The 57,671-nt window shown below is 38.4% G+C and carries 56 protein-coding genes and 3 pseudogenes (2 of these 59 running past the window's edge); 26 read left to right on the forward strand and 33 right to left on the reverse strand.

Annotated features, from left to right (window positions below):
- Together htpG and hofA are read right to left on the reverse strand one after the other, a co-directional pair.
- Positions 1-663, reverse strand: the 5' end (the start) of a protein-coding gene (gene htpG / locus EXS92_RS01375; protein WP_165515313.1) for a molecular chaperone HtpG. 1,203 nt of this gene lie to the left of the window's left edge; the window shows 663 of its 1,866 coding nt (coding positions 1-663); its start codon is at positions 661-663; its stop codon lies beyond the left edge, outside the window.
- A 103-nt stretch (positions 664-766) separates the two neighbouring features.
- Complete coding sequence (gene hofA / locus EXS92_RS01380; protein ID WP_165515314.1) at positions 767-2,119, reverse strand: outer membrane beta-barrel protein HofA; 1,353 nt, start codon at positions 2,117-2,119, stop codon at positions 767-769.
- 147 nt (positions 2,120-2,266) lie between these two features.
- Between hofA and EXS92_RS08110 the strand changes: the two are divergent.
- Together EXS92_RS08110 and EXS92_RS01385 are read left to right on the forward strand one after the other, a co-directional pair.
- Positions 2,267-2,422, forward strand: a pseudogene (locus EXS92_RS08110) (glycosyltransferase family 8 protein); the annotation flags it as partial.
- A complete protein-coding gene (locus tag EXS92_RS01385) occupies positions 2,409-3,485 on the forward strand; it encodes a glycosyltransferase family 8 protein (protein WP_341848040.1) in 1,077 nt (358 codons plus the stop codon). The pseudogene EXS92_RS08110 and the gene EXS92_RS01385, both read left to right, overlap by 14 nt.
- A gap of 43 nt (positions 3,486-3,528) precedes the next feature.
- Here the strand turns inward: EXS92_RS01385 and EXS92_RS01390 are convergent, their stop codons facing one another.
- A complete protein-coding gene (locus tag EXS92_RS01390) occupies positions 3,529-4,767 on the reverse strand; it encodes an Mrp/NBP35 family ATP-binding protein (RefSeq protein ID WP_165515315.1) in 1,239 nt (412 codons plus the stop codon).
- On the opposite strand from EXS92_RS01390, the pseudogene EXS92_RS01395 reads away from it, so the two are divergent.
- Positions 4,732-7,875: pseudogene (locus tag EXS92_RS01395) on the forward strand (AAA family ATPase). The gene EXS92_RS01390 and the pseudogene EXS92_RS01395 overlap by 36 nt on opposite strands.
- Positions 7,876-7,890: 15 nt before the next feature.
- Positions 7,891-8,274, forward strand: coding sequence for a hypothetical protein (locus tag EXS92_RS07945; RefSeq protein ID WP_097689683.1), 384 nt, complete (start codon positions 7,891-7,893; stop codon positions 8,272-8,274).
- A gap of 632 nt (positions 8,275-8,906) precedes the next feature.
- On the opposite strand, the gene EXS92_RS01400 is transcribed toward EXS92_RS07945, so the two are convergent.
- The 10 genes from EXS92_RS01400 to EXS92_RS01445 form a co-directional block, all read right to left on the reverse strand.
- Entirely contained in the window at positions 8,907-9,209 is a 303-nt protein-coding gene (locus EXS92_RS01400; RefSeq protein ID WP_001911928.1) for a hypothetical protein, read from the reverse strand.
- Positions 9,210-9,232: 23 nt separating this feature from the next.
- Entirely contained in the window at positions 9,233-10,228 is a 996-nt protein-coding gene (fabH, locus tag EXS92_RS01405) for a ketoacyl-ACP synthase III (RefSeq protein ID WP_165515316.1), read from the reverse strand.
- Between the two features lie 24 nt (positions 10,229-10,252).
- Positions 10,253-11,272 carry a phosphate acyltransferase PlsX gene (plsX, locus tag EXS92_RS01410; protein WP_165515317.1) on the reverse strand — a complete coding sequence of 340 codons (1,020 nt, stop codon included), beginning with the start codon at positions 11,270-11,272 and terminating at the stop codon, positions 10,253-10,255.
- 77 nt (positions 11,273-11,349) lie between these two features.
- Positions 11,350-11,496 carry a 50S ribosomal protein L32 gene (gene rpmF, locus EXS92_RS01415; protein ID WP_000290431.1) on the reverse strand — a complete coding sequence of 49 codons (147 nt, stop codon included), beginning with the start codon at positions 11,494-11,496 and terminating at the stop codon, positions 11,350-11,352.
- A 15-nt stretch (positions 11,497-11,511) separates the two neighbouring features.
- On the reverse strand, positions 11,512-11,868 hold the full coding sequence (locus EXS92_RS01420; protein WP_001945880.1) for a hypothetical protein: 357 nt from the start codon (positions 11,866-11,868) through the stop codon (positions 11,512-11,514).
- A 24-nt stretch (positions 11,869-11,892) separates the two neighbouring features.
- Positions 11,893-12,306 carry a nucleoside-diphosphate kinase gene (gene ndk, locus EXS92_RS01425; RefSeq protein WP_165515318.1) on the reverse strand — a complete coding sequence of 138 codons (414 nt, stop codon included), beginning with the start codon at positions 12,304-12,306 and terminating at the stop codon, positions 11,893-11,895.
- A 66-nt stretch (positions 12,307-12,372) separates the two neighbouring features.
- Entirely contained in the window at positions 12,373-13,530 is a 1,158-nt protein-coding gene (gene metK / locus EXS92_RS01430; RefSeq protein WP_165515319.1) for a methionine adenosyltransferase, read from the reverse strand.
- A gap of 64 nt (positions 13,531-13,594) precedes the next feature.
- Positions 13,595-14,605, reverse strand: a complete 1,011-nt coding sequence (gene lpxD, locus EXS92_RS01435; RefSeq protein WP_165515320.1) for a UDP-3-O-(3-hydroxymyristoyl)glucosamine N-acyltransferase — start codon at positions 14,603-14,605, stop codon at positions 13,595-13,597.
- A gap of 9 nt (positions 14,606-14,614) precedes the next feature.
- Complete coding sequence (gene fabI, locus EXS92_RS01440; protein ID WP_077655386.1) at positions 14,615-15,442, reverse strand: enoyl-ACP reductase FabI; 828 nt, start codon at positions 15,440-15,442, stop codon at positions 14,615-14,617.
- Between the two features lie 9 nt (positions 15,443-15,451).
- Positions 15,452-16,156, reverse strand: a complete 705-nt coding sequence (locus EXS92_RS01445) for a triose-phosphate isomerase (protein WP_165515321.1) — start codon at positions 16,154-16,156, stop codon at positions 15,452-15,454.
- Positions 16,157-16,373: 217 nt separating this feature from the next.
- Between EXS92_RS01445 and EXS92_RS01450 the strand changes: the two genes are divergently transcribed.
- The 4 genes from EXS92_RS01450 to clsC are packed head-to-tail and all read left to right on the forward strand — an operon-like array spanning position 16,374 to position 21,555.
- On the forward strand, positions 16,374-17,141 hold the full coding sequence (locus tag EXS92_RS01450) for a fumarate reductase cytochrome b subunit (protein ID WP_001183642.1): 768 nt from the start codon (positions 16,374-16,376) through the stop codon (positions 17,139-17,141).
- 9 nt (positions 17,142-17,150) lie between these two features.
- The gene (locus tag EXS92_RS01455; RefSeq protein ID WP_165515322.1) at positions 17,151-19,295 is read left to right on the forward strand and encodes a fumarate reductase flavoprotein subunit; all 2,145 of its coding nucleotides are present in this window, start codon (positions 17,151-17,153) and stop codon (positions 19,293-19,295) included.
- Entirely contained in the window at positions 19,288-20,025 is a 738-nt protein-coding gene (locus EXS92_RS01460; RefSeq protein WP_165515323.1) for a fumarate reductase iron-sulfur subunit, read from the forward strand. The genes EXS92_RS01455 and EXS92_RS01460 overlap by 8 nt, the downstream gene beginning before the upstream one ends.
- A 21-nt stretch (positions 20,026-20,046) precedes the next feature.
- Complete coding sequence (gene clsC / locus EXS92_RS01465) at positions 20,047-21,555, forward strand: cardiolipin synthase ClsC (RefSeq protein ID WP_165515324.1); 1,509 nt, start codon at positions 20,047-20,049, stop codon at positions 21,553-21,555.
- A 5-nt stretch (positions 21,556-21,560) separates the two neighbouring features.
- Here clsC and EXS92_RS01470 read toward each other — a convergent pair whose 3' ends face one another.
- Positions 21,561-22,094: a TIGR00645 family protein gene (locus tag EXS92_RS01470; protein WP_000890445.1), complete on the reverse strand. Its 534-nt coding sequence runs from the start codon at positions 22,092-22,094 to the stop codon at positions 21,561-21,563.
- Positions 22,095-22,372: 278 nt separating this feature from the next.
- On the opposite strand from EXS92_RS01470, the gene EXS92_RS01475 reads away from it, so the two are divergent.
- Positions 22,373-23,965 carry a DUF262 domain-containing protein gene (locus EXS92_RS01475; protein ID WP_341848044.1) on the forward strand — a complete coding sequence of 531 codons (1,593 nt, stop codon included), beginning with the start codon at positions 22,373-22,375 and terminating at the stop codon, positions 23,963-23,965.
- 683 nt (positions 23,966-24,648) lie between these two features.
- Here the strand turns inward: EXS92_RS01475 and EXS92_RS01480 are convergent.
- From EXS92_RS01480 to EXS92_RS01500, 5 genes are read right to left on the reverse strand one after another with little or no spacing between them, the layout of a single operon-like run.
- The gene (locus EXS92_RS01480; protein ID WP_165515325.1) at positions 24,649-25,452 is read right to left on the reverse strand and encodes an SPOR domain-containing protein; all 804 of its coding nucleotides are present in this window, start codon (positions 25,450-25,452) and stop codon (positions 24,649-24,651) included.
- 21 nt (positions 25,453-25,473) lie between these two features.
- Positions 25,474-26,016 carry a DUF1882 domain-containing protein gene (locus EXS92_RS01485; protein ID WP_156557230.1) on the reverse strand — a complete coding sequence of 181 codons (543 nt, stop codon included), beginning with the start codon at positions 26,014-26,016 and terminating at the stop codon, positions 25,474-25,476.
- A gap of 10 nt (positions 26,017-26,026) precedes the next feature.
- On the reverse strand, positions 26,027-27,277 hold the full coding sequence (locus EXS92_RS01490; protein ID WP_165515326.1) for a serine hydroxymethyltransferase: 1,251 nt from the start codon (positions 27,275-27,277) through the stop codon (positions 26,027-26,029).
- On the reverse strand, positions 27,277-28,782 hold the full coding sequence (gene lysS / locus EXS92_RS01495) for a lysine--tRNA ligase (protein ID WP_165515327.1): 1,506 nt from the start codon (positions 28,780-28,782) through the stop codon (positions 27,277-27,279). The genes EXS92_RS01490 and lysS overlap by 1 nt, the downstream gene beginning before the upstream one ends.
- Positions 28,783-28,791: 9 nt before the next feature.
- Positions 28,792-29,502 (reverse strand): CvpA family protein, encoded by a 711-nt coding sequence (locus EXS92_RS01500; RefSeq protein WP_165515328.1) that lies wholly within the window; start codon positions 29,500-29,502, stop codon positions 28,792-28,794.
- A gap of 235 nt (positions 29,503-29,737) precedes the next feature.
- Here EXS92_RS01500 and EXS92_RS01505 point away from each other — a divergent pair, with 235 nt between their 5' ends.
- From EXS92_RS01505 to pseI, 3 genes are read left to right on the forward strand one after another with little or no spacing between them, the layout of a single operon-like run.
- On the forward strand, positions 29,738-31,015 hold the full coding sequence (locus tag EXS92_RS01505; protein ID WP_165515329.1) for an apolipoprotein N-acyltransferase: 1,278 nt from the start codon (positions 29,738-29,740) through the stop codon (positions 31,013-31,015).
- Positions 31,012-31,653: an ABC transporter ATP-binding protein gene (locus tag EXS92_RS01510; protein WP_097568562.1), complete on the forward strand. Its 642-nt coding sequence runs from the start codon at positions 31,012-31,014 to the stop codon at positions 31,651-31,653. Before EXS92_RS01505 ends, EXS92_RS01510 begins: the two co-directional genes overlap by 4 nt.
- Before the next feature lie 3 nt (positions 31,654-31,656).
- Positions 31,657-32,679, forward strand: coding sequence for a pseudaminic acid synthase (gene pseI / locus EXS92_RS01515; protein WP_165515330.1), 1,023 nt, complete (start codon positions 31,657-31,659; stop codon positions 32,677-32,679).
- An 80-nt stretch (positions 32,680-32,759) separates the two neighbouring features.
- Here the strand turns inward: pseI and EXS92_RS01520 are convergent, their stop codons facing one another.
- The 7 genes and pseudogenes from EXS92_RS01520 to cbf2 all read right to left on the reverse strand — a co-directional run bounded on the left by EXS92_RS01520 (position 32,760) and on the right by cbf2 (position 40,026).
- Positions 32,760-33,974 (reverse strand): LlaJI family restriction endonuclease, encoded by a 1,215-nt coding sequence (locus tag EXS92_RS01520; protein WP_165515331.1) that lies wholly within the window; start codon positions 33,972-33,974, stop codon positions 32,760-32,762.
- Positions 33,967-35,139 carry an AAA family ATPase gene (locus tag EXS92_RS01525; protein WP_165515332.1) on the reverse strand — a complete coding sequence of 391 codons (1,173 nt, stop codon included), beginning with the start codon at positions 35,137-35,139 and terminating at the stop codon, positions 33,967-33,969. Before EXS92_RS01525 ends, EXS92_RS01520 begins: the two co-directional genes overlap by 8 nt.
- Positions 35,114-35,884, reverse strand: a pseudogene (locus EXS92_RS08115) (hypothetical protein). The gene EXS92_RS01525 and the pseudogene EXS92_RS08115 overlap by 26 nt, the downstream one beginning before the upstream one ends.
- Positions 35,871-37,115, reverse strand: a complete 1,245-nt coding sequence (locus EXS92_RS01535) for a DNA cytosine methyltransferase (protein WP_000049816.1) — start codon at positions 37,113-37,115, stop codon at positions 35,871-35,873. Before EXS92_RS01535 ends, EXS92_RS08115 begins: the two are co-directional and overlap by 14 nt.
- Positions 37,116-37,601: 486 nt before the next feature.
- Complete coding sequence (gene efp / locus EXS92_RS01540) at positions 37,602-38,165, reverse strand: elongation factor P (RefSeq protein WP_127975363.1); 564 nt, start codon at positions 38,163-38,165, stop codon at positions 37,602-37,604.
- Between the two features lie 21 nt (positions 38,166-38,186).
- Positions 38,187-39,110, reverse strand: a complete 924-nt coding sequence (locus tag EXS92_RS01545; RefSeq protein ID WP_050830693.1) for a class II fructose-bisphosphate aldolase — start codon at positions 39,108-39,110, stop codon at positions 38,187-38,189.
- Positions 39,111-39,126: 16 nt separating this feature from the next.
- On the reverse strand, positions 39,127-40,026 hold the full coding sequence (gene cbf2, locus EXS92_RS01550) for a peptidylprolyl isomerase CBF2 (RefSeq protein WP_165515333.1): 900 nt from the start codon (positions 40,024-40,026) through the stop codon (positions 39,127-39,129).
- Between the two features lie 147 nt (positions 40,027-40,173).
- Here cbf2 and EXS92_RS07965 point away from each other — a divergent pair, with 147 nt between their 5' ends.
- The 13 genes from EXS92_RS07965 (at position 40,174) to EXS92_RS01610 (ending at position 51,135) form a co-directional block, all read left to right on the forward strand.
- Positions 40,174-40,392, forward strand: coding sequence for a hypothetical protein (locus EXS92_RS07965; protein ID WP_242673973.1), 219 nt, complete (start codon positions 40,174-40,176; stop codon positions 40,390-40,392).
- Positions 40,393-40,497: 105 nt separating this feature from the next.
- The gene (locus tag EXS92_RS01555) at positions 40,498-41,226 is read left to right on the forward strand and encodes an EI24 domain-containing protein (protein WP_165515334.1); all 729 of its coding nucleotides are present in this window, start codon (positions 40,498-40,500) and stop codon (positions 41,224-41,226) included.
- Positions 41,220-41,987 (forward strand): flagellar biosynthetic protein FliR, encoded by a 768-nt coding sequence (gene fliR / locus EXS92_RS01560; RefSeq protein WP_165515335.1) that lies wholly within the window; start codon positions 41,220-41,222, stop codon positions 41,985-41,987. The genes EXS92_RS01555 and fliR overlap by 7 nt, the downstream gene beginning before the upstream one ends.
- A 9-nt stretch (positions 41,988-41,996) precedes the next feature.
- A complete protein-coding gene (locus tag EXS92_RS01565; protein ID WP_078262505.1) occupies positions 41,997-43,172 on the forward strand; it encodes a molybdopterin molybdotransferase MoeA in 1,176 nt (391 codons plus the stop codon).
- Positions 43,173-43,232: 60 nt separating this feature from the next.
- Entirely contained in the window at positions 43,233-44,324 is a 1,092-nt protein-coding gene (gene prfB, locus EXS92_RS01570) for a peptide chain release factor 2 (protein WP_120808246.1), read from the forward strand.
- Positions 44,325-44,398: 74 nt separating this feature from the next.
- Positions 44,399-45,130 carry a protein phosphatase CheZ gene (gene cheZ / locus EXS92_RS01575; protein WP_165515336.1) on the forward strand — a complete coding sequence of 244 codons (732 nt, stop codon included), beginning with the start codon at positions 44,399-44,401 and terminating at the stop codon, positions 45,128-45,130.
- 2 nt (positions 45,131-45,132) lie between these two features.
- Positions 45,133-46,413: a peptidase U32 family protein gene (locus EXS92_RS01580; protein WP_165515337.1), complete on the forward strand. Its 1,281-nt coding sequence runs from the start codon at positions 45,133-45,135 to the stop codon at positions 46,411-46,413.
- Positions 46,414-46,446: 33 nt separating this feature from the next.
- A complete protein-coding gene (locus EXS92_RS01585; RefSeq protein WP_165515338.1) occupies positions 46,447-46,710 on the forward strand; it encodes a tetratricopeptide repeat protein in 264 nt (87 codons plus the stop codon).
- Complete coding sequence (locus EXS92_RS01590) at positions 46,701-47,156, forward strand: CiaD-like domain-containing protein (RefSeq protein WP_165515339.1); 456 nt, start codon at positions 46,701-46,703, stop codon at positions 47,154-47,156. The genes EXS92_RS01585 and EXS92_RS01590 overlap by 10 nt, the downstream gene beginning before the upstream one ends.
- Before the next feature lie 229 nt (positions 47,157-47,385).
- The gene (gene arsR, locus EXS92_RS01595; protein ID WP_000573732.1) at positions 47,386-48,063 is read left to right on the forward strand and encodes an acid response regulator transcription factor ArsR; all 678 of its coding nucleotides are present in this window, start codon (positions 47,386-47,388) and stop codon (positions 48,061-48,063) included.
- A gap of 25 nt (positions 48,064-48,088) precedes the next feature.
- Complete coding sequence (gene arsS / locus EXS92_RS01600; RefSeq protein WP_165515340.1) at positions 48,089-49,369, forward strand: acid-sensing histidine kinase ArsS; 1,281 nt, start codon at positions 48,089-48,091, stop codon at positions 49,367-49,369.
- Between the two features lie 71 nt (positions 49,370-49,440).
- Positions 49,441-50,412 (forward strand): porphobilinogen synthase, encoded by a 972-nt coding sequence (gene hemB, locus EXS92_RS01605; RefSeq protein WP_165515341.1) that lies wholly within the window; start codon positions 49,441-49,443, stop codon positions 50,410-50,412.
- Positions 50,413-51,135, forward strand: a complete 723-nt coding sequence (locus tag EXS92_RS01610; RefSeq protein ID WP_165515342.1) for a YebC/PmpR family DNA-binding transcriptional regulator — start codon at positions 50,413-50,415, stop codon at positions 51,133-51,135.
- A gap of 675 nt (positions 51,136-51,810) precedes the next feature.
- On the opposite strand, the gene EXS92_RS01615 is transcribed toward EXS92_RS01610, so the two are convergent.
- Positions 51,811-52,731 (reverse strand): tetratricopeptide repeat protein, encoded by a 921-nt coding sequence (locus tag EXS92_RS01615; RefSeq protein WP_165515343.1) that lies wholly within the window; start codon positions 52,729-52,731, stop codon positions 51,811-51,813.
- A 151-nt stretch (positions 52,732-52,882) separates the two neighbouring features.
- On the opposite strand from EXS92_RS01615, the gene rfaJ reads away from it, so the two are divergent.
- Entirely contained in the window at positions 52,883-53,989 is a 1,107-nt protein-coding gene (rfaJ, locus tag EXS92_RS01620) for an HP0159 family lipopolysaccharide 1,6-glucosyltransferase (protein ID WP_165515344.1), read from the forward strand.
- On the opposite strand, the gene EXS92_RS01625 is transcribed toward rfaJ, so the two are convergent.
- The 6 genes in view from EXS92_RS01625 to recA are tightly spaced (at most 21 nt apart) and all read right to left on the reverse strand, a layout consistent with a single transcriptional unit that may run on beyond the window.
- Positions 53,986-54,942, reverse strand: coding sequence for a PDC sensor domain-containing protein (locus tag EXS92_RS01625; protein ID WP_000952310.1), 957 nt, complete (start codon positions 54,940-54,942; stop codon positions 53,986-53,988). The genes rfaJ and EXS92_RS01625 overlap by 4 nt on opposite strands.
- Positions 54,943-54,963: 21 nt before the next feature.
- On the reverse strand, positions 54,964-55,452 hold the full coding sequence (locus tag EXS92_RS01630; protein ID WP_001164277.1) for a shikimate kinase: 489 nt from the start codon (positions 55,450-55,452) through the stop codon (positions 54,964-54,966).
- Positions 55,453-55,456: 4 nt separating this feature from the next.
- Positions 55,457-56,053: an AMIN domain-containing protein gene (locus EXS92_RS01635; RefSeq protein WP_341847347.1), complete on the reverse strand. Its 597-nt coding sequence runs from the start codon at positions 56,051-56,053 to the stop codon at positions 55,457-55,459.
- A 16-nt stretch (positions 56,054-56,069) separates the two neighbouring features.
- Positions 56,070-56,345 (reverse strand): hypothetical protein, encoded by a 276-nt coding sequence (locus EXS92_RS01640; RefSeq protein ID WP_000841057.1) that lies wholly within the window; start codon positions 56,343-56,345, stop codon positions 56,070-56,072.
- Positions 56,338-57,618, reverse strand: coding sequence for a phosphopyruvate hydratase (gene eno, locus EXS92_RS01645; RefSeq protein WP_165515345.1), 1,281 nt, complete (start codon positions 57,616-57,618; stop codon positions 56,338-56,340). The genes EXS92_RS01640 and eno overlap by 8 nt, the downstream gene beginning before the upstream one ends.
- Positions 57,619-57,629: 11 nt before the next feature.
- Positions 57,630-57,671: the 3' portion of a recombinase RecA gene (gene recA / locus EXS92_RS01650; protein ID WP_000963114.1), read on the reverse strand. It continues 1,002 nt past the right edge of the window; the window shows 42 of its 1,044 coding nt (coding positions 1,003-1,044); the start codon falls outside the window, past its right edge; its stop codon occupies positions 57,630-57,632.

A 57,671-nucleotide genomic window follows, 5' to 3' on the forward strand; every position in this document is an offset into this window, starting at 1 on the left:
TTTATTATCCCCTTCGCCCTCAAATTTCGTATCGGTGTAAGTTAAAAAAATAGGGAAAGGGATATGCTCAGAATACTTTTTAACAATGCTATCAATCTCCCAACGGCTCGCAAAATGAGAATCTTCTTCTTTTAAAAAGAGGGTGATTTCTGTGCCTTGCTCCTCTTTGACGCATTCGTTGATTTCAAACTTGCCCTTACCATCGCTCACCCATGCATAAGCTTGCTCGCTGGTAACTTTTTTGGTTTGAACGACAATCTTACTCGCTACCATGAACGCCGAATAAAAGCCCACGCCAAATTGGCCAATTAAGGCGCTATCCTTTTTCTTATCCCCACTCAAAGCGCTTAAAAAACTCTTCGTGCCTGATTTAGCGATCGTGCCTAAATGCTCGATGAGATCGCTTTTATCCATGCCTATACCATTATCTTTAATCGTTAAGGTCTTTTTCTGGGTATCAAAACTCAAATGAATGCTAGGCGTGGTATTGAGCCCTTTTAATTTCTCATCGGTTAGCATCAAATAATTCAGCTTGTCCAAAGCGTCGCTCGCGTTAGAAATCAACTCTCTTAAAAAAATCTCTTTATTAGAATACAAAGAGTGGATCATCAAATCCAAAAGCTGGTTGATTTCAGTTTGAAAGGTGTATTCTTGGTTAGACATTGAACTTTTTCCTTTAATAAAATTTTTAAGATTATACAATAAAAGCGCGCTTAAAAGGGGGATACTATGGCTTAAAAAAGAACATGAAAGAATGTTTAATTCCTTAAAAACGATAACTCATAGAACTCATCAAATAGCTTCTATTTTGAATGGTTTGAGCGAAATCAGGGTTGTAACCGCTTGTAAAAAACCCTACCTTATAACCCTTATGCATCGTGATTTGATAGCCATTAACCATTAGCATGAAATAGATATGTTTTTTAAGGTTATATTTAAAAGTAACCCCTAAGCTTTGCGCATCAGCCCTTGGGGAATAGGTCAATTTCCCATACAATTGCACCAAAAGATTTTTAATGCTCTTCCCTACAAAAGCGTTAATCGTTATGGAATTAGCGTTGTAAAAATTGGAATAAGCGTCTTCATAAGGGGTGTCATCTTTCGTATCATAAAAAGGATCAATGGGCGAGCCATTCCAACCTAATTGAACGCTCGCGTTCCCAAAATTCTTATACACGCTCCAGCCAAAACGATAAGAGCGGAAATTCACTCTTTGAAACACAAACAAAGCCGCGCTTTTTTTACCCACTAAAGCGGCTCTATAATAATCTTTAGACAAATAATCGCTATAGAGAGGAAACCACGCGTAAAAAGTCGTTTGGATGCGCCAAAGAGATTTCCAATAAGACTTTGTGTCATGGGTGATTTCAAATCCAGGAGCGTTAAAATTCTTAGGGTAAAACCAAATAAAAGGCGCGATCCTAATGTATTTATTTTCGTAAATGAGATTGAAATTGTGCATGCCGTAGTTGATTTTTTGCTTGTAATTGACAGGGGCGTAAAAATCCCTAATGTATTGCTCATTGGCTAAAGCCCTTCCAAAGGTGCTAAACCACACTATCTTAAACTTTTTCCACCGGTAAAAAAGCTCAAACCCTTGATTAAACCCACTCAAAAACAAAGCCTTAGAAGGGTAACGCCCTAATTTAATCCCAAAAATATCCTTATACTGATAATCTAAATACAAATTGTATAACACATAAGGCCTGGCGTTTTGAGCCTTTTGCTCTCTGGTCCAATTTTGGCTGTGTTGCATCAAATAGCCCTCCCATCGCCCCATATAATACCAGTTCGCCGGCTGAAACCCTGCCTTAGGGTTGGCTTCATCAATCAAAAACTTCGTGGAATCATAAGCTAACGCTCCTATTTCGCCCCCCACCCCAAAACCCAATTTGTGGTTTTCAATCCCTTTAGGGAGCAAACTAGAATCAACTTGTAAAGCCCCGGTAGTGGTTACATAACTCCCTGTAGGGTAAATCCCTTTTTTGGAATTGATGACTGATTGGTTGAAAGCGATGCGCGAAAACGATCCCACTCTCGCACTCACTTGATACTCAAAAGCACTGAGAAAAACCCCATGCAAAGCTAAAAACCCTAGCCAAACTTTTTGATTAAGCACCCTTTTATCAAACACCTTTTTTATTGAAGTCTAATATTATGCCATAAAACAAACTCACCATTTTGGTTTTGAAAAAAAAAAAAAAACGATAAGATTACAAATCACCCCCTTTTTAGCGGGTTCAATTTAAAGATTTAAGGACTGCGCATGCAAGAGATTATCCCTATTGTGGTGACTTTTGATAATAATTATTGTATCCCTGCTGGTGTGAGCTTGTATTCCATGCTAGCGCACGCCAAACGAGAGAGAGAGAGAGAGAGTAAAACTCTTTTATCAAATCCATTGTTTAGTGGAGGATTTAAGCCTAGAAAATATAGCCAAATTAGAAGAAACGATCGCTCCTTTTAGCGCTTTTTCCAGTATAGAGTTTTTGGATATTTCTAATGAAGGATTAGAACCACGCCATAATTACCGCAAACTTGATCTTTTAATAGCGAGTGAAATTAAAAAATTGTATTTAAAACTCAATGCTTTTTCGCAAAAACGCTTTTCTAAAATGATCATGTGCCGTTTCTTTTTCGCTTCCCTTTTCCCCCAATACGATAAGATGATCATGTTTGATGTGGACACTTTGTTTGTGAATGATATGAGCGAGAGCTTTTTTATCCCCCTTGAAACGCATTATTTTGGGGCTGTGAGGGAAAAAGATTTGATCGCTATAAACAGGAATTCGGCTAAGGATTTATACGAATTACGCCAAATGCACGCAAAAACTATCGGCGTTGCTGACGCTTTCCCTAACTTAGAAGAAGCGCAAATCCTTTTTGACAACTACTTTAACGCAGGGTTTTTAGCCTTAAATTTAAAATTGTGGCGTGAAGAAAATCTGGAAAACCAATTGATTGCCTTTTTCATTTTGAAAAACGAAAAACTTTTATTTACCGATCAAGATGCTTTGTGTTTTGTGTGCCGTGGTAGGATTTTGGAACTGCCTTATTCATACAACGCCCACCCCAGTTTCCTTGATACGCCATCATTCCCTAATTCATACAACGCCCACCCCAGTTTCCTTGATACGCCATCATTCCCTAGCATCAAAGAAGCGCGCATGCTGCATTTTTGGGGCGATAAACCTTGGAAACTCTTAAGCGTCATTGGCGCGAAAAAATGGCATGAAGTGTTGATTGAAACGCCTTTTAAAAACGCCTATTTTAACGCTCCCTTTTTAGATCACCTCTTTGAATCCCTTCAAAACAAAGACAAAGAAACCCAAGAAATCCACGCTCTTAAGAAAGCCTTATCTTTTTCAGACAAGCGGTATTCTTTTGAATTCCTTCTGCCCAGGCTTTCTTCTAAACTCCTTATAGAATTTTTGCTTTTTAAAGCCAAACAAAAAGTGAAACGATTGATTAAAAGGGTTTTTTAAACCCCCTTTCAAAATTAAGGGTTTTTTAAACCCCCTTTCAAAACTAATGCGAATAAGCATGCGTTTGCGTGGGCTGGATGTCCTTATTATCGGCTAATTTTTCCCTTTCTACTTTGTCTAAAAACGCGCTCAAATCCTTTGCCATTTTTTCAAAAATCTTAGCGCTCACGCTAGTGGGGTGAGAAATCACAATCGGTTCGCCCTTATCCCCCCCTAGACGCACTTTAGGCTCTAAAGGGAGCTTGGCTAAAATCTGCGTGCGATAAGCCTCTAATAATCCACTCATGGAATTTGAGCCAAAAATCTCACTCTCTTTCTTGCAATGCTCGCACACGAAACTCCCCATATTTTCTACAATGCCCGCAATAGGAATGTGTAGTTTCTTAAACATGTCCAAACTCCGTTTAGCGTCATCTAAACTCACGATTTGAGGCGTGGTAACGGTGATTCCTGCGCTCAAAGGCACGGCTTGGGCTAGCGTGAGCTGCGCATCGCCTGTTCCTGGGGGCATATCCACCACCAACACATCTAAATCCCCCCAAATAATATCGCTTAGCATCTGCTCAATCGCTCGCATGAGCATTGGCCCTCTCCAAATGAGACTCTGCCCCTCATCATACAAAAGCCCCATGCTCATCACAGAAACGCCAAAAGCTTTTAAAGGAATGAGTTTTTTACCGCTAGGATCCATGATTACATCAGCGTTTTGCAAGCCCATCATTCTAGGGATATTAGGGCCATACACATCAGCGTCCAATAACCCCACTTTTTGGTTTAAATTCGCTAAAGCGATGCTTAGATTCACGCTGGTGGTGCTTTTACCCACACCGCCCTTGCCTGAGCTTATCATGACCACATGCTTGATGTTTTTAGCCAGATTTTTAGTGGTGGGCTTTGGGGCTTGCGGTTTAGGTGGGGTTTTAATATCCAAATTTAAAGCTTTCACGCCTATTTCTTGCATCGCTTTGGAGATATTTTCCCTTAAAATCGCGCTCGTTTCTTCAGAGCTTGAGGGGATTTCTATTAAAAGCCCTAACTGGTTGTCATGCAAGGTGATGTTTTTAACAAAACCAAAGCTGACAATATCCTTTTCAAAATTAGGGTAGATGATCGTTTTTAACGCGTTTAAGACATCTTCTTGGGTGAGCATTTTAATCCTTAAAATGATAGTATTTAAATTTTCTTTATAGCATGTTTTGTTTAATTTTGCATTGTAAATTAAGTTTGCGTTTTTAAAGGATAGAGCATGGAATTTTATAAGCGTGTTTTGAAATTGCACCATTTTAGGAATTTGGGTAAAAACTTGCCTACAGAATTGCTTTTAAATTCAAGTTTTGATGAAAAACATGGGGGGTTGGTGGTTTTAGTGGGGGAAAATAATGTCGGTAAAAGCAATGTTTTAGAGGCTTTGAAAATCTTTAATGATGCGGATATTAAACTTTGTAGTGAGAACGATTGTTTCAAAGCCCATGAAAAAGATTCCCTTTTAAGTTTAGAAGAAGAAGCAATCCTTGATCACAAAATCACAGGTTTTTCTTGCGTGGATTTGAAGATTCAGACTGAAGAGATTGGCGAGGGATTAAAGGAATTATCAAAAATATTAATCAGTTATCCTTTTGAAAAACATGTAGAAGCTTTAGGGGAACAATGTAACAACAGCGTTTATATTCCCACTAACAATAACGACTATTCAAATATTTGAACTCTTGTGAGTAATTTTATAAATCTTATAACTTCTTACAATTCATTAGGATTATTTTTACATTTTTACAAAGAAAAATTAAAATTGAGCGAACTTGTAACTGAATATGCCAACGCAACCAACAATCTGTTTTTCAAAGAATTAATCAAACATGTAAGCGGTAATAGCGAAGGGATTAAAAATTTTTGTCAGTGCATCAAAGAAATTATAAAGCGCAATACGCCTGATAAAAAATACAACACAGATGAATTTTTTGTCATGGGGCAACACAAATAAAATCAATTAGCAAAAATTTATTCTTATTTCAAAAAACTTAGTGAAGGTGAAATCAAACCACAAAATGAAGACATCTTAAAAAAGCTAAAAAGTTTAGATGAAATTTTTAAGACTACCGACTTTACAAAATTCACACCAGAAACTGAAGTGAAAGACATTATTAAAGAAATAGATGAAAAATACCCTATCAATGAAAATTTTAAACAGCAATTTAGAACATTCCGGTTAAATATAGGCAACCTTAAAAAGAAAATTAAAAATTCTTTAAAATACCTTGAAAAAACAAGAGAGGATTTTGAGCGAAAAAAAGAGCGATTGATCCGAGAAATTGAAAATGACTGCAAAAATGAATGCAATAGCGAAGAAGAGCCGGAGTATAAGATTAATGATCTACTCAAAAATATCCAACAAATATGCAAAAATTATATAGAAAGTCATGCCGTTAATGATGTGTCTAAAGATATTAAATCCATGATGTGTCAGTTTTATTTGAAACAGATAGATTTATTAGTCAATTCAGAAATTGTGCGATACAGATACAGCAATCTTTTTGAACCAATACAAAGATCTTTATGGGAGAGTATAAAAATTTTAGATAATGAAAGTGGCATTTATTTGTTCCCTAAAAATATTGGTGAAATCAAGGATAAATTTGAAGCAAACAAGGAAAAATTCAAACAAAGCAAAAATGTTTCTGAGTTCGCAGAATATTGCCGAGAGTGTAACCCCTATACAGCGTTCAACTTTCATCTAAATATAAATAATGGTTTATCTCATCAATTTGAAAAATTCGTGCCAATCATGAAAGAATACAAAGAGCCAAAAATCACAGATAATGACCTTGAAGCCATATCAACCAAAGAGACTGGTCTTGCTAGCCAATTATCTGGGCACTGGTTTTTTCAGCTTTCGTTATTTAATAAAACAAACTTTAATCCTAATAAAATTTGGATTCCTTTAGAGTTCAATAAAAGATCAAAAATAAAGTTTGATAAAGATTTAGAAATCTATTTTGATAGTCATGGATCGTTCAATATCTCTAAAAAATACTTGCAAGAAATAGATCAAGAATCACTAAAAAAGATCAAACAATCAAAAGATTTTTTTCCAATTCAAAAAATAGAGAGTAAGCATGATAATAACGATATACTGCAACTTGAATTTTTTGAGAATGATACAAGTTTTCTTTTTGCTAAAGGAAGTTTTGCAGAAATTTTAGAATACAACATGCAATTAAAAATAGATTCTTTAATTACAAAAGAATTTAATGAGCTTTTAGCGATCGATCAAGATAGTCCTCAAGATAGCCCTCAAGATAGTTACCAATTAAAAATTCATGTCCGACACAATAATAAGCTTTCTGAAGAGAAGGAATACACGGCATATGAAATAAAACTTGAAGTTTATGATTGCAGAAAATCCCACGATCAAAATGAGCCAATCATCTTAAGCCAGCAAAGCACCGGCTTCCAATGGGCGTTTAATTTCATGTTTGGTTTTCTCTACAATGTGGGATCAGATTTTAGTTTTAACAAGAATATCATCTATGTCATGGACGAGCCAGCCACTCATTTGAGCGTGCCAGCCAGAAAGGAATTCAGGAGATTTTTAAAAGAATACGCTCATAAAAATCATGTCACTTTTGTTTTAGCCACCCATGACCCCTTTTTGGTGGATACGGATCATTTAGATGAAATAAGGATTGTAGAAAAAGAAACAGAAGACTCTGTAATTAAGAATCACTTTAACTATCCCCTAAATAATGCGAGCAAAGACTCCGATGCCTTGTATCAAATCAAGCGTTCTTTAGGGGTGGGTCAGCATGTTTTTCACAACCCCCAAAAACACCGAATCATCTTTGTAGAAGGCATCACCGATTATTGCTATTTGAGCGCTTTTAAATTGCATTTCAATGAGTGCTACAAAGAATACAAAGACAACCCCATTCCTTTCACTTTCTTACCCATTTCAGGGCTTAAAAACAATCCAAACGAGATGAAAGAAACCATTCAAAAACTCTGCGAGTTAGACAATCACCCCATTGTTTTGATAGACGATGACAGAAAATGCGATTCTGACCAAAACGCAACGAGCGAACGATTTAAAAGGGCTAATAAGTATTTGGGTAATCCCATCACCATCTTACAACTCTCAAAATGCGATGAGAATTTCAAACAAATTGAAAATTGTTTCAGCGTAAACGATAAAAAAGAATACGCCAAAAACAAGCGCATGGAATTGGCCATGGCGTTCAAAACAAGGCTCTTGTATAGCGGGAAAGACGATGTAGTGAGCGAAGAAACAAAAAAGAATTTTCTAAAATTGTTTGAGTGGATAAAAAAAGAGTGCAATAACCCAACGATTAAAAAAGAATATATCAAATTTGATTATAATACCCCACAAATATTATAAAGTGAAAGGATTTTGATGTTTAAAAAGATGTGTTTGAGCTTGCTAATGATAAGCGGTGTTTATGCGGGGGCAAAGGATTTGGATTTCAAGCTGGATTATCGCGCGACTGGGGGGAAACTCATGGGGAAAATGACGGATTCTAGTCTTTTAAGCATCACTTCCATGAACGATGAACCGGTGGTGATTAAAAACCTTATTGTCAATAGGGGAAATTCATGCGAAGCGACTAAAAAAGTAGAACCCAAATTGGGCGATAAGTTTAAAAAAGAAAAACTCTTTGATCATGAGTTAAAATACTCACAACAGATATTTTACCGCTTGGATTGCAAGCCTAACCAATTGTTAGAAGTTAAAATCATCACGGACAAGGGCGAGTATTACCACAAATTTTCCAAATAAAATTTGGTTTTTGTTCTAATGGGGTGTTGGTGATAAAATTTAAAAACGCTAAAAACTTTTTTAATATCAAAAAGTTTGTTTAGCAAGCGGTAATTTCTTGTAATGCGGTATTATGGGGTTAGGGGGGATTTAGTTGGGGGTTAAAGGGATATTAAAGTGCAAAATATCCCCCTATCCCTTTAAAAGTTTGCCATAAAATAAATCAACCAAAGCCCCCTTTTTTAAAAAAACAGACTAAAGAATATTAATTTCTATATTAGGTTCTCAATGGGTTGTTGGTTGAGTTTTTGGTTAAGGCGCTACTAGTCATTGGAAGAATTGGTTTCAAAAAAATATAAAAATTAAAGCGATAACTGGTCCAATTATATAAGGAAAAAACATTATTATAGCAACTAGAATAGAGCCGAGATATTCAACGAATTTATCCCATATTCTACTAAAAAACCCATCACTCTCAACTTCATCGTCAGTATCTCGCCCTTAAATGCCATTATGGTAGCTCTAATAGCTGTTAATACTAACCCAATAATAACAATAGGTATTAAAATAACTACTAGCCCCTAAACATTATTTGTCTTTTATTTTAAAAATAATTTCTGCTATAAGAAATAAAATCCCTAAAGAAACCCCTTTTATGGAGTCCCTTTTTGAGCTTGCTCTAAAGCCATTTGCGCATGCTTGCAATCCTTTTTAAAAGACTTCGTGATAAAATTAACCTTAAGCGTCGAATCAAAGGCTTCATGGCATTTTTTAAGCTTGTGATCGCGCTCTTGTGGGTCTTGCAAGTAATATTTCACTGAATGCACAAAACTGAAATGAAACCCCATAGGAGGGATACGGCTATCTGGCGTGCCTTCACAATGATCACTACAATAAGTACTTTGTGCTTCTAAACCCCCTAGCATGACTAACAATAAAAAAACAACCTTTTTCATCAAAATATTCCTTCAATCTTTTCTTAACTTCCTCCAAAATACACCAACGCTGAACCCCAAGTCAATCCCCCACCAAAAGCGTCTAAAAGCATTAAATCGCCCTTTTTCAAACGCCCCTCTTCATAAGCTTCACACATGGCCATAGGGATACTGGCTGCTGAAGTGTTGCCGTATTTATGCACGGTTAAAACCACTTGCTCATCTTTAAAATCCAAATGCTCTCGCACCGCTTGAATGATCCTAAAATTAGCTTGATGCGGGATGAACAAACGCACATCTTCAGGTTTGAGAGCGTTTTTTTCTAAGATCGTTTCCACATCTTTTAAAAGCGTTTTGACCGCTAGTTTGAACACTTCATTGCCTTTCATACATAAAAAAGGCTCTAAAGTTTCTTCTTTAGAGTTAAAGGGCGTGGGTTTTAGAGTCCTTGGCGTATAGAGATAATTAGAAAAATTCCCATTCGCTGAAATCTGCACATCTAAAACGCTTTCTTTTAAACGCTTGGTCCTGCCTATCACGCACGCCCCAGCCCCATCGCCAAATAAAATACAAGTCCCCCTATCTTTAAAATCTAACACGCTGCTCGTTTTTTCTGCCCCCACAATCAGCACATTTTCATACATCCCGCTCTCAACATAAGCCTTAGCCACCGATAATAAATAAATAAAACCCGTGCAAGCGGCTGAAATATCAAACGCCGGCTTGTTTTCAATGCCTAATTTCGCGCTCAACACGCAAGCGGTTGAAGGCATGGCTAAAAAATCAGGGCTTAAAGTCGCCACAACCACCAAATCAATGTCTTGTGGAGTTAAATGCGCTCTCTCTATGGCCTGTTTAGCCGCTATTACCCCTAAATCGCTGCTTTTTTCTTCATCGTTAGCGAAACGGCGCTCTTTGATACCAGTCCTTTTTTCTATCCATTCATCGCTGGTATCCAAAAATTGCTGAAACTCTGCATTTTTCACACACTCGCTTGGAACATGCATCGCAATGGATTTAAGAGAGGCGTAAAATTCCATTCAATCCCCTTAAAATAGTCATCTTTAAGCGTCTTGCTGATCACTTTGATGCGCAGAAACGCTAGGCTTTAAGCTCTCAAACGCTTGAGTAATCCTCAAACAAACCTGACTTTCAACAGCGCTAATAGCCTGATAAATCGCGCATTCAACCGCTCTAACGTTGCTCTTGCCATGGCTGATGATCACGCTTTTATTCACGCCTAAAAGCGGTGCTCCCCCATATTCAGCGTAATCGGTTTTTTGTTTTAAAATACCAAACGCATTCTTAAGCATCAAAGCCCCCATTTTAGATTTAAAAGAGCTTTTAATTTCATCTTTAAAAATAGAGCCTATCGCGCTAGCGACCCCTTCAGTTGTCTTTAAGACCACATTCCCCATAAAGCCATCGCAAACCACCACATCCACAACCCCTTTGAAAATATCGCTCCCCTCCACATTGCCATAAAAGAAGTCGTAAGCTTTGAGCATTTTATGCGTTTCTTTAACGAGCATGTTCCCTTTGATATCTTCTTCGCCATTACTCAAAAGACCCACCTTAGGGCTATCATAATGCAACACGCTTTTAGCGTATTCATACCCCATAAGAGCAAAATCAATCAAATATTCAGGCTTGCAATCCGTGTTCGCTCCTGCGTCTAATAGCACGCTAGGGCGTTTGCCAACGCTAGGCATTAAAGTGCAAATAGCAGGCCTTTCAACCCCCTTGATACGCCCTAAACGCAAGGTCGCTAAACCCATAGTCGCTCCGCTATGCCCCGCTGAAATCAAAGCGTCAGCCCCATTTTTTAAAATATCCATGCCCAAGTAAATGGAAGATTCCTTACGCTTAATCGCCTCCGTGGCGGCTTCTTCCATTTTAATGTAATCTTGCGTGTGGATCATTTCCACTTTGCTGGCTAACTCTTTAGAAATAAAAGGGGTCGCTTTGTCTTTATCCCCCACTAAAACCACGCTAAAACTCTTATTCTCTAAAGCCCTTGAGACTCCCTCAATAATGGGTAAAACCCCATGGTCAGCCCCCATTAAGTCTATTACAATTTTCATCATGCGTCCTTAAAAGGCTTGTTGCAATCCGTTGCAATCCTTTAAAATACTCCCTATCATTAAAGATAGCTTTTATCTTAGTATTCTTTAGTAAATTTGTTAATATGATGGGGGAGCTTCCAAGTGCCATCTTTGGCTTTCACAGGTTTAGCCAACTTAACGCTATAATGCGTGCGTCTTTTTGCCGCTCTTGTTTTACTCACTCTTCTATCAGGTACTGCCATAAATTCTCCTTCATTTCAATCTGCATAATGGTAGTCTAATTTAATAGACTCCACTTCAGAGCGTAAAATTTCGCTCAAATCAATAAAACCATTGAAAGATTCAATAACATCTAAATTATCAAAATCCAAACTTTGGCTTTGCGTATCCCACAACCCGTCTGAAATATGCAAAACCAACGACTCATCAAGGCTTTTTTTAAACTCTTTACCGCTTGTATCACAAACAAGCATCAATTCACCCTTAAGGCACGCTTTCAAGCGAAACAATTTCGCTCCCACCCGCACAACTTCGCCCTCTAAAACCACTCCCTCATGCTCTAAAGAAAACGCTTTAGGCGCATTAAAAGCGATTTTACGCATTTCAAATTGCATGCTTAATTAAAACGCCCTTAAATCTTAAAACTCTCTAGCGGCAAAAAAGAAAGCGATTTCATTGTGCGCGTTTTCCAAGCTATCGCTCCCATGCACCGCATTAGCGTCAATGCTTTCAGCAAAATCCGCTCTGATAGTGCCTTTTTGAGCGAGTTTGGGATCAGTCGCTCCCATAAGATCTCTGTTTTTAGCCACCGCATCTTGGCCCTCTAAAACCATAACCACCACCGGACCACTGACCATAAATTCTATTAAATCTTTAAAAAAAGGCCTCTCTCTATGGATCGCATAAAAGTTTTCAGCGTCTTTCACGCTCAAATGCAAGCGTTTCATCGCAATCACTTCCAAGCCGTTACTCTCAAAGCGATCAATGATTTTGCCTACCACTTTTTTCTTAAGTGCATCAGGCTTAATAATAGACAGCGTTCTTTGTTTCAATTTAAACTCCTTGTGAATTGTTGATTATACAAAAATTTTTTAAAATATTACCCTTAAAACATTTTTTTAACGCTTAAAGAACGCTTTAATCTCTTCGGCTTTGTTGGTTTTTTCCCAAGTAAATTCCTCTAATTCTCGCCCAAAATGCCCATAAGCTGAAGTGAGCGAATAAATGGGTCTTAATAAATCCAAGCTTTCAATAATGCCTTTTGGCGTGAGTTTGAAAACCGATTTCACGCATTTTTCTAGCTCCGTGCTTGAATACTTGCTCGTGTTATGCGTGTTCACATAAACAGACACCGGCTCTATCACCCCAATCGCATAAGCAAGCTGCACGGTCGCTTTATCGCAAACCCCACTCGCTACCAAATTCTTAGCCACATAGCGGGCCGCATAAGCCGCGCTCCTATCCACTTTACTAGGGTCTTTCCCGCTAAACGCTCCCCCGCCATGCGGGCAACTCCCCCCATAAGTGTCCACGATGATTTTTCTGCCTGTTAAACCCGCATCGCCTTGCGGCCCACCGATAACGAATTTTCCTGTAGGATTGACAAAAAACTTGATATTGTCATGCAAATATTCTTTGGGTAAAACCTTATACACGATCTCTTCAATCACCGCTTCTTTTAAATGTTTTTGCGAAACTTCTGGGGAATGTTGGGTGGAAATGACAATCGTATCAATGCTTACAGGCTTGTTGTTTTCATAACACACGCTCACTTGAGACTTGCCATCAGGCCTTAAAAAAGGCAAGGTGTTGTCTTTTCTTTTTTGAGCCAGAGCGAAAGTGAGCTGGTGCGCTAAATGAATGGGTAAGGGCATGAGCGTTTCAGTCTCCTTGCACGCATAACCAAACATAAGCCCTTGATCCCCTGCCCCAATCTCGCCATCTTCTCTATCCACGCCTTGATTAATATCAGGGCTTTGCTCGCCAATGCCATTTAAAACCGCCGCACTTCTGTAATCAAAGCCATAAAGAGCGTCTGTATAACCAATCTTTTTAACCACTTCTCTTGCAATCTCTTGCATAGGGGCATAAACAGAAGTTTTTAACTCGCCAGTGATCATGCAAAAACCATTAGAAACTAAAGTCTCGCATGCGACTTTGGCTTTTTGATCGCGCTCAATAATGTAATCTAAAACCGCATCGCTGATTTGATCAGCCATTTTATCAGGATGCCCCTCGGTTACTGATTCAGAAGTGAAAAGAAAACTATCTTTCATTGATTGTCCTTATTAAAATAATCATTCGTATTCAAAATGGGCTTATTATAGCTTATTTCATTCTTTAAGACTTAAAAAACCCTTTAGCTTTTTGCAACAAACTCGTTTTTTGCTGTTTTCTGAAATTCGTTCGTAAATGAGCCAGGAAATGGTGCCATTCATGGATTTCCATAGCAGGGATCGCTCCGGCAAAATTAGTGTTAGGGGGCAAGTCTTTACCCACCGCGCTTTTACCCCCAATTTGAGTGAATTCGCCCACATGCAAATGCCCCCCAATGCCCACTTGCCCGCCAAAAACCACATTACGGCCGGTGGTTGTAGAGCCGCTCAAACCCACTTGAGAAACAACGATGCTGTGCTCGCCTAAAACGCAATTATGCCCGATTTGAACCAGGTTATCAATCTTAACGCCCTCTTTAATCAAAGTCTCACCAAACACCGCCCTATCAATCGCCGTGTTAGCTCCAATTTCTACATTTTTTTGAATCCTAACAATCCCCACATGCTCAATTTTGACATGCTCTCCTAAAGCGGTGTGCGCATAACCAAAGCCATCGCCTCCAATCACACTGCCTGCATGGATAGTAACATTGTCTTCTAAAATCGTGTTTTGATACAAAATCACACGAGGATACAAAACACAATTTTTACCGATTTTGACTCCATCAGCGATCACCACGCCCGGATAAATCAAAGAGTTTTCGCCAATTTCTACGCCCTCTCCAATCATCACATTAGGCATGATCGTTACTTTTTCAAAATGTTTAGGCTCATTCACGCTTTGTGGGTTTTTAAAAAAAGGGATTTTAAAGGCATGCGAAGCTTTGGCAAAGGCTAAATGCGGGTTATCTACGATTAAAGCTTGCATGTGTTTTGGCACTTTAGAAGATTCTTTTTTACGGATAAACACCGCCCCGGCTTTTGAATCTTTTAAAAGTTTAAGGTAACGTGCTTGGTCAATATAGCTAATATCATTAGGCGTGGCCTTATCCAATTCCGCTAAAGCATGCACTTCAAAATCGTTTGAAAATTCCGTTTCAATAGAATAGGTGCTCAACAATTCGCTTAATTTCATCAATACCCCTTATGGTTCTTTATGCAAATCCCACAATAGCGTAGCTTTATTATCTTTTTCTTCCACAGCCCCCATGCCCATGACATGATAGCCAGCATCCACAAAATGCACTTCCCCACTCACCCCACTAGACAAGCTAGAGAGCAAATACATCCCAGCATTACCCACTTCTTCTAAACTCACATTTTTTCTTAAAGGGGCGTTGATTTCATTCCATTTTAAAATCATCCTAAAATCAGCGATCCCACTAGAAGCGAGCGTCCTAATAGGCCCGGCCGATAGGGCATTCACCCTTATGTTATGCTTGCCTAAATCCACCGCTAAATAACGCACCGCACTCTCTAGGGCCGCTTTAGCCAACCCCATCACATTGTAATGCGCCATGTATTTGGTGCTACCCAAATAGCTTAGAGTCAAAACAGACGCTCCGTTATTCAATAAAGGTTTTAGAGTGTTTGTCAGCTCTATTAAAGAATAAACAGAAATTTCCATAGCGGTATTAAACGCGCTTTTAGAAGTTTCTAATAAGCTCCCCTCTAAAGCCTCTTTAGGGGCAAAGGCCACGCTATGAACGATAAAATCCAATGAGCCTAAATCTTGCTTAATATTATTGTATAGCGACTTGAAATGCTCTTCTTTGCTCACATCCAATTCATACACATAGGGGCTATTCAATTCCTGCGCGATAGGCCTCACGCGCTTTTCTAAGCTCTCATTCAAATAAGTGAAAGCCAAAGTAGCCCCTTGATTGAAGCAAGATTGAGCGATCCCATAAGCGATGGATTTATTGTTTGCCACCCCTACAATAAGCCCTTTTTTACCTTTTAAAAATCCCATGATTTTCCTTTATAAAAATGAAATGATTGTTTTAAAATTTTCTAATTCCAAAGACGCACTCCCAATCAATAAGCCATCCACGCTATCAATCCCTAAAATTTCTTTAGCGTTTTGCGCATTCACGCTCCCCCCATACAATAAAGGCGTTTTTTGATTTAAGATTTGTTTTAAAAAACCATGCGTGAGGTAAATATCTTCTAAAGACGCGCTTTTTTTGGTGCCAATCGCCCAAATAGGCTCATACGCCACCACTAAATTAGGATAATTAAGATCAATATTTTCTAATTGCTCATTTAAAAATTCCTTTACAGCCTTAAAACCCTTTTCTCTGGTCGTTAATTCTTCGCCGATGCAATAGACAATTTTAAAATTTTTACTTTTAAAAAAATCAAACTTTTCTTTCAAAAAGCTAGGGCTTTCCTTTAAAAGCGCTCGCCTCTCGCTATGCCCTATTAAAAGCGTGTGGATTTTCAATTCTTCTAAATGCTTGGAAGTGATTTCACCGGTAAAAGCCCCACAATCCTTAGGGTAAGCGTTTTGCGCTCCTAAAGTGAAATGCAAAAACGAATTAGGCAATAACCCCAAAAAATCAGGGAACACAAACACCCTATCAAAATGCTGCGGCTTTAAAGTTTTTTCTAATTCTTTTAAATACGCATGGCTTTTAAAAATAGGCATAGCGGATTTAAAATTAGCCATGGCAATTTTTGTCATTGAATGATCCTTATTTTATTAGGTGGTAACTATCCCTTATTATACCTATATAGCGTTTAAAAAATGTAAATTTTAAACAATAGCCCCCTTGAATTGAATTTTTTTCCCAATTTAAGATCAGCTTATTAAGAAAAATTATTTCAAATGTAGTAAAATTAGGGCAGTGTTTTTGCGTCAAGCGATTCAGGTTAAATTTGAGTTTTTAGGAGCAGTTTTTATGCAACAAGAAGAGATTATAGAGGGTTATTATGGCGCTAGTAAAGGGCTTAAAAAGAGCGGTATTTACGCTAAGCTGGATTTTTTACAGAGTGCTACAGGCTTGATTTTAGCGCTCTTTATGATAGCGCACATGTTTTTGGTCTCTAGTATCTTGATTAGCGATGAAGCCATGTATAAAGTGGCGAAATTTTTTGAAGGGAGCCTGTTTTTGAAAGCGGGCGAGCCGGCTATTGTGAGCGTGGTTGCAGCAGGAGTTATTCTTATTTTAGTCGCGCATGCTTTTTTAGCCTTGAGAAAATTCCCTATCAATTATCGGCAATACAAGGTTTTTAAAACCCATAAGCATTTGATGAAGCATGGCGATACGAGTTTGTGGTTTATTCAAGCTTTAACTGGGTTTGCGATGTTTTTCTTAGCGAGTATCCACCTGTTTGTCATGCTCACAGAGCCTGAAAGCATTGGGCCTCATGGCTCAAGCTATCGTTTTGTAACGCAAAACTTTTGGCTTTTGTATATTTTCTTATTGTTTGCCGTAGAATTGCATGGCTCTATCGGGTTGTATCGCTTAGCGATTAAATGGGGGTGGTTTAAGAACGTGAGCATTCAAGGCTTGAGGAAAGTCAAATGGGCGATGAGCGTGTTTTTCATTGTTTTAGGGCTTTGCACCTATGGGGCTTACATTAAAAAAGGTTTAGAAAATAAGGACAATGGCATTAAAACCATGCAAGAAGCCATAGAAGCTGATGGGAAATTCCACAAAGAATAAGGGTAGAAAATGAAAATAACATATTGTGATGCGCTAATTATTGGAGGCGGATTGGCCGGGTTAAGGGCTAGTATCGCATGCAAACAAAAGGGTTTAAACACCATCGTTTTAAGCCTAGTGCCCGTCAGGCGTTCGCACTCGGCGGCCGCTCAAGGGGGCATGCAAGCGAGCCTTGCGAACGCTAAAAAAAGCGAGGGCGATAATGAAGATTTGCACTTTTTAGACACGGTTAAGGGGAGCGATTGGGGGTGTGATCAACAAGTGGCCAGAATGTTTGTAACCACTGCTCCTAAAGCCATTAGGGAATTGGCCAGTTGGGGGGTGCCTTGGACTAGGATTAAAAAGGGCGATAGGCCTGCGGTCGTCAATGGTGAGCATGTAACTATCACTGAAAGAGATGACAGGCATGGTTATATTCTAAGCCGTGATTTTGGCGGCACTAAAAAATGGCGCACATGTTTTACAGCTGATGCTACAGGGCATACCATGCTTTATGCGGTCGCTAATGAAGCCTTACACCACAAAGTGGATATTCAAGACAGAAAAGACATGCTCGCTTTCATCCATCATGATAATAAATGTTACGGGGCGGTGGTAAGGGATTTGATCACAGGCGAAATTTCAGCGTATGTTTCTAAAGGCACGCTTTTAGCTACCGGAGGTTATGGGCGCGTGTATAAACACACCACTAACGCCGTGATTTGCGATGGAGCCGGGGCGGCGAGCGCTTTAGAAACCGGCGTGGCTAAATTAGGGAATATGGAAGCGGTGCAATTCCACCCTACCGCTTTAGTGCCTAGCGGGATTTTAATGACTGAAGGTTGTAGGGGCGATGGAGGGGTTTTAAGAGACAAGTTTGGCAGACGCTTCATGCCCGCTTATGAGCCGGAGAAAAAAGAGCTTGCGAGTAGGGATGTGGTCTCAAGGCGGATTTTAGAGCATATCCAAAAAGGCTATGGAGCCAAATCGCCTTATGGGGATCATGTGTGGCTGGATATTGCTATTTTAGGGCGTAACCATGTGGAAAAAAACTTGAGAGATGTGCGCGATATTGCCATGACTTTTGCGGGCATTGATCCGGCGGATAGCGAGGAGCAAACCAAAGACAACATGCAAGGAGCGCCCGCTAATGAGCCTGAATACGGGCAAGCGATGGCTAAGCAAAAAGGCTGGATCCCCATAAAGCCCATGCAACACTATTCTATGGGTGGGGTTAGGACAAACCCTAAAGGCGAAACCCATTTAAAAGGCTTGTTTTGCGCCGGTGAAGCGGCATGCTGGGATTTGCATGGGTTTAACCGCTTAGGGGGTAATTCCGTGAGCGAAGCGGTTGTCGCTGGCATGATCATAGGGGATTATTTCGCCTCACATTGTTTGGAAGCGCAAATTGAAATCAACACGCAAAAAGTTGAAGCCTTCATTAAAGAAAGCCAGGATTATATGCATTTCTTGTTGCATAATGAAGGCAAGGAAGACGTGTATGAGATTAGAGAGCGCATGAAAGAAGTCATGGATGAAAAAGTGGGCGTTTTTAGGGAAGGCAAAAAATTAGAAGAAGCCCTTAAAGAATTGCAAGAACTTTATGCGCGCTCCAAAAACATTTGCGTGAAAAACAAGGTTTTACACAATAACCCCGAATTAGAAGACGCTTACCGCACCAAAAAAATGCTCAAACTCGCGCTTTGCATCACTCAAGGGGCGTTACTGCGCACTGAAAGCAGAGGGGCTCACACTAGGATTGACTACCCTAAAAGAGACGATGAAAAATGGCTTAATCGGACTTTAGCGAGCTGGCCTAGCGCTGAGCAAGACATGCCCACGATTGAATACGAAGAATTAGATGTGATGAAAATGGAAATCAGCCCTGATTTTAGGGGCTATGGCAAAAAGGGCAATTTCATTCCCCACCCCAAAAAAGAAGAGCGCGACGCTGAGATTTTGAAAACGATTTTAGAATTAGAAAAGCTCGGGAAAGATAGGGTAGAAGTCCAACACGCGCTCATGCCTTTTGAATTGCAAGAAAAATACAAGGCTAGGAACATGCGTTTAGAAGATGAAGAAGTGAGAGCTAGGGGGGAACATTTGTATTCTTTCAATGTCCATGATTTATTGGACAAACACAACGCTAACCTAAAAGGAGAACACCATGAGTGATAATGAACGAACGATTGTAATTAGAGTGCTAAAATTTGACCCTCAAAGCGCGGTGAGTAAGCCGCATTTTAGAGAGTATCAATTGAAAGAAACGCCATCCATGACGCTCTTTATCGCTTTAAACCTCATCAGAGAGCATCAAGATCCGGATTTGAGCTTTGATTTTGTGTGCCGCGCTGGGATTTGCGGCTCTTGCGCGATGATGGTTAATGGGAGACCGAGATTGGCTTGTAAAACCCTAACTTCTAGCTTTGAAAGCGGCGTGATCACGCTTATGCCCATGCCCAGTTTTACGCTCATTAAAGATTTGAGTGTGAATACGGGCGATTGGTTTGGCGATATGACTAAAAGGGTGGAAAGTTGGGCGCATTCTAAAGAAGAAGTGGATATTACTAAGCCGGAAAAAAGGATTGAGCCTGATGAAGCCCAGGAAGTCTTTGAGCTAGACAGGTGTATTGAATGCGGGTGCTGTATCGCTTCTTGCGGGACTAAACTCATGCGCCCTAATTTCATTGGAGCTGCTGGCATGAACAGAGCCATGCGTTTCATGATTGACAGCCACGATGAAAGAAGCGATGACGATTTTTATGAGTTAGTCGGCGATGATGATGGCGTTTTTGGGTGCATGAGCTTGATCGCTTGCCATGACACTTGCCCTAAAGAATTACCCTTGCAAAGCAGTATCGCCACTTTGCGTAACCGAATGTTGAAAGTGGGTAAAAGCCGCTAATTTCTTTTTAGTGGGTCGTTTTTGAAAATCTTTTTAGTTATTCTAAGCGTCTTTTTTTTTAATGGGTGTTTTGGGCTAGTCTATAAGACTCCCATTTCAAGCCCCCCTATCTCTTATGACCCCTACACTACCACCATTGGGAGCTTGTATGCTAAAAATTTGAAAGAAAACCCCAACCATAGTGTGGCCATTCTTTTAGAAGATGGCTTTGACGCCTTGTTGCACAGAGTGGGTCTTATTAGAATGAGCCAAAAAAGCATTGACATGCAAACTTATATCTATAAAAACGACCTTTCTTCTCAAGTGATCGCTAAAGAACTTTTAAACGCGGCCAATCGTGGGGTAAAAGTGCGCATCCTTTTAGATGACAACGGGTTAGATTCAGATTTTTCAGACATCATGCTTTTAAATTTCCATAAAAACATTGAAGTAAAAATTTTTAACCCCTACTATATCCGCAATAAAGGCTTGCGTTATTTTGAAATGCTTGCGGATTATGAACGCATTAAAAAACGCATGCACAACAAGCTTTTCATCGTGGATAATTTCGCTGTCATTATAGGGGGGCGCAACATTGGGGACAATTATTTTGATAACGATTTAGACACGAATTTTTTAGATTTAGACGCTTTGTTTTTTGGGGGGGTTGCTTCAAAGGCCAAAGAAAGCTTTGAACGCTATTGGAGGTTCCACCGCTCTATCCCTGTTTCATTACTAAGAACCCACAAAAGACTCAAAAACAACGCTAAAGAAATCGCCAAACTCCATGAAAAAATCCCTATCAGCGCTGAAGACAAAAACCAGTTTGAAAAAAAAGTCAATGATTTTATAGATCGTTTCCAAAAATACCAATACCCCATTTATTATGGGAATGCCATTTTTTTAGCCGATTCACCCAAAAAAATTGACACGCCCTTGTATTCGCCTATCAAAATCGCTTTTGAGAAAGCCCTTAAAAACGCTAAGGACTCCGTTTTTATCGCTTCATCGTATTTTATTCCAGGCAAAAAGATGATGAAAATCTTTAAAAATCAAATTTCTAAGGGGATTGAATTGAATATTCTTACCAATTCCCTTTCATCTACTGATGCGATAGTGGTCTATGGAGCGTGGGAAAGGTATCGCAACCAATTAGTGCGAATGGGCGCGAATGTCTATGAAATACGAAACGATTTTTTCAACCGCCAGATTAAAGGGCGCTTTAGCACCAAACATTCCTTACACGGCAAAACGATTGTTTTTGATGACAATTTAACGCTTCTAGGGAGCTTTAACATTGACCCACGCTCTGCCTACATCAACACTGAAAGCGCGGTCTTGTTTGACAACCCGTCTTTTGCCAAAAGGGTGCGTTTGTCGCTTAAAGATCATGCCCAGCAATCATGGCATTTAGTCTTGTATCGGCATAGAGTGATTTGGGAAGCTACAGAAGAAGGCATCTTAATCCATGAAAAAAACTCACCTGATACCTCTTTCTTTTTACGTTTGATTAAAGAATGGTCTAAAGTCCTTCCTGAAAGAGAACTTTAAAACTTTTAATGCCCTTTGTTTTGCGAAAAAGCGATGTTATTGGTAACAGCGGCTAACAGCGCTGAACACACAAACACCAAATGGATCACCACTTGCCAAAAAATGGGGTTATGCGATAGGGGCGTGTCTTTAGGAATACTGGATAGAACATCTTCTAAACTCATGTAGCGTTTGAGCAAAAAAATCGCCGAAATGGCTACAATGGAAAGGGAAACCTTTAACTTTAAGGCGTTAAAATCCGTGTGTTTTAGCCAAGTGATTTCGCTAGCATCCACCTTGTCTAATTTAGAAACAAAGCTTTCATAACTGGCGAGCAGCACCATTAAAACAAGTCCGGCCATGAACAACAAATCCACCAAGCCTAAGGCCGATAAGACTAAATCCGTTTCACTAATGGTGTCTAAATGGCTGAGCATGTGCCACAATTCTTTCATGAACACATAGCCTAAAACCACCAACACTAACGACATGGCAATACACAAAGGGGCTAGCAACCAACGAGTGGCAAACAACACTCTTTCAATCAACTTTTCTAGCATGTTCAAACTCTTTTAATTATGGCTTTTTGAAGCCTTGATTATAGCTAATAAAACGCCCCGAGTGGCTAACAGAACGCCTTGATGGAGTGAAACCTCAGATCGTTCTTATGGTATTTATGGTATAAATTTGACTGCTGCATGCAACAAAGGAGAAGTGAATGAAAACCACTATAAAAGAGATCTTTCAAGAGGAAGGATACAGCATCCCTAACTATCAGAGGGATTACGCCTGGAAGGACAAGAATTTTAGGGATCTGTAAGAAGATCTAGAAGAAGCGATAGGATACAACAAAAAGGGTTATGGGCATTTTATAGGCACCATGGTTGTCACTAAGAATGAAAACAACAAAAAATTGTATGACATCATTGACGGCCAGCAACGAACGACCACCATATTCATGCTCTTGCATGTCTTGGCAAGCAAACAAAACGAGAAAGACAAGCAAGAAACAAGAAAATATCTATACCAAAAGGGGGAATTAAAATTAAAAGTCGCCCCTCAAAACCAAAGCTTCTTCAAAACGCTCTTGGAAGCGACAGAAAAGGAGAATATCAGCCATTGCGAAAAAGATGCAGACACCGAGGGCAAGCAAAATCTTTTCGAAGTTTTGAAGGCCATCTTGGACAAAATCAGCAAATTGAGTAAAGAAGAAGTGAATGAGCGTTTGGAGGTGCTGTTGGAAATGGTTTTGATGCGGCTTGAAGAGCCCGATCCTGGAAGGGCCATCAGAACCTTTCAAAGCGTGAATGACAGAGGCGTGCCTCTCCTCTTGCTAGACAAACTAAAATCCCTTCTCATCTATTACTCCAACACTTTTTGCAATGGAAAAAACGGGCTAGACCAATTCATCAACGATCATTTTGGGGAGATCTTTAAGATCTTTGCCAAGATCAAAAAGAGCGACCATATCTCCAGCGTTGGAGGCTTTGATGAAGGCGACATCTTCCGCTACCACGCAGGGAGCCAAAGATTTGATGGAATCGAGTTTTTAGGGCACTACAAAGCAAGCACGGACAAAACCTACGAGAAACTCAAAGATGAACTAAAAAAAATCAAAAGCGCCAAAAGCACATTGGAAAGTTTCATCCGATCCTATGTCAGCGATTTGAAAAATTTCTATCAGGCTTTCCTTGATCTATTGAGCGAGATTGACACTAACCCAACCACCCTTAAGGTCATGCTCATCAACAAAATCAACCCGCGTTTTTTCAATTCGCTCATCCGCCTAAAAATCAATAACGAACTAGACGATGAAACGCTGAGACTCTTTGCCAAAACCGATATTGTGTTTTTCAAAGCTACTAGAAATTTAAACTCAAAGGCCTACAACCTGATTAATGCGTATCTTAAAAAGGGCAAAGAGGGATTGAAGAGCGAGATGATTGCTCAATGCAGAAATGATATAAAGGATATAGAGCTGGCTTCTTTGAAGCTTGTAAACAACGAGTCCAACTCATCATGCTTCCACTATGTCTTCTTTGAAAAAAACTGCCAGGAGATGGGTCTTGCCGATCTCAAAAAATTGATCCCTGGGAAGCAATTCTCCCAAGAAAAAGAGCACATCATCCCCATCAATTTATTAGAATTGGATAATGAAATTGAGATCCAAAAACTTGGTTTTGAAGACAAGAAAGATCTTGAAAACTACATTGACACATACGGCAACCTCATCTCCTTAGAAAGTTCGCTCAATCGTAAGGCAAGCGATAAGGATCTGTATGAAAAAGATGAAATCTACAAAAGTAGTGAGATCCCTTTCAACAGACGCTTTAATGTAAAAGGTTTCAACAAAAAGGTTTTGATAGAAAGGAATAAAGAAATGGAAAAATGGCTGATCAACACCTTCTTTAAGGATTTCGCCGCCCACTAAAGAGCGTGAGATTAAAAGAGAGTGATCGCACTCACTCTCTTGCTTCTAGCCCCACAACCACACCCATAAAGCTAGTTCCAAAACGCTCTCTTCTTTGGAGGGTTAGAGGGGGATTAAACAACAAACAATAACTTCATAAAATTTAAACGCTCCGTAGTTTTCAAACAACAAACAAATTCTTTAACGAATGAATGCTCTTTAAGGCTGAATTCAAACGCAAGAATTATCTGAATTTCTCAAAGACCAAATAGGTATGAGGTGCTACTATTTATTGGAAAAATTGGGTTCAAAAAGAAACTCAAGAAGTAGTAAAAAAATAAAAGAAGTAATCAATAAATAAAAAAATTATCATAAGTAGAGTATATACTCTACTTATGTGTTTAGACTTCATCGTTATTTCTTATTTATTGTATTTTGTGAATAACAATATTGTGAAATAATCAATACTGTCACCACAATAAAATTAAACACCCACATATAACAGCAAGTAAGTAAATTACTTTTTCATCATTAGACATATGGTTAATATCATTAATATAATAAATTGATCAAAAAAATCTGCTTATCTTGATTCTCTGTTAAAATTATCCGAGCCGATGGAGTAAAGCTACCCCATCGTTTTAGCGCTTGGGCGATCTGCTAAAAACACCCAAGAAAAAATAAGAATTTTTTAGCCCAAACCCCTACCGTGCTTCTATGACAACCGGTTTAGTCATCTTTTTACTGACTTCATCAGCATGCATTAAGGCTTCTTGCTTGCTCTTATACGGGCCTATGAGATAGCGTTTAGTAGCCCCCCTATCTTCAATCTTATGGGGGAATTGGTTAAACGCTTGCAAAAAGGCTTTATTGGGCGTGTGCGCAAAAACCCCCACTTGCAAATAATGCCCTTTAGTAAGAGTGGTTTTAGAATTGGCTTTTTTAGGGACTTCTTTATGAGCTTCTTTTTTAGCTTTTGGCTCTTTAACCGCATGCTTAGCTTTATCTTTATGAGCTTCCTTATCTTTAGGGGTTACTTTGGGCTTTTTATGGGGGGTTTCTTTTTTAGCCATAGCTTGAGATTCTTTTTGAGCGCTAGTGTGTTCAACAGCTTTTAATTCTTTTTGAGATTCTTGTTTTTCTTCTGTTGTTTTCATCTCCGTTTGAGTCTGATCGGTTTGAACGGGCATGTTAAACGCATCATTTTCTTGCTTTTTAACATTATCCACCACTTTGTCTAACTTGTCTTCTTGTTTGGGAGAATCCATATTCAAGCTTTCAAACTCATCGTCTTTTTTCTCGTCTTTAGTGTTGCCTATTTTTTGCATGCCACTATCGGTTTGTAAAAAAGTCTCTTTAGGAGCGACTCTCGTGCTTTTCCAAAACACCATTAAAAGCACCGCTAAAATGATAATGGCTATAGCCACGATCAAAAACACCTTTTTAGTGCCGCTCCCATTATTCTCTTCTTCTAAAATCACTTCATTCAGTCTTTCTTTTTCTGACATCAAAAATCCTTTCAAAAATGGTTATAAATGCTTCGCCCAAGAGCTCCCACGCTCTTTTGCAAACACCTCATAAGGTAAAGCTAAAATATTAAATTCCTTAGGCCATTCATTGCTAGGGAAGACCTTCCATTCTTTAGGCAACCCTTGCGCTAATTTCATGGACAAAGTTTTAATCAGCCTTTCACCTTCGCCTAATTCCGTATGCCCCTTATGCACATACAAATGCAAATGCCCTGGCGTTTTGGTGTTATAAGCGGTAAAATTCATAAAACCCTCTTCACGAAGTAATAACTGTGCCTTATGATAAAAACGCTCTGGGTTCCTCCCGTTATAATCAAACACGATGTTTTCCACCTTATCGTTACGCAAGATGAGGTTGTGTGCGATTTCTATTTCTTTTTTCAAATGCTTTTGAATGAGCGAGCTTGTGAGCATGGCATTCACTCTTTGGAATTTATTATAATAGCAACGCCCCGCATAATCCATTCTCTCCCCCAAGCCTGGTTTTTTTTCAAAATAATGGCTTGTGTCTATCTTAATGAGCTTTAATTCCATTTCTGTCATCTTGACTCCCTTAAAAAATGGGTTGGTGGTACACAGGGAATTGATTAGCCATCGCCTTCAATTCTTCTTTCACATGCAATTGCAAACTAACATTATTAATATCATTCAAAATATCTGATATTTTATTCCCTATGATTTCAAATTCTTTAGTTCCCATGCCCCTTGCGCTCAATGCCGCTGATCCAATCCTTATCCCGCTCGTTACAAAAGGGCTGCGCGTTTCGCCAGGAATGGTGTTTTTATTCACAGTGATTCCAGCATTCCCTAATGCAATATCAGCGTCTTTCCCACTATAAGGCTTATCTAAGAAATCCATTAAAAGCAAATGGTTAGAAGTGCCACCGCTCACTAACTTGTGGTTTTTTTCTTTTAACGCTTTAGCGAGAACTTGCATGTTAGATTTCACTAATTTTGCATAAGCTTTAAATTCTGGTTTTAAATTCTCTTTAAACCCCACCGCTTTAGCAGCAATCGCATGCATCAAAGGCCCGCCTTGAGTCCCTGGAAAGATCGCTTTATCAATCTTAGCCGCTATCTCTTCATCATTAGTTAAAATAAGCCCCCCTCTAGGCCCTCTTAAGGTCTTATGAGTGGTGCTTGAAACCACATGGCAATGCGGGAAAGGATGGGCATGCTCATCAGCGACCACAAGCCCTGCCACATGGGCTATATCGCCTAGTAGTAACGCTCCCACTTCATCAGCGATTTCTCTAAATTTCTTAAAATCAATTTCCCTTGGATAGGCTGAAAACCCGCACACGATGATTTCTGGCTTAACGCTTTGAGCGATCTTTAACGCTTCTTCATAATCGATATAGCCATCCAAATTCACGCCATAAGAAAAGCTCTGATAATGCTTGCCGGTTAAACTCACTTTAGCGCCATGCGTTAAATGCCCTCCACAGCTTAAATCCATGCCTAAAATCTTATCATAAGGCTTTAAAAGGGCGTGATAGACAGCGTTATTGGCTTGTGAGCCTGAATGCGCTTGCACGTTAGCGAACTGGCAATTGAAAAGCTTTTTAGCCCTTTCTATGGCTAGGCTTTCTATTTTATCCACCACTTCACAGCCCCCATAATAGCGTTTGTTAGGATAGCCTTCAGCGTATTTATTCGTTAAAATACTCCCCATAGCCTCCATGACACTAGGAAAAGTGTAATTCTCGCTCGCTATCATTTCTAAATGCTCATTTTGCCGCTTATATTCTTCAAAGATCAATTCAAAGATTTCACTATCCGTTTGTTCTAAAAAATACGACATTATTCTCCACTCTCAATATTAAAATCGTTTTTAACAGGACGCATCGCTGGGAATAAAATCACATCTTTAATGCTTTTAGCTCCAGTGAGTAACATCACTAATCGGTCAATGCCTATGCCTTGCCCTGCAGTGGGGGGCATTCCATGGGCTAGGGCCCACACGTAATCTTCATCCATGTATTGGGCTTCTTCATCGCCTTTTTCTTTTTCAGCCACTTGGTTTTTAAAGCGCTCTAGTTGATCTAAGGGATCGTTCAATTCGCTAAAACCATTAGCGATTTCTTTACCTGCAATAAACAATTCAAACCTGTCAGCAATATTAGGGTTACTATCGTTGCGTCTGGCTAGGGGGCTAATTTCAATAGGGTATTCGGTTACAAAAGTGGGGTTAATGAGCTTATGCTCTACAAAATGATCAAACGCTTCAGCGAGCAATTTGCCATGAGTGAGGTTTGGCTCTACTTTGATGCCTTGGTCTAACAAATAAGCTAAAAGCCTGTCTTCTTTTTCTAAAATACCCTTGCTAATGCCCCCTATTGTTTCTAAAGCGTCCAAATAAGAAATCACGCTCGTTTGGTTGAAATCCACTTCCATATCGTTGTAAATGATTTTTGAATCTAAATTTAAAGTCTTTAGCAAGTAGTCAAATAGTCTCTTACTGAGTTCAATCAAATCTTCATAAGTGTGATACGCCCAATAAAATTCAATCATCGTAAATTCGGGGTTATGGCTGTGATCCATGCCCTCATTCCTGAAATTACGATTGATTTCAAACACCGCTTCAAACCCCCCTACAATCAAGCGTTTGAGGTATAATTCTGGAGCGATTCTTAAATACCTCTCCACCTCTAAAGCGTTATGATAAGTGATAAAAGGCCTTGCGTTCGCTCCGCCAGGAATGGGGTGCATCATGGGGGTTTCCACTTCCAAAAACCCTTCCATTTCAAAGAATTTCCGCACGCTAGAGACAATCAAACTGCGCTTTTTAAACACATCTTTAACGCTAGGATTGACGATCAAATCCAAGTAGCGCTGGCGGTAACGCAATTCTATATCGCTCAATCCATGAAACTTTTCAGGTAAAGGCACAATGGTTTTGCTTAAAATATGAAATTCTAGGGCATGAATGCTTAATTCACCGGTTTTGGTAGCAAAAGGGAAGCCTTTCACCAACACAATATCGCCCACTTCTAAATGCTTTTTCAAGCTTTTAAATTCATCGTTCAATTCATTTTGCGAAACATAAGCTTGTAAAATCGCACTCTCATCTTCAATTTTAATAAAACATGCCTTACCCATTAAACGCAAGAGCTTGACCCTCCCTACAACGCTCTCGCATTTTTCTTTGTCTTTAGGCTCTTCTAAATCCTTAACATAAGCGTATTTTTCTAAAAAAGCGGCGTTGGTGAGGCTTCGTTTCAAGCCATTTTTATAAGGGTTTTTGCCTTCTTCTCTCAAGCTATTGGCTTTATGGATGCGTTGTTGGATGTATTGGTTAGAAAACATGTTGTGCCTTTATAGGGGTTCTTTATTAGATGGGGTTGGGATTGGTGGGGTTTGGTTGGGTTTATTGTGTTTTGGCTCTAGCATGTTTTTAGGCAAATCTTTAGCCTTTTCTTTTAAAGCTTCTACGCCCTTATCCGTAGCCTTATTAAAAGACTCTTTATTTTTATTGAAAGATTCTTTATTTTTGACTTCATCGCTCATTTCTTCAAGGTTGTCTTTAAGGTTTTGCTCCACATGTTTGACGCCATCAAGGCGCATGATCTTACTGGCGATGCTTTTCATGGTAGAAAAAAAAGCGCTCTTTTCTTGCAAATAGGCGTTAGCGTCTTTCATTAAATCCATTTTAGAGAGCGCATAAAGGATGAAAGAAAGCACTAAAAAAGTCTTCAAACATGAAAAAATAAACCCTAACGCCTTGTCTATAATGCCTAGACCGCTAAAGACTAACATCTTGCCTAGCAACACTCCAAGAGCTAAAAAAAACACCCAAATGGACGCCAACACCAGTAAAAAACCAATGAGATTGGTCATGGTTTCATTTCTTAAATCATACAAATGCTCTGAAAATAAATTCCCAACAGCCACAGAATAGCGAGACGCCAAATAAACGCCAAGCACAATCCCCAAAGTCGCTGCTATTTCACTCACGAAGCCATGATAAAACCCCCTAATCCCAAAGGCTACCACTACCACAAGTAACGCCAAATCAATATAGTTCAAACCCTAAACCCAAACCTTTCTCTCATTATCTCTATCTCATATAAGGATAGTCGTAGCGTTTTAAAACAAACACCCATCATTCTTAAATCATGCCAATTCACGCTCTTTAGGCTTGAAATTTGAAAATAATAACACAACTTAAAAAAAACTACCCTTAAAAAAATCAATCTAAAATTCTTAAATTAAAATATAGCTATAATACACTAAAACAATCTCAAGGTTTCAAAATCTAGCCATGCGTCTTATTCTGTTCAATCAAAACGCTTTTTTATTGGCATGCATGTTTGTTTCAAGCGTGTATGCGAACGCTGTTTTAGACGCTTATGCGGTTGAAAACCCCTATATTTCTATCATACTCACAAGCCTATTAGCCCCTTTAAGCATTTTAGCGTTTTTAAAAACCCCCAGAAATAGCGCTTTTGCTTTGGGGTTTTTCGTGGGGGTGTTATTGTTTTATTGGTGCGCTTTAAGCTTTCGCTACTCGGATTTCACTTATTTATTACCCTTAATCATTGTTTTAGTAGCGTTAGTTTATGGGGTTTTATTTTATTTGTTGCTCTATTTTGAGAACCCCTATTTTAGGCTTTTGAGTTTTTTAGGCTCTAGTTTTATCCACCCTTTTGGATTTGATTGGTTAGTCCCGGATAGCTTTTTTTCTTATAGCGTGTTTAGAGTGGATAAATTATCTTTAGGGCTTATTTTTTTAGCTTGCATTTTTTTGAGCACTCAAAATCTTAAAAAATACAGAATGATAGGGGTTTTATTGCTGCTTGGCGCGTTGGATTTTCATTTTTTTAAAACAAGCGATTTAAAAGAGGTTGGAAATGTTGAATTAATCTCTACAAAAACGCCCCAAGATGTGAAATTTGATTCAAATTACCTTAACGATATTGAAAACAACATTCTTAAAGAAATCAAGCTCGCTCAAAGCAAGCAAAAAACCTTGATTGTTTTTCCAGAGACCGCCTACCCCATCGCTTTAGAAAATTCCCCCTTTAAAGCTAAACTAGAAGATTTAAGCGATAATATTGCTATTTTAATAGGGACATTACGCACCCAAGGCTATAACCTTTATAACAGCTCGTTTTTATTTTCTAAAGAAAGCGTTCAGATCGCTGATAAAGTGATCTTAGCCCCCTTTGGCGAAACAATGCCTTTACCCAAGTTTCTTCAAAAACCCCTTGAAAAACTCTTTTTTGGCGAGAGCGCTTATTTATACCGCAACGCTCCTCATTTCAGCGATTTTACATTAGACGATTTTACTTTCCGCCCCCTGATTTGCTATGAAGGCACTTCCAAAGCCGCTTATTCAAACAGCCCTTCAAAAGTTTTTATCCTAATGAGCAATAACGCATGGTTTAGCCCAAGCATTGAACCCGCCTTGCAAAGAACGCTTTTAAAATACTATGCAAGGCGTTATGATAAAATCATCTTGCACAGCGCGAATTTTTCAACTTCTTACATTTTAAGCCCTAGTTTATTGGGCGATATTCTTTTTAGGAAACGATCATGATTAAAGCGATTGATATTTCTCATGCTTTTGAAAAACCTCTTTATAATGGCGTGAATTTGCGCATTAAACCCAAAGAAAGCCTAGCGATTTTAGGCGTGAGCGGAAGCGGTAAAAGCACGCTTTTAAGCCATCTAGCCACCATGCTAAAACCGGATAGCGGAACAGTTAGTTTGTTAGAACACCAGGATATTTATGCCTTAAATTCCAAAAAGCTTTTGGAATTGCGACGTTTAAAAGTGGGCATCATTTTTCAATCGCATTACCTTTTTAAGGGTTTTAGCGCTTTAGAAAACTTGCAAGTCGCTTCAATCCTAGCCAAGCAAGAAATAAATCATTCCCTTTTAGAGCAATTAGGCATAGCCCACACCCTAAAACAAGGCGTGGGTGAATTGAGCGGCGGCCAGCAACAACGCTTAAGCATCGCTAGAGTGCTTTCTAAAAAACCTAAAATCATTATCGCTGATGAACCCACCGGGAATTTAGACACCATTAGCGCTAATCAAGTCATCAGCATGCTGCAAAATTACATTGCAGAAAACGAAGGGGCGTTAGTTCTAGCCACGCATGATGAGCATTTGGCTTTCACTTGCTCTCAAGTCTATCGATTAGAAAAAGAAGTTTTGATTAAGGAGAAATAAGAAATGTTGCAACGCCCTAAAATTGTCGCTGAATTGAGCGCTAACCATAACCAGGATCTAAACCTAGCCAAAGAAAGCCTTCATGCCATTAAGGAAAGCGGTGCGGATTTTGTCAAGCTCCAAACCTACACGCCAAGCTGCATGACTTTAGATTCTAAAGAAGATCCTTTCATCATTCAAGGCACTTTATGGGATAAAGAAAATCTGTATGAATTGTATCAAAAGGCTTCTACCCCCCTAGAATGGCATGCTGAATTGTTTGAGTTGGCTAAAAAGCTTGATTTAGGCATTTTTAGCTCGCCCTTTAGCTCAAAAGCCTTAGAGCTTTTAGAGAGCCTAGATTGCCCCATGTATAAAATCGCTAGTTTTGAAATCGTTGATTTGGACTTGATTGAAAAGGCCGCTTGCACACAAAAGCCCATTATCCTTTCTAGCGGTATCGCTACACACACCGAATTGCAAGACGCTATCTCATTGTGCAAAGGAGTGGGTAATTTTGACATCACCCTTTTAAAATGCGTGAGCGCTTATCCTAGCAAAATAGAAGACGCTAATTTATTGAATATGGTTAAATTAGGCGAAACCTTTGGCGTTAAATTTGGCTTGAGCGATCACACGATTGGCTCTCTTTGCCCCATTCTAGCCACCACTTTAGGAGCGAGCATGATAGAAAAGCATTTCATTTTAAACAAATCCTTACAAACCCCAGACAGCGCTTTTAGCATGGATTTTAACGGATTTAAAAGCATGGTTGAAGCCATCAAACAAAGCGTTTTAGCCTTGGGCGAAGAAGAGCCTAAAATCAATCCAAAGACTTTAGAGGAGCGGAGATTCTTTATGCGCTCTTTATTTGTCATTAAGGATATTCAAAAAGGCGAGGCATTGACTAGCGACAATATCAAAGCCTTACGCCCCAACCTTGGCTTACACCCTAAATTCTATAAAGAAATTTTAGGTCAAAAGGCATCAAAATTTTTAAAAGCCAACACCCCTTTAAGCGCTGATGATATAGAACGCTCATTGTAGGTTTGTTTTCATTGAAAAATGGAGGTTTTAAATTTTGTTTTATGGTTTTAGATTTGGTTTTTGATTAAAAATTTTAAAAATTATATTTTAGTTTCTTCCACATTTTTTGCTAGTAACTTTAAAAGATCATTGGATTTCTTATTATAGTTTTGCATTAAAAATTTAGTGTCTATTAAAATTCCTTGTATATTTTCATATTGCTTTAGGTTGTCTCTCCACTCTCCATTTGCAAAGCCTATATTCTCAAAAATATTACCCAATTTTAGCGGATTGTTAAATCTGTTGAATGGCATTAAAAAGATATTGTGAATCTCTTTTTTTGTCTCTAGTTTTGCCGCATATTCACCATAAACAATCTGTTTTATGATGGATGCACTATTGGGTAAATCGCTTGCAACTCCACTTATACCATATTTATAATATTTTGCATCTAATATGTAAATTCTATCGTCAAACAGCATTATGCTATCTGGTTGCAATAAATAATCAGGGTTTTGATTAGAGCACCGCAAATTCCATTTTGTTTTAGGAAAATAAACTTCTTTATTTTTTATGCCAAATGCCTTGTCTATCATTCTTTCCCAAACAACATAAAAATGATATGTTCCAAATTTAAAATCAGTCTTATCCAAAATATTATCATCTTGTAAAAGAATATTTTTCATGGATTGAAAAAGGATTTTCCTGTCATCATTAAAGGTGTTGTTTAGCTTGTTGTCAAGCAGATAAATGCAATAATTTTTATCAGTGGGTAGGTTAAATTTTGGTGGCATAAACGAGCTAAAAACAAAGCCAAATTTAGAAAACGCTTCATGCACACAATATTTGTTTATAGCTGTTATCAATTCATTTTCATTTACCATTTTCCTTTTAACTTGAAAACGAGTATAAACAAAAGAGTTTTTATTGTTAAAAGTTTGAATAATGGGTCTATTTTTCTTAATCGTTTTGGAAAAATTTATCCTGCCTTTTGCGTTATTTTCATAATAGCTCTTATTTTCTATATAATAACCATGCGATAAAAAATATTCTATGACATTTTTATACGCTGTGAGTGGAAAATTTGAGTTTATAATCTCATTTTTATTATTTAACAAATTGTCACATGCAATTGTTTTATTGTATTCTAAAAGAATAGAAACAAGCTTTTTTACATCTACTCTAATGTTTTTATCATCGCTTATATCAAATCCTAGTGGGAAACAAATTTGCAAGTCATTATTGATGCTTCTAATACCTACAAAATTGTCGTTCAATTCATTGTCTGTAAAACAGCGCTGTTTTAAATTAAACATTGAATAAAAGTTCTTTTATATCATCGCTAAAAATATCAAATTGGGTTCTGCCTTTTTCTCTGGTAAAATTCTTTACAACAGCTTCAAGCGTATTAAATTTTATAGTGTTAAATATTATATTTCTATCAAATTTAAAAACATCGTCCCAAAGGTATTTTATAACTTTATGTGCAAAATTTTCTTTGCTCTTTAGATCATCAATACTTACAAAATAAACGCCAAATCGCTTATCTTCCATAGAACTCAGCCCCTCGTTATTTTGAGCTATTTTTTCATTGATGGTGGTGCAAAATTTTTGCCAAGTTATATCGGTATCTAAAATTTTCATATTTTTAAAATCATCATCAACATTTTCAAAGGAATTTTCAATGAGTTGCATAGAAAATCTACGCTGAAAAGCAGTATCTAGTGTGAATACATTTTGATCGCTCGTATTCATTGTAGCGACTATCCATAAATTTGACTGGATTCTTATACTTGCATTTTTATCGTTATGGACAATATTTGCAATATCCGTATTATTGATAGCATACTCACTAGAGCCTTTTTTAAAGCCATCTTTGTCATGTTTTAGTCTGTCAAGAAGTTGAAAAATTTCTCCAAATATGGCAGGTGCATTACCACGATTGATCTCATCAATCACCAGAACATGTTTAGTTTGTGGGTTATGATACGCTTTTTTAAGGATATTTGTAAAAGGTCCAGGATTAAATTTATAACTAACTATACCGCTTTCATCTATTTTACCATCATCTAAAGATCTCGTTTCATTCTCGCTAAAAACCAATAAATGCTTGCTATTATTGATTAAGCCATTTAAAACATTGTATCTTGTGTCAGTGGGTAAAATGATTTCTAATGTGTATTTTTTATAAGATATGTGAGTAAAAAGCAGAATATCATCAACATTTAATTCATAGTTTGATCGGTTTTCTTTTATTTTATCAACTTCTGCCCTGATGATTCTCATAATGCCTCCACCAAATCTGGGATCTGTTGTTAAGAGGATGCTAACTTTATCGTTATAGTTAGATAAGATACCACTCATATCTACTTCGTCTTGGTTGTTGGCTTTATCAAAAAAATGCTCTAAAATACCTCTTGTAATACTGATTCGTTTATTATTAATGATTTGATTATCAATTTTCCTTAAATAAACTTTCATTTTTCACCTTTTTAAACATCTCATTTTTTACAAACTCCCCCCACTGCTCTGCCATCGCCTTTGCAAATCCTGGAAATGTTTTACTCCTCCAAATTTGACGCTCTTTGGCTGATTTTGTTTTGGTCAGTCCATCGCTATACCATTTTACTATTTTTTTACCGCTTTTAAATTCTATAAACTCGCCAGGATCAACGATATTTGTATATTTTAAGGGTGGTAAGTTTTTAAGCCACAAACAAGTCTTTTTTGATGCGCTATCGCCAAAGTGGTAAGGTTGGACTATTTGATTGGGCTTTTTGTATCTTGTATTCATTATGCCAATGGGGTTTTCTATTGCAATATAAGGGATTTTTGCTTCCACTAAATCCATAAAGAATTTTGAAGCTTCTTCTCTGTCTTTTGCACGGTTGGGGAATTTGGGGTGGGGTCTTTTTTGTTCTATGGGCAAATCTTTATCTTTAGGGTGTTAATACCACTTCGCTCCACTAACAGCTAAAAAGGTGCAAGGCGGGTGCGCTATCATCATATCCCATTGCGAAACTTTTGCATGTTTGCCATTTTGCAAAACACCGCCTTTATTTCCAATCACTTCAAAAACATCGCAATTAAAATGCCACTCAGGATGCCCGCCACTACATTCTAATAAATCACAACTATAAGCGTTGAAACCAAGCTTTCTAAATTCATTGCACACCCTTTGGCTTTCTTCACAAGCTACTAAAATATTTATATTAGTTTTTTTCATCTAAGACCTTTGCCACTGCTAGGGCTATATTTTTGGCAAAATTAACTGGCACTGCATTGCCTATCATTTTAAAACAAGCCGCTTGCGATCCGATAAATTCAAAATCATTAGGGAAAGTCTGCAAAATCGCTGCTTCTCTTATGGTGATTGAGCGGCTTTGATTGGCTTCTGGGTGTATAAACATAAAACCATCTTTTTGCAAATGCACCACTAAGGTTGGCGATGGTTTATCCCATTCTAAATTCCTGTATTTGTTATGGTTTGAGACTTTTCCCGTAATCTTAGTGTAAAAGTCAAGCTTTTCTTTTGCAGAAGCGTTATTCATGTTGTTTTCAATCCAAAATTTCATCGCTTTTAAATCTCGTAAATTATTATATCGTGGAAAATTTTGTGTCAAATTATTTGTGCCAATAAGTTCGTGAGAAATGTTTTTATTATTGATTTTTAAGGGCGTTTTGAGTGGTCTAAACTTGGGTAAATGGCCAATAGCGTCTTTAACGCTAAGCGGTGGGTTTTTTGATTTGAGATTGTCTAGATTTTGATAAAATTTGAATAACCATTCTTTATTATCTTTACGAACGCCAAATACAACCACTCGTTTTCTGGTTTGTGGGACTTCATGATCATCGCTAGAATAGATTATCTCTTTCATTTCATTTGGTTTTTTAATTTCATACCCTATTTTTGAAAAAGATTCATAAATCCTATCTTTTACAAATTGATTACCCGGTTTTGCGCTAAGCATGCCAGGAACATTTTCAAACACAAAGCATTGTGGTTGGTAATAATCAACTATTTTAACAAAACTTTCAAAAAGATAATTCCTATAATCATATTTCATAGAGTGTTTATCTTGCACTCTACCCACAAGAGAATAAGCTTGACAAGGAGGACCGCCAAAGATAACATCTATTTTTTTACCACTAATTACGCCATTTAACCCAAATTGGCTAACGCTTTCATCATTATCAGATCCATAAATTTTAAGAGTTTCATCACTCCAAGAGCCATTTATCAATTCATCAGTTTTTTGAATATCAAATTTAATAACTCTTTTTTTTGTTTCTTTTTCACTAATCTTGAAGCGTTTGTTTAAAGCGTTTCTCAGTGTAGCAACCATAGGTTTTTCCCACTCAATGTGGGCTAAAATATTGAATCTATTTGTATTCGCAAAGCCCAATGATAAACCGCCAGCCCCACTAAATAAATCTATGCAATTATATTTGCTCATTTAAACTCTTAACGCCATCATGGTATTGTAAAGTCTGTTTGATATTTTATTTCTTGTTTCATTCTATCCGCCAACTATCTTCTGCTTTAGTATGATTGTAGCAAAATAAATTGGGTCAAAATAATTTAAGTGGATTTTTATATCTATTTCAATAAAACTCGGTGCAAGTCCTTATGTCTAAACTCACACTCTTTTAAATGGGGTAATAAAATTCTCTCTCTTTTATCCCCCTAACCCCCAAAGAATGCTTTTTAAGAGATTATCCGCTTGATTATATCAATCTTTTATATCAATCTCTTATGTTTAATCTTAAAAAATGCCTTTGAATATTTTTATTGACAATCAATAAAAAAGCTAATCCATTTTAAATAATTTTTAACCACAGATTCCACACGCATTTTAAACAAAGCTCAAATAAGGGGCTGATAACACCCCTTATGACAAAAAGGCTGTGTTTAAAAACGCTAACTCAATAAAAAGATAATCTCATTTCACCTTTTCAAGATACTCTTCTGTTTCGGTATTCACCTTAATCGTCTCACCCTCTAAAACATGGAAAGGCACTTGCACGACCACACCGGTTTCTAAAGTCGCTGGTTTTTTGCTCGTGCTGGAAGTATCGCCCTTAAAATTAGGAGCCGTTTCCACAATCTTTAAAGCCACAACTTGCGGCACATCCACTGAAATCGCCTTGTCATTATGCAATAAAACCTGCACTTGCATGCCGTCTAGCATCCATTTAGAAGCCTCACCCACTTGAGAGTCGTTCAAAGCGATTTGCTCATAGCTCTCTATATCCATGAATTGGTATGTATCGCCATCATGATAAAGGTATTGCATCGTTTTTTCAACCAGATTAGGCTCTTCGCACTTATCCCCCGCATGGAAAGTCTTCTCAATCACCTTACCATCTAAAAACGACTTGATTTTCGCACGCACAAAAGCCGCACCCTTGCCGGGCTTGACATGTTGGTATTCTACGATCCTATAAGGCACACCACCCAATTCAATTTTTAAGCCCTTTTTGAGCTCACTCATCCCAATTGCCATGTTACACTCTTTCCTTGTTGGTTAAATTTTATTAGCGCTACCCAAAAGTTTCATGCGCTCTTTGACCACATTTTTAAGCGCTAATTGGGCCGGAGAAAAAAACTTCCTCAAATCAAATTGACTCTTATCTTCATTGGCTACCTTGCGCACTTCTGCGATGAAAGCGATCCTTAAATCCGTATCGGTATTGACCTTATTGATCCCCCCTTTTATAGATTCTTGTAAAAATTTAAAAGGTACACCCTTAGAGCCTTTCAAATCGCCTCCAGCGTCCAAATAAGATTTCCTCACATCATCTGGTATCGCGCTCGCTCCATGCAAAACTAAAGGGATATTAGTGAGTCTTTTGACTTCTTGCAAGCGTTCAAAATCCAATTTTGGCTCGCCCTTAAACTTAAACGCTCCATGGCTTGTCCCAATGGCTGGGGCTAAGTAATCCACTTGAGATTCTTTGACAAACTGCTCCGCTTCTTTAGGATTCACTAACACGGCGTCTTTTTCATCTACTGAAATATTGTCTTCAATCCCCATCAAACGCCCCAACTCCGCTTCCACGCTCACTCCAGCGTTATGCGCCATTTTGACCACTTTAGAAGTCAATTCCAAATTTTCTTCAAAAGCATGGTGAGACGCGTCAATCATCACAGAAGTGAAGCCCGCTTTCACGGCTTTTTCGCAGCTTTCAAAAGTCGTGCCATGATCTAGGTGTAAGGCTACAGGAATGTGCGGATAGCGTTCGCACATGATTTTCACCATGCCTACCGCCATATCAATCCCCATGTATTTGATCGCTCCTTCACTCGCTTGAATGAAAAGCGGGGAATTTTCCTCATTTCCTGCTTCAAAAATAGCGTTTAGCATTTCAAAATTCACGAAATTAAACGCCCCCACCCCATAACCTTCTTTATGGGCTTTCAATAAGATTTCATTGCCTTTAACTAACATGATAACACCTCATCAATTACTTGTTGATAACAATTTTAGCGTGCTTCCTTAATTCCTCGATTCGTTGATTCATGCGTTCTTGGAAAAGCTTTTCTTGTAACATCCCCTTAATGGTGGGTTTGGCTTGCTCATAAGTATAAGTTACAGGGCTGTCTTTTGAAATCAAATAAATAATATGATAACCAAACTCTGTTTTAACAGGGGTTTTAGTGTAATCCCCAGGAGTTAAAGCGAAAGCGGCTTTAGAAAAATCCGGAGCCATTTGGTTCTTTTGGAATTTCCCCAAATCACCGCCATTTTGCGCGTTCTTACTGTTAGGATCAATCGTATCCCGATTGGCTAACTCAATGAATTTGGCTTCTTTTTTAGCCTTTGGCTGTTTGTCAATCTCAGAAATAATCCGTTTAGCCTCATCTTCGGTTTTCACTAAAATATGCCTAGCATGGGCTTCTTGCTTGACAAAAAGCTGATCTTTATTAGCGTTGTAAAAATCTTGCATTTCTTTTTCTGGGATTTGGACTTTTTTCACTTCTTCAGCCTGTTTTTTAGCCCAAAATTCCACTAAAGCCTGTTTTTTAACCGCTTCCATCATCGCTTTAAATTCTGGAGTCTGATTAAGCTTTTCTGCCTTAGCCTCATTTTCTACAAGCGCAGTGCGGATAGCTTGCTCAATCAAGGCTTCTTTTTCTTTCTCTTTAAGCTTGTCAAAATCAAAATTAGGATTTCGTTGCTTAATCATGTCAAAATCGCTTTTGGTGATAGGCCTGCCATCCACTGTCGCTAACACGCCTGCTGAAGAATCAGTCGTTTTTTTCGTGTTATGTGTAGCGTTATTCGCGTTATGAACCGGCTTAGCCACCAAAAACGACGCGCTCAACGCGCCCACTAACGCTAAATTTAAGATATTTTTTTTCATTGTGTGTTCTCCACTCTAAACTAATTTTCATCATTAAATCTACATTATAGCAAATTTAAAACAAAATCAGCTATCATGATTATAGAAAACTCACATTGAGGGGTAAGAAATGCTTAAAGTTATTCATTCCATTCAAAGTGGGTAAAAATGTTCGCCTCAGATGTTGTAATAATATTGATTATCTTTTTTGGTGTTATTTTTATTCTTTTTGGAAAGGAAAAGAATGTTAAAAAGGATTCAAAAATTCTCGATGCAATTATGAATATAATATTCGTAATTATTGTTGTATGTATTCTCTTTCCTTGGTTACCATGGTTATTATTTTTTATATTTGGTTTTTTAGCATTGCATGTTATTCCATATTAAGTAATTTCTATACCTTTAGTCAATCTCATGTTGATAAGCTTACTATATAAGATTAAGGGACTTTGCGCTTAAATACCCCCTAAAAAGTGAGTTTAAAAAAGGCTTATGGTTTTGTTTCTATCCATTTTTAAAAAAAGTTTTAATGATTTTTTAAGCGCCAGAATGCTTTTAATCAATCTTAGCCCTATCCTTTTGAGTTTGGCGTTTTTTGGAGCTGTTTTTTACTACAATGGCGGGAGTATTGTGGGTTATTGCCAAACTTTATTACCGCAATCTTTGAATGATTATTCCCATTCTCAAGGCTTTTTTGCTGGCGTGTTCGCATGGGTTTTTAAAGCGTTAGTGTATTTTCTTATTTTTTGGATCGTGATTCTTTTGAGTTTGGTCATCAATATTTTTGCGTCTATTTTTTACACCCCTTTAGTGGTCTCTTATTTGCACCAAAAATATTATCCCCATGTCGTTTTAGAAGAATTTGGCTCTATCCTTTTTTCTATTAAATATTTTTTAAAATCGCTCGCTTTTATGCTTTTATTCTTAGCGGTTTTAACGCCCCTTTATTTCATTCCCTTTATAGGAGTCTTTGGGGTCTTTTTTTCCATAATTGTGCATTTTCTTTTTTTCAAAAACACCATGAGTTTGGATATAGCCAGCATGATTTTTAATTATCAAAGCTATCAAAATTTACTCAAACAGCACCGATTGAAGCATTATCGTTTCTCGTTTTTTTGCTATCTTTTTTCCTTGATTCCTTTTTTTAATTTTTTTGCCACCTTGTTGCAAACCCTTATGCTAGCACACTACTTTTTTATCCTTAAAGAAAAAGAATGTTAGATTTTCTCCAAGAGCTTAGCACCCCCCATGTTAGGGATTTTTTCTTGTTGTTTTTAAGGGTTAGCGGGGTGTTATCTTTTTTCCCTTTTTTTGAAAACCATTTAGTGCCTTTGTCGGTGCGTGGGGCTTTGAGCTTGTATGTGAGCGCGATTTTTTACCCCACTTTAGAGTTTTCAAACGCCGCTTACACGCCAGAGAGTTTTATCATCGCTTGTTTATGCGAGCTGTTTTTAGGGGTGTGCGCGTCTGTCTTTTTACAAATCGTCTTTGCAAGCTTAGTGTTTGCAACCGATAGCATCAGCTTTTCTATGGGGCTTACGATGGCGAGCGCGTATGATCCTATTTCAGGATCGCAAAAACCCATTGTGGGGCAAGCCCTTTTATTGTTAGCGATTTTAATTTTATTGGATTTATCGTTCCACCATCAAATCATTTTGTTTGTGGATCACAGCTTAAGAGCCGTCCCTTTAGGGCAATTTGTCTTTGAGCCAGCGTTGGCTAAAAACATTGTCAAAGCCTTTTCGCATTTGTTTGTCATAGGGTTTTCTATGGCGTTCCCTATTTTATGCTTGGTGTTATTGAGCGATATTATTTTTGGCATGATCATGAAAACCCACCCTCAGTTCAACCTGCTCGCTATCGGGTTTCCGGTTAAAATTGCGATCGGGTTTGTGGGCATTATTTTAATCGCTTCGGCTATCATGGGGCGTTTTAAAGAAGAAATCAGCTTGGCCTTTAGCGCCATTAGCAAAATCTTTTAAAGGATCAATATGATTAGTTTTAAAGAAGCTCTAAAAATCCATTCTAGCATTCCCCTAAAACCCTTAGAAGTAGAGGTTGTCTCTTTGTTTGAAAGCATAGGGCGTATTCTAGCAGAGGATATTATTTGCACTCACGCCTTGCCTAAATTCAATCAAAGCGCAATGGATGGCTATGGGTTTAAAATGCGAGACTTGGGCCAAAAAACTCAAGTCATCCAGCACATCTTTGCCGGAGATGATGTGAGTGCTTTAGAAGTTAAAGAGAATGAATGCGTTAAAATCATGACTGGAGCGATGGTGCCAAAGGGAATAGAAACGATTGTCCCTATAGAGTGCATGCTAGAGAGTCATAAAGATTTCGCCCTAGCTCCTAAAGATTTTAAAATTCACGCCAATATCCGTCAAAAGGGCGAGAACGCTTCTTTAAACAGCGTGTTAGTCCCTAAAAATACCCGTTTGAATTATGGGCATATCGCACTCATTGCCTCTCAAGGGTTCAAAGAAATCAAAGCGTTTAGGAAATTAAAAATCGCTCTCTTTAGCAGCGGCGATGAATTAGTGCCTTTAGGGCAAAACGCCCTAGAATGCCAGGTTTATGATGTTAATTCAGTGGGTGTTTTTAACATGCTTAAAAACTACAACACGCATTTTCTAGGGGTTTTAAAAGACGATAAAGATTTACAACTTAAAATACTTGAATTACAAGATTATGATGTCATCCTTTCAAGCGCAGGGGTGAGCGTGGGGGATAAAGACTTTTTTAAAGACGCTTTGAAAGAAAAAAACGCCCTTTTTTATTACGAAAAAGTCAATCTCAAACCGGGAAAACCGGTAACTTTAGCCCAACTCAATCAAAGCATTATTATAGGCTTACCGGGTAATCCTTTGAGTTGCTTATTGGTTTTACGAGTTTTGATTCTACCCTTATTGGAGCGCTTATCTTTAAATAAAGACTTTGAATTAAAGCCCTTTAAGGCTCAAATCAATGCCCCTTTAAAGCTTAAAGACAAACGCGCGTATTTAATTTTAGGCAACTATTCAAACCACCAATTCATTCCTTACAACAACAACCGCTATGAATCAGGAGCGATTCAAGCCCTTGCGCGAGTGGATTCTATCGCTTTAATTGATGAAGGAGTGGGATTGGTTCAGGGCGAAATTGAAATTTTAAGGTTTGAAAATTAAAATGGCTTTTAACAATGCTATAATGGCAAGTTCAAAACCCCACTCATAAAGGTTCTGTTTGTGGATAACTACACCTATAGCGAATTGTTAAAAAGCTTGCAAAACAAATGCGATAATATCGCTTTAATCATCAAGCCTGAAAGGATCAAACAAGAATTAGAACGCATTGAAAAAGAGCAAGAAGACCCTAATTTTTGGCAAGATGTTTTAAAGGCTAGAGACACCAATAAAGAAAAAGTACGCTTGAACCGCTTGCTAGAAACCTATCAAAAAACCAAAAATTCTTTAGATGAAAGCGTGGAATTGTTTGAACTCGCTCAAAACGATAACGATGAGATTACTTTATCCTTGCTCTATGAAGAGGCTCCTGTTTTAGAGCACAGCGTCCAAAAAGTGGAAATTGAAATCATGTTAAGCGGTGAAAACGATGCCTCAAACGCTATTATCACCATTCAGCCTGGAGCGGGGGGGACTGAAAGCCAAGATTGGGCGAGTATTTTATATCGCATGTATTTGAGGTGGGCAGAAAGAAGGGGCTTTAAAAGCGAGATTTTAGATTATCAAGATGGCGAAGAAGCGGGCATTAAAGGGGTCGCCTTTATCATTAAGGGCGAAAATGCTTATGGCTATTTGAAAAACGAGAGCGGGGTGCATAGGCTTGTAAGGATTTCGCCCTTTGATGCGAACGCCAAACGGCACACGAGTTTTGCGAGCGTGCAAATTAGCCCTGAATTAGACGATGATATTGATATAGAAATTGATGAAAAAGATGTCCGTTATGATTATTACAGAGCCAGTGGGGCAGGCGGTCAGCATGTCAATAAAACAGAAAGTGCGGTCAGGATCACGCATTTCCCTACCGGTATTGTGGTGCAATGCCAAAACGACAGGAGCCAGCATAAAAACAAAGCGAGCGCGTTAAAAATGCTTAAATCCAAGCTTTATGAATTGGAATTAGAAAAGCAACAAAGCAGCGCCAAAAATGAAGAAAAAAGCGAGATCGGTTGGGGGCATCAAATAAGAAGCTATGTTTTAGCCCCCTACCAGCAAGTCAAAGACGCGCGCTCCAATATTGCTTATAGCAATGTGGAAGCGATTTTAGACGGCGATATTGATGCGATTTTAGAGGGCGTTTTGATTGCTAAAGCTTAAGTGCGCTAAAATGACAGCCAATCAATTATGGTTACTATAAAACGCTTTTTAAAACCAATTGGCAAGGAACAACAATGACACAAGAAGAATTAGACGCTTTGATGAGTGGTGGCGATTTAGAAAACTTGGAAGCCTTAGAAACCAAAGAGGAGGCTAAAGAAGGAACTAAAGAAGAGCCTAAAGAGAGTAAAGAGAATTCCGGTTCTAGTGAAAAAATGACCGTCAAAAAGGAGGACGCTGAAAAATACGGCAAGATTAGCCCCAATGAATGGCCGCCCCCTCCCCCCACTGAAGAGCATAAGGTCGTGCATCAATTAGACGATGTTACAAGAGATTCTGAAGTGAAGGCCACGCAAATTTTTGATCAATTGGATCTGATTGGGGCTAGCGCTGAAAAGATCGCTAAAATGGTTAAAAAAATCCAAGAACCTTTGCAAAAACACCAAGAAATTTTTGACAATTTGCATGGCCATTTCCCCCATGTGGAATCTTTTAAAACCGCGCTCAACGAGCAACAAGAAATCCTAAACGCCCTTAAAAGCATTGAAGAAGAAGCCACTAATTGCTCTGATAGCTCCATGCAAGCGATGGATATTATGCAGTTTCAAGATATCCATCGCCAAAAAATTGAACGAGTGGTCAATGTCATGCGAGCGCTCAGCCAATACATGAATTCGCTTTTTGAAGGCAAAATTGATGATTCTAAGCGCGTGAGTTCAGCGACTTATATCACCGGCGATGACGATAAAGATTTAGCCAGCGCGGATGATATTGAAGCCTTGATCGCTTCTTTTGGAGCCAAGTAGTTTTGAACCAAGTTGAATTACTCTCTCCAGCCGGTAATTTAAAAAAACTTAAAATCGCTCTCAACTATGGGGCTGATGCGGTTTATGGGGGAGTGAGCCATTTTTCTTTACGCAATCGTGCAAGCAAGGAATTCACTTTAAAGACTTTCAAAGAAGGGATTGACTACGCCCATGCACTAAATAAAAAAGTCTATGCCACGATCAATGGTTTCCCCTTCAATTCACAGCTCAAGCTTTTAGAAGAACATATTGATAAAATGGCAGAATTGAAGCCAGACGCTTTTATTATCGCTGCACCTGGGGTAATCAAACTCGCTTTAAAAATCGCCCCGCATATCCCTATCCATTTATCCACGCAAGCGAATGTCTTGAATTTGCTAGATGCGCAAGTGTTTTATGATCTAGGGGTTAAACGCATTGTGTGCGCTAGGGAATTGAGCTTGAATGATGCGATTGAAATTAAAAAAGCCTTACCCGATTTAGAATTAGAAATCTTTGTGCATGGGAGCATGTGCTTTGCCTTTTCAGGGCGTTGCTTGATTTCGGCTTTACAAAAGGGGCGCGTGCCTAATAGAGGGAGTTGCGCGAATGATTGCCGGTTTGATTATGAATATTATGTGAAAAACCCAGATAACGGCGTGATGATGAGGTTGGTTGAAGAAGAGGGCGTAGGCACGCATATTTTTAACGCTAAAGATTTGAATCTCTCTAACCATATCGCTGAAATTTTAAGTTCAAACGCCATTAGCGCGCTTAAGATTGAAGGGCGCACCAAGTCCAGTTATTACGCCGCGCAAACCACGCGCATCTATCGTTTAGCGGTTGATGATTTTTACCATAACACCTTAAAGCCGAGTTTTTATGCTAGCGAATTGAACACGCTTAAAAACAGGGGTTTCACGGACGGCTATTTGATGCGAAGGCCTTTTGAAAGGTTGGATACTCAAAACCACCAAACAGCCATTAGCGAAGGGGATTTTCAAGTCAATGGCGAAATAACCGAAGACGGGCGTTTTTTTGCATGCAAATTCACCACGACCACTAACACCGCTTATGAAATCATCGCCCCAAAAAATGCCGCTATCACGCCCGTAGTCAATGAAATTGGCAAGATTTACACCTTTGAAAAACGCTCTTATTTAGTGCTGTATAAAATCCTTTTAGAAAATAACACCGAGTTAGAAACTATCCATAGCGGGAATGTGAATTTAGTGCGGCTGCCCGCACCCTTACCAGCTTTTAGTTTTTTGCGCACCCAAGTAGAGTCTAAAAATGGCGTTTAGAGATTAGGGATTAAAAACGATTAAGAGAAACGCATGCCCTTAGAAACTATCACGCTCGCTCGTATTTACGAAGAACAAGGGTTTTTTGAAGAAGCGTTGCAAATTTATACTAATATTTTAAAAAAAACCCCTGACCATGCAGAGGCGTTAAAACAAATGGAACGCTTGGAAAAAATCCAAAAAAATGGCGCTCCTTTCAAACACGATGCAACATTAGAGCGGCACTATTTGAATTTTATCAAAGGGGATTTTTTGAGCGTTGAAAATTTAGAAAAATGGCTGGTAGAATGGAATTGAAAAACATTATTTCAGAAACCCTCAATGAAATTGAAAAAATGGCTAAAACCATTGATAATAACTTTGATGCGGCGCAAAAAACGCCCTCTTTTTTTAAAACGCCTCCCTATTTGCAAAACACCCCAAACCCTCAAAACACCCCTTTAGAGCCAAAAAGTGCTACTAAAATAGAAACGCAAGAAAAAATCGCAGAAGAAAAAGAAGAAGCACAAGAAATCATTACAGAAGAAATCACGCCCAAAAACCCCACGCAAGCACCAATTTCAAACGAGAAGGTTTTTTTAAAAAACTTACTAGAAAGAACTTTAGTGTTATTTCAAGGCATGCAAGCTTTAGAAGAAAAAGAAGCCATGAAGCGTTTGGATTTAGTGGCGCGTTTCTTGCAATACCAATTGAGCGTGCTTGAAAAACGATTGGAATCTTTGGAGCGAGAAAACACAGAGTGAAAAACGATCAAAGGAATTTTTTAAAAACATTAAAAAATAAGACTTTATTTTTCAATATTCCATGAAAACAAAGCCTTAAATTTCTATTAATAACTATGATAATGTTTTGAATTTTTATTTTTAAGACATCTTTAAGGTATCTTTAGTAATAAAATGCTAAAATCAAGCCCTTAAAACATTAACAAAGTTAATCGTTTTTATAGAAATCATTGAAGGAGTTAATTGAAGTATGATAGAAGTTTTAATGATAGAAGATGATATAGAATTAGCCGAGTTTTTGAGCGAGTTTTTGCTCCAACATGGCATTCATGTAACCAATTACGATGAGCCATATACCGGTCTTAGTGCGGCTAACACACAAAATTATGATTTGTTGTTGTTGGATTTAACTTTGCCTAATTTAGACGGGCTTGAAGTGTGTAGGCGCATCTCCAAACAAAAACATATCCCTATTATTATTTCTTCAGCAAGAAGCGATGTGGAAGATAAGATTAAAGCGCTAGATTATGGGGCTGATGATTACCTCCCTAAACCCTATGATCCTAAGGAATTATTAGCTCGTATCCAATCCTTACTCAGGCGTTCTCATAAAAAAGAAGAAGTGAGTGAGCCAGGCGATGCGAATATCTTTAGGGTAGATAAGGACAGCCGAGAAGTGTATATGCATGAAAAAAAGCTAGACTTAACCAGGGCTGAATATGAAATCCTTTCGCTCCTCATTAGCAAAAAAGGTTATGTGTTTAGCCGTGAAAGCATTGCGATTGAGAGCGAGAGCATCAACCCTGAAAGCTCTAATAAAAGCATTGATGTGATCATTGGCCGTTTGCGATCTAAGATTGAAAAAAATCCTAAGCAGCCGCAATACATCATCTCTGTTAGAGGGATTGGTTATAAATTAGAATACTGATATTCTAATAAGGAGTTAAGGGATTTTGCGTTTCTCTATCTTTTTTAAAGTTGTCGCTTTGTTTATGATAACGCTCTTTAGTTTTGGAGCGTTCGCTTACTATTTCGTGTCTTCTCAAATCAGTCACGAAAACTATCAAAACGAAATGCGCCATTACCAGTTTGTTACCACTATCAATGAAATTTTAAATAACTACTCTGATTATAGAGCCATAGAAGATTACCTCTATAAAATTGGTTTTAGAGAAACCACAATAGAAAATTTAGAAAAGGTTTTAGCCAAAAGACGCCACCAGTTGCACCACAGGAATATTGGGTATGCTGAAGTGTTTAAATTCAGCGATATGGTTTTTATCCTTTTAAAAAAGGATGAGCATTTTGTGCTTTATAAAGATTTGCATTCGGTTTCTTATAGGAATTATTTCTTAGCGATTACGGTGGGTTTATTATTGATTTTATTCCTCTTTTTATTCGTTTTGCAGAGTTTATTGCCCTTAAGAGAGTTGAGATCTCAAGTGAAGCGATTCGCTCAAGGGGACAAAAGCGTGAGTTGTAAAAGCAAGCAAAAAGATGAAATAGGGGATCTGGCTAACGAATTTGACAATTGCATCCAAAAAATCAATGCGATGAATGAATCTCGGGTTTTATTTTTGCGCTCTATCATGCATGAATTGCGCACCCCTATCACTAAGGGCAAGATATTAAGCTCTATGCTCAAAGAAGAATTGCCACAAAAGCGCTTCATTTCCATTTTTGATCACCTAAACACGCTGATTGAGCAATTTGCCCGCATTGAGCAACTCGCTTCCAAAAACTATGGGAGCAATAAAGAAAAATTTTTAATGAGCGATTTGATCGATAAAATTGAAAAAATGCTTTTAATTGACGAGGATAAAGAAAGCCCTATCCATGTATTCTCTTCCAATTACATCATTGAAGCGGATTTTGAATTGTTTGCTATAGCGTTAAAAAACATGGTGGATAATGCGATCAAATACAGCGATGACAAGCAGGTGTTTTTGGATTTCATCGGCAATGATTTGGTGGTGTCTAATAAAAGCAAACCTTTAAAAGAAGATTTTGAAAAGTATTTGCAACCCTACTTTAAATCTTCTAACCCCAGCCAAGCCCATGGGTTTGGGTTAGGCATGTATATCATTAAAAACGCTTTAGAGGCTATGGGATTGAATTTGAGCTATCATTACAGCAATGGAAGAATTTGTTTCACTATCCATGATTGCGTTTTTAATAGTTTTTACGATTTAGAAGAAGATGATGAAGAGCTCCCCCCCCCCCCGAAAATTTGAGAGAGGTGAGCGCAATGAAGAGGATAGAAAAAGCCAATTATGGGGTTAAAGAAAAACAATAAAGAGAGAACATGTTCAAACGATTGAGAAGATTACGAAGCAGCGAAAACTTAAGAGCGATGATAAGAGAAACGCGTCTGAATATTGATGACTTCATCGCTCCCTTGTTTGTCATAGAAAGCGATAGTTATATTAAAAATGAAATCAACTCCATGCCTGGCGTTTATCAAATGAGTGTAGAGCCTCTTTTAAAAGAATGCGAAGAATTAGTGGGTTTAGGCATCAAAGCCGTTTTATTGTTTGGCATTCCTAAAAATAAGGACGCCACAGGAAGCCATGCATTAAATAAGGATCACATTGTCGCAAAAGCCGCTAGAGAGGTTAAAAAACGATTCAAGGATTTAATCGTTATAGCGGATTTGTGTTTTTGTGAATACACCGACCATGGGCATTGCGGGATTTTAGAAAACGATTCTGTGTCTAACGATAAAACGCTAGAGATTTTAAACCTTCAAGGGCTTATTTTGGCTGAAAGCGGTGTGGATATTCTAGCCCCAAGCAACATGATGGATGGGAATGTTTTGAACTTGAGGAAAACGCTAGATAACGCCGGGTATTTTTACACGCCCATCATGAGCTATTCCACTAAATTTGCGAGCAGCTATTACGGGCCTTTTAGAGATGTAGCCAATTCTGCACCGAGTTTTGGCGATCGCAAAAGCTATCAAATGGATTACGCTAATAAAAAAGAAGCGCTTTTAGAAAGCTTAGAAGATGAAAAACAGGGCGCGGATATTTTAATGGTGAAACCGGCTTTGGCGTATTTGGATATTGTTAAAGAAATCAGGGATCACACTTTGCTCCCTTTAGCGCTCTATAACGTGAGCGGGGAATACGCCATGTTCAAACTCGCTCAAAAACACAACCTGATCAACTATGAAAGCGTTTTATTAGAAACGATGACTTGTTTTAAAAGAGCGGGAGCGGATATGATTATTAGCTATCATGCTAAAGAAATGGCTAACTTATTACAAAGGAATTGAATGGGACGAGCGTTTGAATACAGAAGAGCGGCTAAAGAAAAACGATGGGATAAGATGAGTAAGGTTTTCCCCAAGCTCGCCAAAGCGATCACTCTAGCAGCAAAAGAGGGCGGGAGCGAGCCGGACACGAACGCCAAACTACGAACGGCGATTTTAAACGCCAAAGCGCAAAACATGCCTAAAGACAATATTGATGCAGCGATTAAAAGAGCGAGCAGTAAAGAGGGGAATTTGAGTGAAATCACTTATGAGGGTAAGGCGAATTTTGGCGTGTTAATCATTATAGAATGCATGACTGATAACCCCACTAGAACCATTGCTAACCTTAAAAGCTATTTCAATAAAACACAAGGGGCGAGCATCGTGCCTAATGGCTCTTTAGAATTTATGTTTAACCGAAAAAGCGTGTTTGAATGCTTGAAAAGTGAAGTGGAAAATTTAAAACTCAGCCTAGAAGATTTAGAATTCGCTCTCATTGATTATGGTTTGGAAGAATTAGAAGAAGTGGAAGACAGGATTATTATTAGGGGGGATTATAACAGCTTCAAGCTCTTAAATGAGGGGTTTGAAAGCTTGAGATTGCCCATTTTAAAAGCGAGTTTGCAGCGCATCGCCACAACGCCCATTGAATTGAATGACGAACAAATGGAGCTTACCGAAAAATTATTGGATAGGATTGAAGACGATGATGATGTGGTCGCGCTTTATACGAATATTGAGTGAAAGGCTAAAAGGCTCAAAGGCATTTTTACAATCCATAGTGAAAGTGGAACGCCCAAACGCTAAGGCATTAAGCTTTTTTAGACTGATGTTAGGGGAGAGTTTGGCTTTCACTCTGTGTCCCTATAATTAGGGATTTTACAGAGTTTGAGCGTCCAAAGTGCATTTAATCTTTTACGCACCATACCTTTAAAAGGCGTAACTCCCAACGCTTCCTACCATAGATGCGAATGCATGGGGATATTACACTATGAATGAGTAGCATTCAATTCAAACGCTAAAGGTATTTGGGCTTTCTGCTAAGGAGTTTAAAAATACTCAAAGTATTTTTAAAAATAAAAATAGTAAAGAGCTTGATTCCTAGTCAAACGATAGCTTTTTAGAAGCGGTCTTGGGGTTAAGGGAGGGTTGTAAGGGGATTATTTCAAAACACCCCCCTATCCTACTTAAGGAAATGAGTTTGAAAATAGAATGATCAAAACCCCATTTTTTAAAAAATTAAAAAATCAATAAGACTTTAGTTATTAGCAGATGAGAGCGGATCCAAATTCTAAGCGTTTAGATTTTATTGCGTCTCAATACCCCATCAATAGAGACGCTCAATCCCTATTTGATAACAAGAGAGTAGAAAGATTTCTATAAGATGAGTTTTTAATCATTAGCCCCTAAAACTCTGGCTTATTGCGTATCATCTTGCGTGTCGTTTTGCACGTCATCTTGCAAATTATCAGACTTCTTACCAATCACTTCTTCTAACATTTTACAGCTACCACTAAAGCCTAGAGTGCAACCTTTCTTATAATACGAAATGGCTTTATCTAAATCCTTTGGAGCGCCCTTACCCGTGTAATACATCACCGCTACATTATGACAACCGCTCCCCCTTTTTAAATAACAACCCTTTTTATAAAGATTCAAGGCTTGCTCTCCATTTTGTTTGACATCCATACCGACTTCATACATGTATCCCAAGCTCACACAGCTCGCTCCGTCTTTTAAATGGCACCCTCTTTTAAAATTCATAAGGGCTTTTTTCAAATCCTTCTCCACGCCTTTTGCGTTCCTATACATATACCCTACAAAGTTACAACTGATGCCATAATTCAAACTGCAAGCGTATTTAGAAAAAGAAAGGGCTTTGGCGTAATTTTGCTTAACGCCCGTACCATTAAAATACATAAAACCCAAACTACCGCAACTCACCCCACCTTTTAAGTGGCACCCTCTCCTATAATAATAGATAGCCTTTGGAAGGTCTTTTTGAACGCCATCGCCATCTTCATACATAGAGCCTAGACTCGCGCAAGCGAGATGATTCCTTAAATTACACCCTCTTCTGTAATAAAAAACGGCTTTTGAAATATTCTGATCCACGCCATCGCCATATTCATACATAGAGCCTAAACTCGTGCAACCAACCCCCATCCTCAAATTACAGCTCCTCTTATAAAAAGCCACCGCTCTATGGTAATCCCCTCTCTTAAGGGCTTGATTAGCCATCTTAAAATATTTCTCACCGGTTGTAGCCACCAAATGACCAAAACAGCTTGCCATTAAAAATAAAATCAAAACCCACTTTTTAGTCCAACTCTTTATCATCTCATTCCTTACAAAACTAAGCCAAGCTCGCACAAAGAAAAATCAGTAAAACCCCAATTTAATTGGCTATTATAGTATAATTATTAAAAAAATAAATTCAACTTTTGGATTAAATTGATTTAAAAAACCTATTTTAGGGAAACCACTTAAAATGAGTATCATTATTCCTATTGTCATCGCCTTTGACAATCATTACGCCATTCCGGCTGGCGTGAGCCTGTATTCCATGCTGGCTTGCGCTAAAACAAAACACCATGATAAAAAACTTTTTTATAAAATCCACTGCCTGGTGGATAATTTAAGCCTTGAAAACCAACAAAAATTAAAAGAGACTCTAGCCCCCTTTAGCACTTTTGCGAGCGTGGATTTTTTAGACATTTCAGATCCCAATAACCCTACTACTACCCTAGCAGAACCTTCTGTCATTGATAAAATCCATGAAGCTTTTTCACAGCTCAACATTTACGCTAAGACTCGCTTTTCTAAAATGGTCATGTGCCGCTTGTTTTTGGCTTCTTTATTCCCGCAATACGACAAAATCATCATGTTTGATGCGGACACTTTGTTTTTAAACGATGTGAGCGAGAGTTTTTTTATCCCGCTAGATTCTTATTATTTTGGAGCGGCTAAAGATTTTTCTTCTCCTAAAAGCCTTAAACATTTCCAAACAGAAAGGGAGAGAGAGCCTCGCCAAAAATTTTTTCTCCATGAGCATTACCTTAAAGAAAAAGACATGAAAATCATTTGTGAAAACCACTATAATGTTGGGTTTTTAATCGTGAATCTAAAGCTATGGCGCATGGATCATTTAGAAGAGTGCTTATTGGATTTAGCCCATCAAAAAGGCCAGTGCGTGTTTTGCCCTGAACAGGATCTTTTAACGCTCGCATGCTATCAAAAAGTTTTACAATTACCCTATATTTATAACACCCACCCTTTCATGGCCAATCAAAAACGCTTTATTCCTAGCCAACAAGAAATTATCATGCTGCATTTTTATTTTGTAGGAAAACCTTGGATTTCACCCATTGCTTTATATTCTAAAGAATGGCATGAGATTCTTTTAAAAACCCTTTTTTACGCTGAATATTCCGTGAAATTCCTTAAGCAAATGACAGAATGTTTAAGCCTTAAAGACAAACAAAAAACCTTTGAATTTCTTGCCCCCCTACTCAATCCAAAAACCCTTTTAGAATATGTCTTTTTTAGATTGAGTAAGATTTTCAAACGCTTAAAAGAAAGGTTTTTAAACTCTTAGCGTTCTCGTTTGGGCAACACGCTATAAGCGAATTTAACATAAATCGCCAAACTGATCAAAAGCACTGCCACGCCAATAGCCAAATACACCGCATAAGTGATTTTATCCGGTTCGCTCACGCTGAATTTAAACACTAACATTAACGCTTCAATGGCTAATGCGATAATGATAGAGCCTAAAAACCTGATCATCGTGCGGTGGATCGCATGGTGGTTGTCCCCACTATTTTTACCCAACACTTCCTCTTCAAAAATCGCCTTGACTAGATCAAAGGTGGCTAAGGCTAGGGTTAAAAGCACGATAGGGTGGAACACTTCTTTAATGTCAAAACTGCTAAAATGCACGATCGCTGTCCAAAAGCTAGAAATGCATTTCACGAATAAAAGCAGCGACACTAAAGTGAGCATGATAGAAATCATAAAATACATGACCATGCTCCCCTCGCTAAAGGTTTTAAAATACTTTGAAGGCGAGCTGATTTCAATCGCCACTCTCAAAGGGATTTGCAAGCACACCACAAACGCTAGATCGTTATTTTGATCATACACCGGGTAAGACGCGCTCACTACTAAATGGTTTCCTTTTTTAGAAGGATAGGGGTCGGTTAAAATGCAACGCTTTTCATTCACGGCTTGATAAAAATAATACTTATCGCTAAAACTGGCATGCGATTCTAATTCAATCCCTTCTGTTAAATCATGCTCTAATAGCCCTTCCTTATGCCCATGCTCTTTAAATTGGCTTGGTTTAAGCATGAGCATGCCCTTAGCGTCTAAAACAAAAAAACTTTTTGCCATTTTGATTTCAGCTTGCATTTTACTGATTTGCCTGTTTAAATAATCCAAAGTGATTTCAGGAAGGTGGTTGCGGATATTGTGCGAAAACAAATAAGTGAGATAGGCGTATAACTCGGTGCGGATCTTGGAATATTGGACAATGTCTCTACTTAACATCACAAGGCCTTTAAAAAAAATTTATGCGATGAATTGTAGCACTTGTTTTAAAGAATTATTTAAACCACCCCTTGCGTCAATGATAAAGGAGGCGTTTTTTTCATAGAGAGCTTGGCGTTTTTCAAAAAGCTCTTTGGCTTGAGTAAGGTTATTCAAAAGGGGGCGTTTTTCCCTTTCTTTTTGATTCAAACGCTTAATCAAGGTCTCAAAATCCATTTTGAGGTAAAAAGTTGTGCCTAAACCCTTAAGATTTTCATGCATCACAATGCCCCCACCGGTAGAAATGATATGGGGGGTTTTGAGCGTTTTTAATTCATCAATCAAATTTTTTTCAAACATCCTGAAATTGTCTTCGCCAAGCTCTTCAAAAATCTCCCTCACGCTCAAGCCCACCCTTTCGCTAATGATCATATCCGTATCCAGCACTTCTAATTTCAAAGCCAGCCCCAATTCTTGCGCTAGAGAGCTTTTACCGCTCCCCATAAAACCGATTAAGACTAAATGCTGCATGCTTTTATTTCAATTTTAATTCATACGCCCCATTTTTTTCTTCCAAAAGATAGCGGTATTTCCCGTCTAAAATGAGCGTGATGCGGTAATAATCTTTGTGTGTGCCGACTTTAATGTGAGAAAAAAACTTCTGGTTTAAATCCATATTTTGATAAATATCCAAAGGGCCTTTTTGCGTGTCTAACACGATTCTATAAGGATTGACCAGTACAAAAGAGCGCAAAATTTTATAAGGGGAACGCAAAATCATCGTGTTGTTTGCCATTAAAAAATCAAAATCTTGGATCTGATAGCGTTTTTCAAAGGTGGTTTGATTAAGGGTGTGTTGGGAGAGTTTTAAGGGGTAGTGCCAATCAATGCTTTTATCAATGCCCACGACTTTAGAATGGATAGAGCCATCAATATCCTGGTAAGTGAGCGTGATTTGTTTTAAAATCCTAGCGCTCGTAGGCAAATCCACATGGATTTCTTTGAGATAGTCATCATAGATCCCGCTAAAGCCCCCTTGCAAATTCTTGGAATTGATTTCAGGCTCAAAAGGGTTGTCTCTGGCTAATAAAACGCTTAAAACCGCCACCAAACCTATCATCTTTTTTAACACTACCATTTCCTTAAATCTAATCTCTAGGCCGTAACTCTCTCAATTCAAACAAACGCTTTTGCAAACGCACATTCTTGCTTTGCAATTCGGTGATTTCTTGTTGCAATCGTTCATGCTTGTCTCTTAAATCCAAATAAACCTCTAAAGAAGAACCCCCAAAAAGCAACTTCCCTAAATAATACCCAAACCCAAGCAGTAAGAGGAAAAAGACAATAAGGGAACTATGGCTATAAAAAAAATCTCGCGCTTTATTGTTTTTGATTTCATCGTTTTCAAAAAGGCTTTCAGCCATGCTTAAACAACTCTTTACCGATATAAATCCCCCCTTTTAATTCATGCTCAATCTCCAAAAGGCGGTTGTATTTAGCGATCCTTTCACTCCTTGCGGTGGATCCGGTTTTAATCTCTCCCGTATTCAATGCGACCGCAAAATCAGCGATAAAGCTGTCTTCACTCTCCCCGCTTCTATGGCTCATCACGCATTGATAAGCATGGTGTTTGGCTAATCTTATGGTCTCTAAAGTTTCACTAATGGTGCCGATTTGATTGGGTTTGATCAAAATGGCGTTCGCAACGTTTTTTTCAATGCCTTTTTGCAAGATGCTCGCGTTCGTTACAAACAAATCATCGCCCACTAATTGGATTTGACGCCCTAATTCCTTGCTTAAAAACGCCCAACCCTCCCAATCGTCTTCGCTCAAACCATCTTCAATAGACACAATCGGGTATTTTGCCACCAACTTTTTATAATAAGCCACTAATTCATGCGAATCTAGAATCTTATTTTCACCCTTTAAATGGTAATTGAAATGTTCATCCACCAATTCGCTGCTCGCTACATCTAAAGCGAGCACTATTTCTTCGCCTAATTTATAGCCGGCTTTTTCAATGGCTTGAGAAATGATTTCAAGGGGTTCTACATTGTTGTTAAAATTAGGCGCAAAACCCCCCTCATCGCCCACGCTTGTGAGTTGATTCTTTCCATCTAAAAGTTTTTTAAGCGTGTGATAGACTTCCGCGCTCGCTCTTAAGGCTTCTTTAAAACTTTCAAACCCTAAAGGCATGATCATGTATTCTTGAAAGTCTATGGAATTATTCGCATGCGTTCCGCCGTTGATGATATTGAGCATCGGCACCGGCAAAGTCAAAGCGTTAGCCCCCCCTAAATAGCGGTATAATGGCAGATTTAAAGCCTTCGCGCTAGCCCTTGCTAACGCCATAGAAACGCCCAAAACAGCGTTCGCCCCTAAATTAGCGTAATTAGGCGTGCCATCCAAAGCCCTTAACCTCTCATCCACAAAGGCTTGATTGATCGCTTCAAGCCCTATTAAATGGTGTTTGATCACGCTATTGACATTTTCGCATGCCCTTAAAACCCCTTTACCCAAAAAACGGGTTTTGTCATTATCCCTTAATTCTAACGCCTCTCTTTTACCGGTGCTCGCCCCGCTAGGCACAATCGCACTCGCCTTAGTGTTATCGCTTAAAATCACATTGGCTTGAATGGTAGGATTGCCCCTACTATCCATCACTTCTAAAGCATGAATGTCTTTAATGGTTAGCATCAAAATCCTTTTTATTCCATTTCTTCTAAAGGCTCATCGGGTAAGGGCATGAT

This window comes from Helicobacter pylori (assembly GCF_011175115.1).
GTDB classification, from domain to species: domain Bacteria; phylum Campylobacterota; class Campylobacteria; order Campylobacterales; family Helicobacteraceae; genus Helicobacter; species Helicobacter pylori_DF.

What these genes read in the sequence shown, in the direction of transcription:
- rfaJ (WP_165515344.1), top strand. Translation starts at nt 52,883, where the DNA reads ATGAGTATCATTATTCCTATTGTCATCGCCTTTGACAATCATTACGCC.
- EXS92_RS01590 (WP_165515339.1), top strand. Translation starts at nt 46,701, where the DNA reads ATGGAATTGAAAAACATTATTTCAGAAACCCTCAATGAAATTGAAAAA.
- EXS92_RS01535 (WP_000049816.1), bottom strand. Translation starts at nt 37,115, where the DNA reads ATGAGCAAATATAATTGCATAGATTTATTTAGTGGGGCTGGCGGTTTA.
- arsR (WP_000573732.1), top strand. Translation starts at nt 47,386, where the DNA reads ATGATAGAAGTTTTAATGATAGAAGATGATATAGAATTAGCCGAGTTT.
- metK (WP_165515319.1), bottom strand. Translation starts at nt 13,530, where the DNA reads ATGAAAGATAGTTTTCTTTTCACTTCTGAATCAGTAACCGAGGGGCAT.
- EXS92_RS01625 (WP_000952310.1), bottom strand. Translation starts at nt 54,942, where the DNA reads ATGTTAAGTAGAGACATTGTCCAATATTCCAAGATCCGCACCGAGTTA.
- EXS92_RS01520 (WP_165515331.1), bottom strand. Translation starts at nt 33,974, where the DNA reads ATGTTTAATTTAAAACAGCGCTGTTTTACAGACAATGAATTGAACGAC.
- EXS92_RS01390 (WP_165515315.1), bottom strand. Translation starts at nt 4,767, where the DNA reads ATGGTGCAATTTCAAAACACGCTTATAAAATTCCATGCTCTATCCTTT.
- plsX (WP_165515317.1), bottom strand. Translation starts at nt 11,272, where the DNA reads ATGAAAATTGTAATAGACTTAATGGGGGCTGACCATGGGGTTTTACCC.
- EXS92_RS07945 (WP_097689683.1), top strand. Translation starts at nt 7,891, where the DNA reads ATGTTTAAAAAGATGTGTTTGAGCTTGCTAATGATAAGCGGTGTTTAT.
- pseI (WP_165515330.1), top strand. Translation starts at nt 31,657, where the DNA reads ATGTTGCAACGCCCTAAAATTGTCGCTGAATTGAGCGCTAACCATAAC.
- EXS92_RS01565 (WP_078262505.1), top strand. Translation starts at nt 41,997, where the DNA reads ATGATTAGTTTTAAAGAAGCTCTAAAAATCCATTCTAGCATTCCCCTA.
- EXS92_RS01445 (WP_165515321.1), bottom strand. Translation starts at nt 16,156, where the DNA reads ATGACAAAAATTGCCATGGCTAATTTTAAATCCGCTATGCCTATTTTT.
- EXS92_RS01545 (WP_050830693.1), bottom strand. Translation starts at nt 39,110, where the DNA reads ATGTTAGTTAAAGGCAATGAAATCTTATTGAAAGCCCATAAAGAAGGT.
- hemB (WP_165515341.1), top strand. Translation starts at nt 49,441, where the DNA reads ATGTTCAAACGATTGAGAAGATTACGAAGCAGCGAAAACTTAAGAGCG.
- EXS92_RS01630 (WP_001164277.1), bottom strand. Translation starts at nt 55,452, where the DNA reads ATGCAGCATTTAGTCTTAATCGGTTTTATGGGGAGCGGTAAAAGCTCT.
- EXS92_RS01615 (WP_165515343.1), bottom strand. Translation starts at nt 52,731, where the DNA reads ATGATAAAGAGTTGGACTAAAAAGTGGGTTTTGATTTTATTTTTAATG.
- EXS92_RS01510 (WP_097568562.1), top strand. Translation starts at nt 31,012, where the DNA reads ATGATTAAAGCGATTGATATTTCTCATGCTTTTGAAAAACCTCTTTAT.
- EXS92_RS01470 (WP_000890445.1), bottom strand. Translation starts at nt 22,094, where the DNA reads ATGCTAGAAAAGTTGATTGAAAGAGTGTTGTTTGCCACTCGTTGGTTG.
- rpmF (WP_000290431.1), bottom strand. Translation starts at nt 11,496, where the DNA reads ATGGCAGTACCTGATAGAAGAGTGAGTAAAACAAGAGCGGCAAAAAGA.
- EXS92_RS01505 (WP_165515329.1), top strand. Translation starts at nt 29,738, where the DNA reads ATGCGTCTTATTCTGTTCAATCAAAACGCTTTTTTATTGGCATGCATG.
- EXS92_RS01460 (WP_165515323.1), top strand. Translation starts at nt 19,288, where the DNA reads ATGAGTGATAATGAACGAACGATTGTAATTAGAGTGCTAAAATTTGAC.
- EXS92_RS01420 (WP_001945880.1), bottom strand. Translation starts at nt 11,868, where the DNA reads ATGCAATTTGAAATGCGTAAAATCGCTTTTAATGCGCCTAAAGCGTTT.
- cheZ (WP_165515336.1), top strand. Translation starts at nt 44,399, where the DNA reads ATGACACAAGAAGAATTAGACGCTTTGATGAGTGGTGGCGATTTAGAA.
- EXS92_RS01585 (WP_165515338.1), top strand. Translation starts at nt 46,447, where the DNA reads ATGCCCTTAGAAACTATCACGCTCGCTCGTATTTACGAAGAACAAGGG.
- EXS92_RS01450 (WP_001183642.1), top strand. Translation starts at nt 16,374, where the DNA reads ATGCAACAAGAAGAGATTATAGAGGGTTATTATGGCGCTAGTAAAGGG.
- cbf2 (WP_165515333.1), bottom strand. Translation starts at nt 40,026, where the DNA reads ATGAAAAAAAATATCTTAAATTTAGCGTTAGTGGGCGCGTTGAGCGCG.
- efp (WP_127975363.1), bottom strand. Translation starts at nt 38,165, where the DNA reads ATGGCAATTGGGATGAGTGAGCTCAAAAAGGGCTTAAAAATTGAATTG.
- EXS92_RS01555 (WP_165515334.1), top strand. Translation starts at nt 40,498, where the DNA reads ATGGTTTTGTTTCTATCCATTTTTAAAAAAAGTTTTAATGATTTTTTA.
- fabH (WP_165515316.1), bottom strand. Translation starts at nt 10,228, where the DNA reads ATGGAATTTTACGCCTCTCTTAAATCCATTGCGATGCATGTTCCAAGC.
- fabI (WP_077655386.1), bottom strand. Translation starts at nt 15,442, where the DNA reads ATGGGATTTTTAAAAGGTAAAAAAGGGCTTATTGTAGGGGTGGCAAAC.
- EXS92_RS01400 (WP_001911928.1), bottom strand. Translation starts at nt 9,209, where the DNA reads ATGAAAAAGGTTGTTTTTTTATTGTTAGTCATGCTAGGGGGTTTAGAA.
- fliR (WP_165515335.1), top strand. Translation starts at nt 41,220, where the DNA reads ATGTTAGATTTTCTCCAAGAGCTTAGCACCCCCCATGTTAGGGATTTT.
- eno (WP_165515345.1), bottom strand. Translation starts at nt 57,618, where the DNA reads ATGCTAACCATTAAAGACATTCATGCTTTAGAAGTGATGGATAGTAGG.
- EXS92_RS01455 (WP_165515322.1), top strand. Translation starts at nt 17,151, where the DNA reads ATGAAAATAACATATTGTGATGCGCTAATTATTGGAGGCGGATTGGCC.
- EXS92_RS01525 (WP_165515332.1), bottom strand. Translation starts at nt 35,139, where the DNA reads ATGAAAGTTTATTTAAGGAAAATTGATAATCAAATCATTAATAATAAA.
- EXS92_RS01610 (WP_165515342.1), top strand. Translation starts at nt 50,413, where the DNA reads ATGGGACGAGCGTTTGAATACAGAAGAGCGGCTAAAGAAAAACGATGG.
- EXS92_RS01485 (WP_156557230.1), bottom strand. Translation starts at nt 26,016, where the DNA reads ATGACAGAAATGGAATTAAAGCTCATTAAGATAGACACAAGCCATTAT.
- EXS92_RS01490 (WP_165515326.1), bottom strand. Translation starts at nt 27,277, where the DNA reads ATGTCGTATTTTTTAGAACAAACGGATAGTGAAATCTTTGAATTGATC.
- lysS (WP_165515327.1), bottom strand. Translation starts at nt 28,782, where the DNA reads ATGTTTTCTAACCAATACATCCAACAACGCATCCATAAAGCCAATAGC.
- EXS92_RS01480 (WP_165515325.1), bottom strand. Translation starts at nt 25,452, where the DNA reads ATGTCAGAAAAAGAAAGACTGAATGAAGTGATTTTAGAAGAAGAGAAT.
- EXS92_RS01640 (WP_000841057.1), bottom strand. Translation starts at nt 56,345, where the DNA reads ATGGCTGAAAGCCTTTTTGAAAACGATGAAATCAAAAACAATAAAGCG.
- lpxD (WP_165515320.1), bottom strand. Translation starts at nt 14,605, where the DNA reads ATGAAATTAAGCGAATTGTTGAGCACCTATTCTATTGAAACGGAATTT.
- EXS92_RS07965 (WP_242673973.1), top strand. Translation starts at nt 40,174, where the DNA reads ATGTTCGCCTCAGATGTTGTAATAATATTGATTATCTTTTTTGGTGTT.